The following is a 57,149-nucleotide window of genomic DNA, read 5'->3' as shown; positions in this document are numbered from 1 at the left end:
GCCCGCGCCCACGCCATCGCGGCGCCGGGGGCGCCGTCGAGGAAGCCGAGCCGCAGCAGGTATCCGCGCACGAACCGCCAGAGCGGGCGGAAGGCGACGTCCCACGCACCCGCCCGAGCTCCCTGCGCGTGGAGCATCCGCGCCGCCTGCTCGCCGTAGCGCTCCATCTTGGCGAGGCAGTCGGCGAGCGAATCGTAGGTGTAGTGGAGGATCGGAGCGTCGAGTCGAGCGATCGGCCCGGTGACGATCAGCTTCTCGTGCACGGTGCGCCGGGGATCGTACCGGCAAGCGTCGCGGCGGAAGAGACGGACGTGCCGGTCGGGCCAGAACCCGCCGTGGCGGAGCCACACGCCGCGGAAATGGTTCTTGAACGGCAACGCGTACGCTGCTGCCGCGCCGAACGCCGCGGTGCGCAACTCCGGTGAGGCCCGCTCGTCCGCGTCGATGGAGAGCACCCATTCTCCGCGCGCCTCCGTGCGCGCGAACTCGTGCTGGCGGGCGAAATCGTCGAAGGGCCGCTCGAGGACGCGGGCGCCGAGCCGTGCGGCAAGCTCGCGGGTATGATCGCGCGAGCCCCCGTCGACGACCAGGATCTCGTCGCAGAAGCCCTGCAAGGATTCGATGCAGCCGGGGACGTCCCGCTCTTCGTCCTGCGCGATGATGGTTGCGGAAAGCCGCGTCACGTCCGGGGCAGCGTCTTCAGACGCGCGATCAGGTCGGTGCTGGAATGGTCCTTGGGGTCTCCGGCGACCAGGGTGCGACCTCCGAAGCTCGCCACCAGCTCCCGCTCCGGCACGGTCTGCGGTGTGTAATCCGTTCCCTTGACGTGCAGATCCGGCCGCAGCGCCATCAGCAGCTCCGCGGCGGTGGGCTCTGCGAAGAGCACCACCCGATCGACGCAGCGGAGCGCGTCCACGATCTCGGCGCGCTCGCGCTCCGGGACGACCGGCCGCCCCTTCCCTTTCGCCGCCCGGACGGAATCGTCGGTGTTCACTCCGACGATGAGGAATCCGCCCTTCGTGGCGCGCTTCGCCGCTTCCAGGTAGCGGACGTGGCCGACGTGCAGCAGATCGAACGCGCCGTTTGCCACGGCGACGACGGCGCTGCGCTTGCGGGCGTCCTCTCGAAACGACTGCGCCTCTGCCAGCGTGCAGATCACCTTCGCCCCCGGGAGGCCGCGCGCGGCGCTACGACGACGGTGGGCTGCGCGACCTCGGCGCGCTTCAGCTCCGCGCGCAGCTCTGCGGCGGAGACCGGGACGGTCCCCGGCTTCAGCACCTTGAGGGCGCCGGCGACGTTTGCGATGCGCATCGCCTGCACCGGATCTCCTCCCGCCGCGACCGCGGCAGTCGCCGCGGCAATGACCGTATCCCCCGCGCCCGTCACGTCCACGGCGTCGGCGGACCCGTGCACCGGGACGAGAGCGGTAGGAGAACCGGGCCGCAGCAAGGCCATGCCGTTGCGGCCGCGGGTGACCAGGAGCGCCTCGGCGCGGAGGGTCTTCAAGAGCTCGCGTCCGGCTTCCTCCAGCGCGCCGGGGTCGTCGCCGATGGCGCGCCCGACGGCCTGCTCCAGCTCGACCTCGTTGGGTTTCGCCACGGCGACGCCGCGGTACCGCGCGATTCCGGAGCGCGCGTCGACGCACACGGTGCGGCCCTGCGCCGCGACGGAACGGACGGCGTCCACCACCGCCGGCGTGAAGAGACCGAGCCCGTAGTCCGAGACGAGGACCGCGTCGCACTTCGCCGCCGCCTGGGCGAGCGCCCTGATCAACTTCTGCGACAGCGTCGCTCCGGGAGGGCGCGGGCCGTCCCGGTCGATGCGGAGCATCTGCTGGCGGCGGGTGTTCTTCCCGCCCGCGAGGACGCGAGTCTTGGTGGAGGTCGGGCCGTCGACGGCGAGGACCGCGGAATCGTCGGCGCCGCCCTCGCGCAGCAGCGCCCGAAGCCTCCGGCCGATCTCGTCGTCGCCGATCAGCCCGATGGCCTGCACGCGCGCCCCCAGGGCGCAGAGGTTCATGATCGCGTTGGCCGCGCAGCCGGGCTTCAGCTCGGCAGACTCGTAGCGGACGATCAGCACCGGCGCTTCGCGACTGATGCGGTCGGTCTCGCCGTAGACGAACTCGTCGGCGACCAGATCGCCGATGGCTGCGATTCGCGCGCGGGGAAATCTTTCCAGAAGCTGCGCGAGGTCCGCGTTCATGCGGCGCTTCCTCTCACACTTCACTCGCTGGTGCCACTTCGGGACGCGTCTTCCACCGACGGTGGACCCAGAACCAATGGTCCGGATGGAGGCGGATCTCCTCTTCCACCGTCCGCGTCAGCTGCTCCGTCAGGTCGACGACCGCCGCGTGGCCGGAGAGGCGCGTGGTGAACGGGCCCCGCACCTTCACCACGAACGTGCCGTCCGGCTGGCGGACGGGGAACACCGCAACCAGGCGCGCGCCGGTCCGCAACGCCAGAATGGCCGCGGCGGGCGTGGTGCAGGCCTTGTCACCGAAGAAGTCCACGAAGATGCCCCGGCTTGCCCGCATGTTCTGATCGATGGCGACGCCGAGCACCTCTCCGCGGCGCAGGACCGCCAACGCGGCCCCGGTGGATCCGCTGTCGGCGATCTGACCGACGCCGGTGCGCGCGCGATCCGCCACCAGCCAACGGCCGAACACGTCCCGCAGGGTGCGCGCAATGATGGTGAGCTTCAGGCCACGACGGGCCGCGGCCCGTGCCTCCAGCTCGAAATTTCCGAAATGAGCGACGGCTGCTACCACGCCTTCCGGCCCGGGTCCCGGGTGCAGCAACTCCCACGGGTCGAAGCGGACGGAGCGCGCGAGCTCCTCGTCCCGCACCGGCAGCAGGATCTCGGCGAGGCTCCGGCCGAGCTGAACGTAGCTGGCGCGGCCAATCTTCTCCCGCTTCCTTTCGCTGAGCGCGGGAAATGCGCGGCGGAGGCCGTCGAGAGCGACCGCGCGCCGGATGCGCAGGACCCACGCCAGCACTCCGAGCCACTCCCCAAGCCGCAAGAACGCCTGCCTCAAAGCACCTCCTCGAGAGCACTGTCGAGAACATCTTCGCCGCGCAGGATGCGGACGTCGACGCGCACGGCGACGATGCCGGCGGGATCCGCGATCCGGACCAGATCCTTCTCGGTCGTCACCGGCAGGGCTCCGCCGGCGAGCCGGCGGAGGGCTGCGAGATCTTCGGGAGTGAACGGGTAATGGTCGCGAAACCACCGCACGCCGGTGATCTCGCCGCCCAGCGCGCGCACCGTCTGCAGCAGGCGCTCCGGTCGGGCAATCCCGGCGAAGAGGAAGACGCGCTTGCCGCGCAAATCGGCATTGGCGTCGTACGTGCTCTCGACGGCGGGAAAGGCGCGCAGCTCGGCGGTGCGTGGATCGCGCGGAAGCTCGCAGCGGGTCAGCCAGACGAGGCCGTGCCGGACGCGGCGAAGCGCGGAAACGGGCTCCCGCAGCGGCCCCGCCGGCAGCACTCGGCCATTGCCGAACGGATTGGAAGCGTCGGCGACGATCACGTCGAGGTCGCGGGCGAGGGCGTGGTGCTGCAGACCGTCGTCGAGCAGCAGCACGTCGGCGCCGCGCTGGACGGCAAGCTGCGCGAGAGCTGCTCGCCGCGGGCCGACGAATACCCTGCACCCGCGGCGGGCCAGCAGCAGCGGCTCGTCGCCGGCTGCCTCGACTGCCGCATCCACGGTCACTTCGAGCGGCTCGCGCGAACGCCGGCCGTAACCGCGGCTGAGCACTGCCGGCTTGCGGCCGCGTGCGGCGAGCCGCTGCGCGAGACAGAGCGTCACCGGCGTCTTTCCCGCGCCTCCCACCGTGAGGTTGCCGACCGAGATCACCGGAACGCAGGCCTGGACCGGGCGCGAGATCGCGCGATGGACGGCGGCGCCGGCCGCATAGAGGGGCGACAGCGCCTGCAACGGCGCGGACCAGGCAGGCGGATCGGACCGCCACCAGAAGTTCACGGCAAGAGCTCCGCGATCAGGCGGGCGTCGCGGGCGGAGGCGCCGCGCACGGAAGAGACCGCCTCGCGCGCCAGCTCTCCGAGCTTGCGAATCTCCTCGGGCCGCGCCAGCAGATCGCGCATCAGGCGGAGCAGCGCGACCGGGTCCTTGACCTGAAGGCCGCCGCGCCCGACGAGCACCTGCACGCTGTCCTGGAAATTCTCCATCCGCGGTCCGAACAGCACCGGCTTCCCGCAAGCCGCCGGCTCGAGGATGTTCTGGCCCCCGCGGCGGCCGAAGCTTCCACCGACGAACACCACCGTGGCGAGCTGGTAGGCGCGAACCAGCTCTCCAATGGTGTCGAGCACGATCACCGGCTCCGGCCCGCCGGGCTCCGAACGCAGGCGCGCGCGCAGTCCCAGGGAGCGCGCCAGGCCGAGCACCCGCTGCGCCCGCTCGATGTACCGCGGCGCGATCAACAGGCGCAGGTCGGGATGCTCCTTCTGGAGGACCGCGAAGACGCGCAGGAGGCCGCTTTCCTCGCCTTCGTGCGTCGATCCGCAGACCCAGAGCCGCTCCGGGCCCAGCGCGAGCGCCTGCCTCAGCGACGCATCCTCCTGCTCGGGCACGCTGACGGCGAGCGCGTCGAACTTGGTATTCCCCGTGACGTGCACCCGTTCTCGCGGGGCACCGAGCAGCAGCGCGCGCTCGGCCTCGTCTTCGGCGCGCATCATCAGGACGTCGAACCTCTCCAGGAGATTGCCCGCCAGCCGGAAGAGGATGCGGTAGCGCGGGACGTTGCGCGGGCGCAGCCGGCCGTTGGTGAGCGCGAGCCTCACCTGCGCTTCGGACGCCGCGGCGATCAGCTGCGGCCATAGCTCGGTGTACTCGAGCACCAGCACGTCGGGGCGCAGCGCCGCAATCGCGCGGCGGCAGGCGCCGGGGAGATCGTAAGGGAGGAACGTCGCCAGATCCGCGAGCCCCTGGGCGACGAGCCGCTGACGGGCCATCGACGCCCCAGAATCCGTGATCGCGGAGACGATGATGCGGGCGTCCGGCCGCAGCGCCTTGAGCTCCTTCACGATGGGCACGAGCCCGAGCACGTCTCCTGCGGATGCACCGTGCAGCCAGATGCGCGGGCCCTCGCGGAGCGACGGCGCGGGGTCGTAGAAGCCGAAACGAACCCGGATGCCCTGCCGCACCCGCGGATGCAGCAGCAGCAGCGGCAGGATCAGCCAGAAGACGACGTACTCGGCGGCGACCGCTGCCCAGTTCAAAAGCGCGTCCCCACCGAAACGCCCGGCTCGAAGAGGAAATGGGTGGCGGCGTTGGGGCCCGGTTTCGTCGCCAGCTCGATTGCCGCGCCAGGGGAAAGCTGGACGGGACCGAGATCGAAGGCGGCGGCGGCGCCAAACCCCGCCGAGAGAACGGGCGACCACTGCAACGTCCCCGCCCGCGACGTGATCAGTCCCACGATCTCGTCGTGCCAGGCGCGAATCCAGTATGCCCGCAAGAAGGGCGCCGCGGTCACCGCGAAGAGCGGATTGACCCGGTAGCTGGCCACGGCAGGAAGCTCGATCCCCAGCGAGCGGTAGTTCCAGACGTCGATCTGCGAACGCCCGCTCGCGCTGCGCTCGATGCGCTGCTCCGCGCCGACGCCCACAACCCGCGCACCGATCTCCAGCGAAACCCCTCCCTCGGGCGGCCGTTGCCGCAGCCGCACGCGGACGCCCACGGCGCCGCCGGCGAGGGTCGGCGTGAACGGAACGACAGGGTTGGTGAGCTTGATCTGGCCCTCGAGCGTGATTCGCGGGGCGACCTGCCACCGCAGCGAGACGTCGGAGGCTACCCAGGTGGAGACTTCGTACTGCTCCGCCTCCGCCGGAGTCGCCGGCAGATCGTGGATGTCGCTCGGCCCCGCGAGTACGCGCCCGGTCTCCAGCGAGATGCTGGCGTGGACGTCACCCGATTCCAGATCGCCCGCCGGCAGGAAGGTGCCCGCGCTCACCACGGGCAGCGCGCACGCCGAGCACAACAGCGCCGCCAGCGCCCCTCTCAATCGCCGAGCCCCGGGAACGTATCGCGCACCCCGTCGAACATGAACTGTACGGCCAGCGCCCCGATGATCAGGCCGATGACACGGTTCATGACGTTCAAACCGGTCACGCCGAGGAACCGCGAGATGCGATCCGCGGCCACCAGCATCAGGTAGCTCGCGATACAGGTCAGCGCGATGGAAGCGATCACCGGCACGGCGAAGAGCTTGCGGCCGGCGCGGCCCATCAGCGCGGTCACCGTGGCGATCGAGCCAGGACCGGCGAGCAGCGGGATGGCGAGCGGGAAGATCGCCACGTCCTCCTTCTCGAGGCCCTCCTGCGCCTCCTCGGGGGTGACGCGCGTGCGCTGCGGCTGGGCACGCAACATCTCGATCGAGGTGAGCAGGAGGAGCACGCCGCCGGCCACCTTGAATGCGCCCAACGTGACGCCGAACACCTTGAAAATCAGCGTTCCCGCGACTGCGAAAGTGGTGAGGACGAAGAAGGCGGCGATGGCGGCGCGGCGCGCCATGTCCCGCCGCTTCTCGGGTGGATCGTTCCGCGTCATGGCAATGAAGATGGGGATGGCTCCCATCGGGTCCACGACGAAGAAGATCGCGGAGAGCGAGAGCAGGCTGAAGCTGAGCCACTCCTGGATCATTGCAACCGCCACCGGCTGTTCACGTTCAGCGGTGTGTACCATCGTTTGCTTTCCGGCGCGCACCGCGGCAGATACCATCGGGCGGTGGAAGAGGCGACCTACCGGGACCTGGTCGAGAACGCCAGCGACATCATCTACGCGCACGATCTGGAGGGGCGGTTCACGTGGGTGAACCGCGCCTGCGAGCGCGTCACCGGGTACACGCGCGAGGAGACGCTGCGGCTGAGGATCTGGGACCTGGTCGTCCCCGAATACCGCACCGTCATGGAGAAGGACCTCTCCGGCGAGATGCAGACCTTCGAAGTGGAAGTGCTGGCGAAGGACGGCCGGCGCATCCCGCTGGAGCTGAAGAGCCGGCTCGTCTACCGCGGGCAGATGCCGGTCGGGGTCCAGGGTATCGCCCGCGACATCACCGACCGCCGCCGCGCGGCCGAGGCGATGCGGGAGAGCGAGGAGAGGTACGCGCTCGCCGCGCTGGGCAGCAACGACGGGCTCTGGGACTGGAACCTGCGCAGCAACCGGATCTTCTTCTCCGGGCGCTGGAAGGAGCAGATAGGCGCCAGGGACTCGGAGGTCGGCGACGATCCCGACGACTGGTTCAAGCGCGTCCATCCCGACGACCGCGAGCACCTGCTCGGCGACCTCTCGCTCCACCTCGAAGGCCGGGCGCCGCACCTGGAGGTGGAGCACCGCGTCCGCCATCTGGACGGGAGCTGGCGCTGGATGCTGGTCCGCGGCGCGGCGGTGCGGGATGCCGCCGGCAAGGCGTACCGCGTGGCCGGATCGCAGACGGACATCACTGCCCGCAAGCAGACGGAAGAAAAGCTGCTCCACGACGCGCTCCACGATGGGCTGACAGGGCTACCGAACCGGTCGCTCTTCATCGACCGCCTCGGACAGGCGCTCGCGTTCCAGCGTCGCCGCGAAGACTACCGGTTCGCGGTGCTGTTCCTCGACATCGATCGCTTCAAGACCGTCAACGAGAGCCTCGGCCACACCCGGGGCGACGTGCTGCTGGTCCAGATCGCGCAGCGGTTGCGCGAGGTCGTCCGGCCCGGCGACACCGTGGCGCGCCTCGGGGGCGACGAGTTCGCCCTGCTGCTCGGCGACTTCACCGATCCGGAGGAGCCCGTGCACACCGCGGGCCGCGTGCAGGAGGTGCTCGCGGCGCCGTACGATCTGGACGGGACGGAGGTCTTCGCCACCGCTTCCATCGGCGTCGCCGTCGGTTCGCGCGCCTACGCCCATCCGGAAGAGCTGCTGCGCGACGCGGACACCGCGATGTATCGGGCGAAGGACCTGGGGCGGGCGCGCCATGCCGTGTTCGATCCAGCGATGCACGCGCTCGCGCGCGCCCAGCTGCAGCTCGACACCGACCTGAGGCGCGCCATCGAGCGCGAGGAGCTGCGCCTGCGCTACCAGCCCGTGGTCTCGCTCCGCTCCGGGCAGATCGTCGGGTGCGAGGCGCTGATCGTCTGGGAGCACCCGACCCGCGGCACCATCCCGCCGGGCGACTTCATTCCCACCGCCGAGGAGACCGGGCTGATCGTTCCCATCGGCCGCTGGGCGTTGCTCCAGGCCTGCATCGACGCGAAGGCGTGGAACGAGGCGCGCCCGCGGGATTCGGCGATCTTCGTCAGCGTGAATCTCTCGGCCCGCCAGCTCGTCCGCGCCGAGCTCCTCGAGGACGTCCGCGGTGCCCTGCTCGGCAGCGGCCTGGAAGCGCGCCGCCTCAAGCTGGAGGTGACGGAGAGCGCGATCATGGAGCACGCCGGTTCGGCGGCGCTGCTCCTCAACCAGCTCAAGGCGCTCACGGTGGGCCTCTTGCTGGACGACTTCGGCACCGGATATTCCTCGCTCAGCTACCTGCACAACTTCCGCTTCGACACTCTCAAGATCGACCGCAGCTTCGTGGCGCGACTCGAGCAGGCGGGGAAGGAGGCGGAGATCGTGCGCACGATCGTGAGCCTCGCCCGGGCCCTTCAGATGGACGTCGTCGCGGAAGGCGTCGAGAACGCCAGCCAGCTGAAGCAGCTCCAGGCGCTCGAGGTGCACTCCGCCCAGGGCTACTGGTTCTCGCGCGCGCTGGACGCCAAGGCGTTCCTCGAGCTGCTCGAGGCGCGCAAGGCGTTCCCGCTGCCGGGGACGCCGCGGCTCACGGACGCAGGGTGAACCAGAGCATCATCGCGGTCAGCACGATCAGCACCGCGGCCGTCGCCCAGGCAAATGCGGTGAGCGCGCGGCCGTTGCGGTACCTGCCCATCAGCCGCTCGTCGCCGGCGAGCAGCAGCATGAAGATGAGGATGAAGGGCAAGAGGACGCCATTGGCCGTCTGCGACAGGAGCATGATCCGCAAGAGCGGCAGGCCGGGAAGAAGGACGAGCCCGGCGCCGAGCACGATCATCGTCTCGTAGAGGAAATAGAACTGCGGAGCGTCCTCGCGGCGGCGATCGATGCCGCTCTCCCAGCCGAACGCTTCGCAGACGTAGTAGCTGGTCGAGAGTGGGAGCACACTGGCGGCGAAGAGCGAGGCGTTGAAGAGGCCGAAGGCGAAGAGGGCGCTCGCCCACCTTCCCGCCAGAGGCTTCAGCGCCACGGCGGCGTCCCCCGCCGTCTCGATCCTGCCGCTGGCCTTGAAGATGGTCGCGCCGCAGGCGAGGACGATGAAGAAGGCGACGACGTCGGTGACGATGCACCCGACGATCACGTCCAGCCGCGAGAGCGGGTAGTCCTCGACCTGGACCCCTTTCTCGACGATCGCGCTCTGCAGATAGAACTGCATCCAGGGGGCGATGGTGGTTCCGACCAGCGTGACCACCATCGTCAGCGCCGGCCCGTCGACGGTCAGGGTCGGCTTGAAGGTGCCGAGCGCGACGTTTCCCCAGTCTGGCCGGGCGAGGAAGCCGGCGATCACGTACGCCACGTAGAAGATGCAGGCGGCGAGGAAGATGCGCTCGACCACTCTCGCGCTGCCCTTGAGGACCAGCAGCCAGACGGTGAACGCCACGAGCGGCACGGACAGGTAGCGCGAGACGCCGAAGATCTCCAGCGCCTCGGCGACGCCCGCGAACTCGGCCATGGTGTTGCCGAGATTCGCGATCACCAGCGCCAGCATCACGTAGAAGGTCGCCTTGACGCCGAATCGCTCGCGGATGAGGTCGGAGAGACCTTTTCCCGTCACCACTCCCATTCGCGCGCACATCTCCTGGACGACGATCAGCGCGACCGTGATCGGGATCAGCGTCCAGAGCAGCGAGTAGCCGAAGGCTGCGCCGGCCTGCGAATAGGTGGCGATGCCGCCGGCGTCGTTGTCGACGTTGGCCGTGATGATTCCCGGGCCGATCACCGCCACGACGGCGAGGAGCCGCGCCCATCGGGAGCGCACTGCTCTGACCCCTCCGGCCGGGGTGGCCGGATCAGCCATGCAGGACCTTCTCCAGGACGTCGTCGACCGTGACGATCCCCAACAGCCTGCCGTCGCGCTCCACCGGCAGGGAAAACAGGTTGTACTTGGCGGCGAGCTCCGCCACCTTCGCAGGCGGGTCCTCGGGCGCAAGCGGCGCCGGGTGCTCGTGCATGATCTCGTCGACGGGAATCTCCGGCGTCGCGAGCAGCAGGTCGCGAAGCGACAGGACTCCGACCAGCTTCTGGTCGCGCTGCACGACGAAGCAGTCGTGGACCTGCGCGATCTCCTTCGCCTGCTCGCGCACCGAATCAAGCGCCGCTGCGGCGTTCATGGCCGGGGAGAGGCGGAGGTACTCGGTGTTCATCATGCCGCCGGCGCTGTTCTCGTCGTAATGGAGGAGCTGCTCGACCTCGCGCGCCTCCGGCGCCTCCATCTTGGCGAGGATCTCTTCCGACTCCTCCCTGGGCAGCTCGGCGAGGAGGTCCGCTGCCGCGTCGGGCTGCATCTCCTCGACGATGTCGGCGGCCTTCTCCGGCTCCAGCATGCGGAGCAGCTCGCGCTGGAGACCCGGCTCGGATTCCTCGAGAGCATCGGCGGCGAACTCCACGGGAAGATCGCGGAAGAGCACTGCGCGCTCGCGGCGGTCGAGGTCCTCCAGGATCTCCGCGAGATCGCTCGGGTGCACCTGCCCGAGCGCGCCCCGCGCCAGGGCAAGGCGCACGCGCGGGGAGCCGGAGGAAAACGCCTGCACGTGCTTCCAGGGAAGGAACTTGTCGGCGACGAGATAGCGGCTCCGTGGGCGCACCCGCCGGATCAAGGCGTCCACCGCGGGTTGCCAGCCCATCCGCCGCACGAGCCCGCGGAAGCCGACGTCCACGTGAGCCACGCGCAGCTCCCCTCTCGCGCGCAGCAGGTGCAGATCGTTGACCCGCTCGACCTTGGCATCGTCGGTATCGACGATCTGCCTGTCGAGGACGTCCTGCGCCAACGCGATCTCGTTGGTGAAGAGCCGGAGGGGCTGGAGCGCTTCGACGCCCCTGCGCAAGCGCGTACCGGTTTCGTCGCAAGCGGCCACGTCGTCCCAATCGAGGCGGCGGACCTCGGCGTGGCCGCTGCGGACGCGGAGCGCGGTGATACGCGGGTAGGCGGGATCGCCGGCGTCGGCGAGGAAGTCGACGACGGTCCCCACCCGCTCGCCGCTCTCGAGCAGCGCCGGCCGTCCGAGGAGATCGGAGAGGAAGACGAACGTGCCTTCGCGCGCGGGCTTGCCGTTGCGCGGGGCGAGCGACGTCTGGGCTTCTGAGGGCAGGGCAGCCTCCTGCCGCGGGGCGCTACCAGAACGGCCGCGCGCCGGTCAAGGCGACGGAAGGCGGTCCGCTCCCGCCGGCTTTCCCCCTTGTGATAGAGAGCGCGCCATCATGGCGATCCCTCCGCCGTCGCTCGCGGACGAGCTGAAGAGTCTCAGCATCGATCGCGCTCCGGAGAAGCGCGCGCTGCCCCGCTGGGTGCCCGCCGCTGCGGGGATCGCGGTGCTGGCGGCGTTGGCCTTCGCCGGCTGGAAGCTGCTCAGCGGGCGCGTGTTCGCCCCCGAGGTGGACACGGCGACCATCGCGTTGATCAGTCCCGCGCAGGGCGCGCAGCTCCTGGTCGCGACCGGCTACGTGGTTCCGCAGCGCAAGGCGAACATCTCGCCGCGCATCGGCGGGCGGGTGGCGAAGATCTTCGTCGAGGACGGCACGGTGGTGAAGGCGGGACAGGTGATCGCGGTGCTGGAGGACGCCGACTACCGCGCCCAGCTCGCCCAGGCGCACGCGGACTTCAAGTCGGCGCAGGCGCGCGAGAAGCGCACCGAGGTCGACCTGCAGGACGCGCAGCGGCAGTACGAGCGCGAGCAGATCCTGCAGCGCAAGGGCGTCTCAACGCCCGCCGCTCTCGACACGGCGACGGCACGGCTGGGCAGCGCGAAAGCGGCGCTGGCTGCGGGCGAAGCGGACGTCGCGGCGGCGAAGGCGCGCGTGGAAGTGGCGCGGGTGAACCTCGACAACTGTTATGTCCGCGCGCCGTTCTCCGGCCGGATCACACAAAAGCTCACCGACGTGGGCGAAATCGTCTTCGGCTTCACGAGCGCGGGCAACGCGGGAAACGGCGGCATCGCCTCGCTGGCGGATTTCGACAGCCTCCAGGTGGAGGCGGATGTCTCCGAGTCGCAGGTGGCGAAGCTGGCCATCGGAACGCCCGCCGAGATCGTGCTCGATGCATTTCCCGATCGCCGGTACCGCGGCAAGGTCGGCGAGGTGCGGCCGCGCGTCGATCGGGCGAAAGCGACCGTCACTGTCAAGGTCGCCTTCGTCGACGAAGCCAAGGACGTCCTTCCCGACATGGGAGCGAAAGTGACGTTCCTCAACCGGCAGCTCGACGAGGCGGCGCAGAAGGCCTCGCCCACCCCGGCGATCGCGCCGGACGCGGTGGTGGATCGCGGCGAGACGAAAGCCGTGTTCGTGGTGCAGCAGAACGAGACCGTGAAGAGCGTTCCGGTGGTCACCGGACCGCCGCTGGGAAATCTGCTCTCGCTTCGCGAGGGCCCGCCGCCCGGAACCCGCGTGGTGCGATCCCCACCCGCGGACCTGAAGGACGGCATGCGCGTGAAGGAGAAGCAGTGATGGCCGAGACCGTTCCCGCAACGCAGCTCGCAAAACCGATCGTGGAGGTTCGCAACCTGCGCAAGGTGTATCGTCGCGATCGCCAGGAGCTGGTCGTCCTCGACGGGATCAACCTCGACGTGCCCGACCGAGCGTTCGAGGCGCTGATGGGCCCATCGGGCTCGGGCAAGACGACGCTCTTGAACCTCATCGCCGGCATCGACTCACCCACCAGCGGGACCATCCGCGTCGCCGGCGTCGAGATCGCCAACCTCTCCGAGTCGGCGCGGGCGCAATGGCGGGCGCGCAGCATCGGGTTCATCTTCCAGTTCTACAACCTGATGCCGGTGCTCACCGCGGCGGAGAACGTGGAGCTGCCGCTGCTGCTCACGTCCCTGGGGCGGGCGGAGCGGCGGCGGCGCGTCGAGGTGGCCCTCAAGCTCGTCGGTCTTCTCGACCGGCTCGATCACACGCCGCGGCAACTCTCGGGCGGCCAGCAGCAGCGGGTGGCGATCGCCCGCGCCATCGTCGCCGACCCGAAGATCATCGTCGCGGACGAGCCCACCGGCGATCTCGACCGCCGCAGCGCGGAGGAAATCCTGGGGCTTCTGCGGACGCTCAATGAGACGCTGGGGAAGACCGTGGTGATGGTGACGCACGATCCGCACGCTGCGGAGGCGGCCAAGGTGCACCGCCGGCTCGACAAGGGGCTTCTCACATGACGCTCCCCGGGCTGACGCTGCGCAACGCCTTCCTGCGCAACAAGACGCGCTCGTTCCTCACCATCCTCGGCGTGGTGCTCTCGGCGGTGGCGTTCCTCTTCCTGCGCACGATCCTCACCGCCTGGTATGCGAGCGCGGAAGCGTCCAGCGCCGACCGGGTCGTCACCCGCAACGCCGTCTCGCTGATCAATCCCTTGCCGCTCAGCTACGCGGCGCGCATCGCACAGGTGCCCGGCGTCACCAAGGTGACCTGGAGCAACTGGTTCGGCGGCATCTACAAGGACCGGAAGAACTTCTTCGCCCAGTTCGCCATCGACGGCCCCAGCGCCCTGGAGGTTTTCAGCCTTCGCTTCCTGCAGGGCTCGAAGCAGGACTTCCTCTCCGACCGCAACTCCTGCGTCGTGGGCAAGGGGCTGGCGGAAAAGTACGGCTGGAAGATCGGCGACACCATCCCGCTGTTCAGCGAGATCTATCCCGGCGACTGGAAGTTCCGCGTGGCGGCGATCATCGAGGGCACCGACGACCAGAGCGTCGCCAACGTCATGTACTTCCACTGGGCACGCCTGAACGAGAGGCTTCCGCCGAACCGGAAGGACACGGTGGGGCTGTTCACGGCCACCGTCGCCAACGCCGCCGAATCGCCGCGCGTGATCCGCGACATCGATGCGCTTTTCGCCAACAGCGACAACGAGACGCACACGGAGACGGAGAAAGCCTTCCGGCTCTCCTTCGTCGTCGGCTCCGGCGCCATCCTCTCCGCCTTGGAGACCGCGAGCGGCGTCATCCTGATCATCATGGCGCTGATCCTGGGCAATACGCTGGCGATGGGCCTGCGCGAGCGCACGCCCGAGGTGGGCGTGATGCGGGCCATCGGCTTTCTCCCCAGGCACGTGCGCAACCTCGCGATGGGCGAGGGCGCGCTGCTCGGGGCGGTGGGCGGGCTGATCGGCGTGATCCTAGCCCGGCCGATCCTCGGCGGTTTCGGACGCGCAATGGCGCAATTCGGCTTCCTGAGCAACGTGGGCTTCAAGCTCTCCACGGGCATCGCAACCGTGCTGGTGGCGGCGGCCATCGGCGTGGCGGCAAGCTCGTTTCCCGCCGTGCAGGCGGCGAGGCTGGCCATCGTCGACGCGCTGCGGAGACAGGAATGATCCCGCTCTCGTACAACATCCGCTCCATCCTGCGGCGGCGCTTCTCCGCCTTCGCCACCGCCATCGGGCTGGGACTGGTCGTATTCGTGTTCGCCGCGGTGCTGATGCTCGCCCACGGGGTAGAGGAAACCCTCAAGTCCACCGGCGTACGCGAGAACGCCATCCTGCTGCGCAAGGGGTCCACTTCCGAGTTGACCAGCTTCTTGCCCCGCGAGGCGGCGAAGACGTTCGCCGCCGACCCAGCCGTCGCTGTCGAAGGCGGCAAGCAGGTCGCTTCGCCGGAGTTGTTCGTCATCTTCCAGCTCCAGCGCGTCGACAAGAGCGGCACCGCCAACGTAGGGATTCGCGGCGTGACGAAGGCTGGCTGGGATCTGCTTCGCTCCAGGAGCATCAAGCTCGTCGAGGGGCGGCCGCCCCAGTGGGCCACGAGCGAGATCATGATCGGGCGAGCGGCCCGCGGGCGATATCTGGGGGCGGAGATCGGGCAGAGCATCACCATCGCGCGCCGGCAGTGGCAGGTGGTGGGGATCTTCGATGCCGGCGGCGCCGCTTTCGACAGCGAGATCTGGGCGGACGCCGACCAGATCGCGGACGCCGCGCGCCGGACCGGCTACTCGACCATGACCGTCCGCCTGAAGAGCCCCAGCGAGTTCGAGAGCCTGCACGCGACGGTGGATGCCGATCCGCGCTGGAACCTGGAAGCGAAGCGCGAGGATCGTTTCTACGAGGAGGCCTCGGGCCAGCTGGCGGGCTTCATCCGCGTGCTCGGCACGGCCATCTCCATCTTCTTCTCCTTCGGCGCGACGCTGGGGGCGATGATCACGATGTACGCACAGGTGGCCTCGCGCGTGCGGGAGGTGGGAACGCTGCGGGCGCTGGGCTTCCGGCGGCGATCGGTGCTGGGCAGCTTCCTGGTGGAGAGCCTGATCCTCTCGCTGCTGGGAGCGGTGGCAGGCTGCGTGTTCGCATCCTTCCTTGCCGCCGCCAGCTTCACCACCACGAACTGGTCGTCGTTCACCGAGATCAAGTTCCGCTTCCACTTCTCGCCGGGGATTGCCGTGCAGGCCACTGTCTTCGCCGTGCTGATGGGCCTGCTGGGTGGGCTGCTGCCAGCCGCGCGCGCCGCGCGCCTCCAGATCGCGGAGGCGACGAAGGGATGAAGACTCGTGCCGAAGCGCTGGCGCTGCTGCACGAGTTCACGCAGTCGGACGCCCTGCGCAAGCACGCCCTCGGGGTGGAGGAGGCCATGCGCGCCTACGCGCGCTGGTTCGGCGTCACGGATCCGGCGGAGATCGAGAAGTGGGGCATGGTCGGCCTCCTGCACGATTTCGATTACGAGCAGAACCCGACCGAAGAGACGCATTTGCACGTCGGGACTCGCGTGATGCGCGAACGGGGCTGGCCGGAGGAGATCGTCGAAGCCGTCGCTTCGCACGCGGACTACATGAAGATTCCGCGGGACACGCCCCTGAAGAAGGCCATCTACGCGTGCGACGAAGCAGTCGGCTTCATCGGCGCCTGCGCGAAGGTGCGGCCGACGAAAAGGATCGCGGATCTTCCTCCGGAGTCCGTGTTGAAGAAGCTGAAAGACAAGGCGTTCGCGCGCAGCGTCGACCGGAGCTACGTCTACGGCGGCGCCGAGGCACTGGGGCGGCCGCTGGTCGAGCATGTCGCGTTCCTGATCGAGGCGCTGAAGCCGATCGCGGGCGAGATCGGGCTTTAGGTTACTGCGGGCAGAGCAGCAGCGCGCGCATCGGCCCGTTCGTGGTCGTGACGACGATGTTTCCCGCCTCGTCGATCCCGCTCGCCGAACCGAGCGTGTACGGCGTCTCGTCGACCACGGAGTTCAGGTCCACCATGCGGCCGCCGCCGTAGAGGACAGCATGGGAGATGACCATGCCGTCCGTGGCGTGGCCGACGGCGAGGCCGTCCCCGTTCACCGCCGCAAGCTGGGTGTACGGCATTCCGGGCAGCGTGCCGGCATCGATCATCTTGCCGTCGCTGTAGACGAACCCGTGAAAGGTGCCGTTCGGCAGATACGAATATCCGACGATCAACCCCGAGTCATTGATTGCCAGAGCGATCGTGGTGCCTCCGAACGACCCGAGATCGTCGATGAGGCCCGGGCCGCGGAAGCGGGCAGCGCGCACGCCAGCAGCGGCGGTACAGGTGGAGCCGACGATGACTCCGGCTGAGTTGATGCCGTTCGCGTAGGAGCAGCCGCCGTCCACCAGCGAGCCCAGGTCGACGATCCCCTGTGCAGTCCAGGCGACCGCGCGCTGCACGCCGTCTGCGCGCATCGACCATCCGGCGACGATTCCGTCGCCGTTGACGCCGAGGGCATTGCTGCTCGGGCCGCCGAGAGTTCCCAGGTCGGTGACGAGGCCTGCTTTCCAGCGGAACGCGTGCCAGCCGCTTTCAGCGTTGATCGAACCGACCACGACGCCATATTCGTTCACGCCGCCGACCCACGGCGTGAAAATACCCGAGTCGTGGATCGCGCCGTCCCAGACGAACATCTGCTGCGCGCTGCCGCCCCAGGTGCCCGCGACCAGGGTGCCCGTGCGGCTGATTCCGGTCGGCGCGGTCCACCACCCGCCGCCCGGAACGCTCAGGTCCCGCGCGGCGTAACGGCGTGGGTCGAACTTCGCGACCACGGCGGCGTCCGCGGCGACCCTGAGAGTGCACGCCGCCCCGGAACAGGTGCCGTCGAATCCCGCGAACTTCGAGAGCGCGTCGGCCGCTGCGGACAGGGTGACGGCCGTGTCCACCGGGAAGATCGTCCCGCAGGTGCCCGGGCAATCGATGCCGGCCGGGCTCGAGGTGACGCGGCCCACTCCGTTGCCTGCGGTCACGACCGTGACCTTGAACGTGGGAATCAGCGCGAACGCTGCCGAGACCGACGCCGGGGCGGTCAGGCGCAGCGAGCATGACGGACCCGTGCACCCACCGGAGAAACCCGCGAACGTCGAACCCACTGTTGCCGAGGCGGTCAAGGTGACCGCGGTCCCGGGCGCGAAGATGGCGGAGCACACGCCGGGGCAGTCGATGGCAGCAGGGGTCGAGACGACCGAACCTCCGCCGGTCACCTGCAGCGCGAGCTCGACAGGATTGAGGATGAAGGTCGCAACCGCGGCCGCGTCCGCGGCGAGCGTGATGGTGCAAGCGGGGCCGGCGCAGGCGCCGCCGAAGCCGGTAAAGCCCCAGCCGGCGGCGGCGGACGGATAGAGGGTCACGGAGGTCCCCTCGGGAAAGTTCGCCGCGCAGCTCTGCGGGCAATCGATGCCGGGCGGATCGCTGCGGACCTCGCCCGCTCCGTTCAGCGAGACTTGCAGCCGGCGCGGCGTGGCAGGCATGAAGGTGGCGGCGACGGAGACGTCGAGGGCCGGCTTGAGGTCGCAGGTTCCCGTTCCGTGGCAGCCTCCCGTCCATCCTGCGAAGACAGCCTGGCTGCCGGGAATAGGCTCGAGGTGCACGGGCACTTCGCGGTCGACGGAAAACCAGCACGTCGCCCGGCAATCGCCGTTCAGATTCGATGTCCGCACCGCTCCAGGCCCGCTGACAGCGATCGTGACCGTCGCCTGCCCCGCGGGGTAGCGCCCACACGCCATCGCACCGGCGGCGATGGCTAACAAATACCTGTGCATACGGCTCCCCCCGCGAGGGAGCTTGCGCACGGACTACGGCAGGGGCGAGAGAAGGGCGCCTGCCTGGTTGTCTGCCCGGGCTACGGGTAGAACGTCGCTCCGATCGCCACGTCGTCGCCGGCGACGACGTCGCATCCACCGTTGCCGACGCAGGCGCCAGACCAGCCGGCGAAGCCCGCCTGCAAATCCCCCGACACCTCGAGGTGGACGGAGGTTCCGGGTGCTGCCGTGAACGAGCAGTTCCCATGGCAGCTGGAATGAAGCGCGGGAACGAAGACCGCACCCGGTCCAGCGATCGTGAGGGAAATTCTCGCCTCCGTCGCAGCTTGAGGAGCGCTCCCGTTGTCCAAGGCCGGAGAGCCGGCGCACGCCGCGCCGAGCACGAATGTCCAAAGAACGAAGCGTTGCATTTCAAACCCTCCGCTGGAACCTTGCGCACGCGCAACCGGGGAGACGAGAGAAGACCGCCTGCCTGTCCGTCGGGCGTGGAGTAGCATGGGCGCGTGCGCTTGCGCCGCGGTGAAGGACGCCTGCTCGTCCTGTTGGTCCTGGCGTACGGATGGCTGTTCGTCTTCTTCGAGCGCGTCAACAATCCCAACGAGCTCGTCCGCGTCTACGCGGCGCGCGCGCTGAGCGAGCAGCACACCTGGGCCATCGGCCGACGGGAGCTGGCCCCGGGCTACTTCGTCGACGTCGGACTGGAAGCCGAGTGGGGATACGTCAACGACAAGGCGCTTTCCTGCGATCGGCCCGACGAGCGGCCCCCGCGTTGTACGGGCCGCCTCTTCGCCGCGAAAGCGCCCGGGGCCTCGTTGATCGGCGCGCCGGTGCTGGCGGTTCTGCGGCTCTTCGGACCGTTGACGAAGACGGCGGCGGTCTTCGCCCTCCGCTGGATCTGCGTGATCGTGCCGTCGATCGCCTTCTGGATCCTCCTGCGCCGGTGGATGCTCGACTCCGGCGTCCCGGAACCGGCCGCGCTGCTGAGCACGCTCGCGGGCTCCCTCGGATCGCTTTCCCTGACGTACGGGCAGATGTTCGCCGGACACCAGATGGCGGCCCTCGCCCTTGGAGCCGCGTTCCTCTCGGCGTTCTGGCGCGCCTTCCGCCCCTTCTGGCTGGGATTCTTCTGTGCGCTGGCCGTTGCGCTCGAGTATCCGTCCGCGCCGGCGGCCGTCATCCTCGCCTCCGCCGCGCTCTTGCGGCACCGGCGCGGTGCGCTCTGGATCGCGCTGGGAGCGTTTCCATGGGTCGCGGTGCTCGCTCAGTTCCACTGGAGCGCATTTGGCGCGCCTTGGTCGACTCCCTATGCGCACCTGGAGAACGCCGCCTTCGTCCGCGACATCGCGCCGGGGTTGATGGGGATCTCCGCCCCGTCGTGGGAACGCCTGTATGGCTCGCTGTTCTCGGCCCGGCTGGGCTTGTTCTTCTGGGCGCCGTGGACGGCGCTCGCCCTGCTCGCCCCGCGCTGGCTGCGGCGGTTCGATCTCGTTCCGGTGGCCGTGATCGCCTACTATCTTCTGTTCCAGGTGACGCACGCGCTCTGGCGGAGCGGGTGGACCGTCGGCCCGCGCTACATCACCCCATTGGCGCCGTTCGCGGCGATGGCCCTCGCCCTCGCCGTTCGCGAGTCGCCGCGGCTTCTCCCCGTCTTGCGCGGGCTCGGCGCATCCGGCGTGGTGGCGACCGGCCTCGCGTCCGCCGTCTGTCAGGGTTTTCCGCTGGAGGTCGTCAATCCGTTGCGCGAGGTCGTCGGGCCCCTGCTCGCGCACGGTTACGTGCCGCGCAATCCACTGCAGCTTCTGGGCGTGCCCGGACTCTGGAGCGCGCTGCCCTACTTCGCTGCCATCGCTGTCGCCACCGCGCTCCTGGTCGGCCGCAGTGGAGTGGCCCTCGCCATCGCGGCGCTGGTCGTCACCGCGCAGTGGGCGGCGCCCCCGGGCGACGACCGCGGCGCCGTCCGCTTTCTCGCGGAGCAGTGGGAGCCGGATCCGCCGCCCGGCGCGCGCCGGTTCACGCCGCGTTGAGCCACTCGGCGAACGCGTCGAAGGAAGTCTCGCGCCCGAGGAAGTCCTCGACCAGCCGCGCCGCCGGGCGACCGCCGCCGGGCTCGAGGACGGCGCGCCGGTAGCGCGCCGCCGCCGCGGGGTTGAGCAGGCCCTCCCGGCGAAAGACGCCGAACAGGTCCTTCGCAATCACCAGCGACCACATGTACGTGTAGTAGATCGCCGAGTAGCCCTCGAGATGGCCGAAGCTCTCGTGGAAGTACGTTCCGGGAACGTGGCGGAACGGCGTATAGCGCTCCTGCTGCTCCGCGGAGAGCGCCGTCGTATCCAGCCCCTTGGGATCGCGGTCGTGAAGACGGAGCGAAGTGGCAGCGTAGAACATCTGCTGCCGGACGCGCAGCCCCTTGCCAAACTCGTCGGCCCCGCGCATGCGATCGACCAGCGCCGCCGGGATCGACTCGCCGGTCTCGACGTGGCGCGCGAAACGCCGCAGGACCGAGGCGTCCCAGCACCATTCCTCCAGCATCTGCGAAGGCGCCTCCACGAAGTCCCATTCGGTCCGCACGCCGGAGATCCCCCTCCAGCGGGTGTGGCCGCCGAGCAGATGGTGCAACAGGTGTCCGAACTCGTGGAAGAACGTCACCACTTCGCCATGGTCGAGCAGCGCGGCCTCGCGCGAGGGGCGGGGGAAATTGCAGACCAGCGCAGCCTCGGGAAGCGTCCCATCGCGCACGCCCGAGGCCAGCGTGAACTGCGCCGCGTGCTTGTACTTCCCCTCGCGCGGGAACAGGTCGAGGAAAAAGCGACCGATCGCGGTCCCGCGCTCCACCACTTCCCAGGCGGTGACGTCGTCGTGCCAGACGGCAGCATCCGGCAAGCGCCGGTACTCGACGCCGAACATGCGTGCGGTGGCGTCGAGGACGCCGTCCATCACGCGGCGGACCTCGAAAAAGGGACGCACGGACTGCGAGTCGAACCCGAGCTGCTCGGCGCGCACGCGCTCCTTGAGCGCTTCGGAATCCCAGGCGTCGATGCCTTCGGCGGCCGGATCGTCGCGCCGCTTCCGCGCCAGGAGCGTTTCGTAATCCTTCCGGGCCCTGGCCTCCGCCGCCGAGGCGATCCGCTCGATGAAGTCGTTCGCCGCCGCGGCGCTGCCGATCATCTTGTCCTCCGTCACGTACGCCGCCCAGCTCTCGTAGCGGAGCAGCCTCGCCATCTCGTGGCGGCGGGCGAGCATCCGGTCGAGCACCTCCAGGTTTCGCGGATGCGCGCGTTGGCGGTAGACCTTCCAGAGTTGCTCGCGCGCGGAGCTGCTGCGCGAATACGTCATGAACGGGATGTAATCGGGAGAATCGGTCGTGATGGTGCCCGACGCATGGGCGCGCACGTAGTCCGGCGGAAGACCCTCGAGCCCGTCAGGACCGACCTGGATGCTCCGCACGTCGTCGCGGATGTTGCGCTGGAATTCCTGGCCGATGCGGACCAACTCCTCGTTCAGAGCACGCACCCGCGCTCGCGTGGGCTCGTCCTTGTCGACGCCCGCCCGGCGGAAATCGCGAAGCACGCGGAACAGGTACCAGCGCGTCGTCTCGTCCTCCCCCGAGGCGTCGATGCGGGAGAGCGGCCCGTACACCTCCGGGTCGAGCGCCAGGGCGGTGGCGAGCGCCTCCGCTTCCTGCTCGCAGCGTTCGCCGGCATCGCGCATGGCAGGATCGGGATGCACCGAGCGGAGCAGCGAGGCGCGTGCGCTCGCGTCGGAGATCGCGCCGGTCGCCTCGTCCCAGGCGCGCAAGGTCTGCAGCGAAGGGTCGAGGGCCTTCAGACGGGAGACCGCGGCGCGGGCGCGCTGCAGGTCGTCGCTGGACCCACGCAGGAAAGCATCCGGCGATCCGGAAAGCAGGGCGGCGGCGGTCATGCGGCTCTTTAAGCCGCGCCCGGCGCCGCCGCAAGAGTTACGAGCGCGGTCCTCGATGCCCGACGCGCGTGCGCAGCTCGGCGGCGAGCGCCTCTTCCGGCGACGGACCGTCGTTCAGCATCCGCGGCGCGTGGGCGAGGACCAGCTCCTCGAGCGCGATCTCCTCGGCGAGGCGCTCCAGGTCGTCCGGCGCAGCGTTCCCGGCGAGCTGCGCTCGCGCCCTCTCGAGCTCGCGCGCCGCCGGGCGCAGTCCGAGCTCGCGCGCCCAGCCAGCGAGGAGGGCGCGTCGGAGTCCGGCGCGGGCCATCTCGCCTGCGCCATCTGCCTGCGCCGTTGCCAGCAACCTGCGCCGGCGTACCAGCGAGGACGGCGCTGGCTCGCGGGGCCGGACGGGACGAGGGCGCGCGGCGCGGGTAGCTCGAAGAACCTGGCGCGCGTCCTCCGCCTTGAGGTCGATCAGCCTGAACCGGCCGCGAAAACGGGCCGGCACCAGATCGAGCACCGCGCCTTCCGTCCGCTCCTGGTAGAAAAGGCGCGACGACGCCTCGATCATCCGTTTCGCCGCGCGTGGCGGAAGGCAGCGCTGTGCGGACCAGCGGACGTTGACGAGTGGAACGGTCAGCGCGCGGTACCCGTGCTCCGCGTCCGCATGCAGTAGCGCGACCTCCGCGTCGTCGATCACGGTCCCGTCGCGGTACCAGCGGAAGATCCGCCCCACCCCCGTCATACCCAGGGTGCGGAGCTCCGCGGCCCGCAGCGCCCCCATGCTCGCGCCGCCCACCACGGGAACGCCGGCATCGAGCGCGTCGAGAATCTCGCGGTGCCAGACGCTGGGCTGGGCTTCGAACACGCCGTCGATCAGCGCGATCGCGCGCGGGCGGAGGCCGAGCGCGCGCCAGACGTCGCCCTGCCGCGCCGGCGGGAGCAGATGAAATCCTTTCGCTTCGCGCGCGGGAAGCGAGGGCCCGAGGAAGGCGACGATCACAGCAGCCCCGACAGCTGCAGACCGGGCGCAAACACCTTGATCACGTGAAGCGGCTCCCGCGCGAGCTCGACCACCGCGACGCGCCGGCCGCGCAGACCCTCGCGTGCGTCGCGCGCCGACGGCATCGAACGGAGCGAGCGCCGCGGCCGGGCACGCTCACACGCCCGGCGCAGCGCCCGCATCGAAGGGCGATCCGCTGGCGTGACGTCTTCGCGAGCGCCATGCACATCGGTGAGGCGCGACTGCGCAGCCTCCAGCATCGCGCCGCGCACGGCATCCAGCGGCCGCAGAGCGCAGGCGTACCCTGCCGTCACCGGGAGGGGCCCTTCGTCGAGATCGACGAGGATGGCGCCCGCCACCGGAAGGACGCTCGAGAGATCGAAGACGTGCGCCTCGAGCTTCGCATCGCGAAGCCGCTGCCAGAGCGGCATGCCTCGGACGTCGAGCTTCCGGCGCGCGACGGCCTGCGCCGTCCAGCCGCGCGGCAGCGCGCGCGCGAGCTGGTCGCGCTCGATCGACTCCAGCAGCGCGTGGCGCAGCGCCGCAGACCGCACCGGATGGGCGCCCATGCCGTTCGTGCTCCAGCGGATCGCCGCCGGGCCCAGCGGCGGAGCCCCGCGCGGCGGACAATAGACGGCCTGCGCCGGGACGAGGACCCGGCGTCCGGTGAAGAGATCGCGCGCGGATCGCCAGGCGATGCGCGTCGCGGCGGACCAGAGCCGCGGCGCGACGAAGTCCTCCGGCTCCCATGCGTCCGGCAGATCGCGCGCGGCTGCGTAGATCAGGTCGCGCGGACGTTCCGCCGCCCAAAGCTCCGCCGCTTCGGACAGCGCGGAAGCCCGCGCCTCTTCCCACGTCTCACCCTTGCCGTTGCAAACCTGCAGGACGTGGCCGAGCGGACGCACCGCGCACGCGACCTCGACGCCGGAGCGGTCGAGGCCCGTCACGCGCGCGACGCGCGTCACGCCGAGGGCGCTCTGCAGTGCATCCACCGGCGCAGCAACGTAGCATGTGCGACATGGCGGTCCGGCAGATGGCCCCCCTGACCAGCGTCGAATCCGCCGCGCGGATCAACCTGCGCTGGATCGTGCGCTTGCGCTGGGGAGCGGTGGCGGGCCAGGTGATGGCGATCCTGATCGCGCGCCGGCTGGTGAGCATGGCGCTGCCGATCGCGGCCCTCCTGGCGGTCTGCGGCGCGCTGGCCCTCGCCAATCTGGGCGTGCAGATCTGGCTCGATCGCGGCGGCAGACCGACCGACCGCGCCTGCGCCTTGAACCTGCTCGCCGACATCGCCGCGCTGACCGCGCTTCTGGCCCTTTCGGGCGGCAGGGAAAATCCTTTTTCCGTGCTCTATCTGGTCCACATCACCATCGCCGCCGTGATCCTGCCGGCGCGCTGGAGCATCGGCCTCGCCCTCGCCAGCGTGATCGCCTTCAGCGCCTTGCAGATCATTCCCTCTCACGAGATCGCCCTCGAGGCCGAAGCGCCGCTCCTGCACCTGCGCGGCCGCTGGATCGCCTTCGTAGTTGCCGCGGCGTTCATCTCCACGTTCTCTCTGCGGATGAGCGAATCGCTGCGCAGGCGCGGAGAGGAGCTCGACCGGGCGCGCTCGGATGCGGAGGCCGCCGAACGACTGGCGGCGCTGGGGACGCTGGCCGCCGGCACCGCGCACGAGCTGAACACGCCGCTCGGCACGATCCAGATCCTCGCCGGCGAGTTGGCGGCGCAGCTCGAAGGAGACCGGCACAGCGAGGCGGAAGAGGTCCGCCGGCAGGTGAAGCGGTGCAAGGAGATCATCAGCAACATGTTGGCGCCGCGCGGTGGTGTCGACCTGGAGGAGCCGAAGGAGTTCGAAGTGGCGCCGGTCCTGCAGGCGGCGGTGCGCCGGTGGCAGGAGGGCCGGCCGGGACCGCGCCCGGAGCTGTCCGTGGATCCGGCGGCGGTCCGCGCGCGCGCGCGGCTTCCCGTGCGCGCCTTCGAGCAGGCGATCGCGAATCTACTCGACAACGCCGCCGAGGCGACCGAAGGCCGGGCCGCGCGCGAGGTGCGCGTCTCGCTGCAGCGGGTCCGCGAGGAGCTGCAGCTCACCGTCGTGGACAACGGCGTGGGTGTTCCCGAGCCGCTCCTGCGACGCATCGGTGAGCCGTTCTTCACCACCAAGGAGCCGGGGCGCGGCACGGGGCTCGGGCTTTATCTCGCACGCCACGTGGTGGAGCGGCAGGGCGGAGAGATGCGCGTCGACTCCGCGGAGGGTCGCGGCACGAGCGTGACCCTGACCATGCCCGAGGTCTGACCCATGCTACAACGCCCGCATGCGCATCCTCATCGTCGACGACGACGAGCCTTTTCGCCTTGCGTTGCGCAACGCGTTCGCGCGCCGCGGGTATGAGGTGCTGCTGGCCGGGTCGCCGGCGGAGGCGGACGCGACCGTCCGCGATCATCCGCCGCAGTACGCGGTCGTGGACCTGAGGATGCCGGGAGGATCGGGGCTCGACGTCGTACGCGCGCTCCGGGGCCTGGCGAAGCCGCCGCAGGTAGTGGTCCTCACCGGCTATGGAACCATCGGGACCGCCGTGGAGGCGATCCGCCTCGGCGCCATCAACTACCTGAACAAGCCGGCCGACGCCGACGAGATCGAGGCAGCGCTCCAGGGAAAGAGTCCACCGCCGCCCGGCGACGTGCCTTCCCTCGATCGCCAGGAATGGGAGTACCTCAACCGGATCCTCGCCGACTGCAACGGCAACATCTCCGAGGCCGCGCGCCGGCTGAAGATGCACCGACGGACGTTGCAGCGAAAGCTGCAGAAGCATCCGCCCAAGGCGTGAATCCCACGTAGCCGCTGCCGCACCGGAGGTGCGGCTTTGCGGCTATGGTTTCTAGATCTGTACCCATACCCGGTTTTGCGTGTTATCCCCCGCGCCTCGATGATTCAGGTCCAGGACGTCACCAAGGCATTTGCAGGCAGGAAGCTGTTCGAGAACGTCGGCACGGCGTTCCCGCCGGGCCGGCGCTACGGGCTCACGGGGCCGAATGGCGCGGGCAAGACCACGTTCATGAAGATCCTCGCCGGCGATCTCGAGCCCGACACCGGTACGGTGTCGAGGCCGAGGCGCTTCTCCGTGCTCAAGCAGGACCAATACGCATTCGAGGACAAGAAAGTCCTCGACGTCGTGCTCATGGGCAACGCAACGCTCTGGGAAGCCATGCAGGAGAAGGAGCGCCTGCTCGCGCAGGCCCATCTCAGCGACGAGGACGGCGCGCGCCTCGGCGAGCTCGAAGGCGTCATCGCCGAAGAGGACGGGTACTCGGCGGAAGCGCAGGCGGCCACGTTGCTGGAAGGTCTCGGAGTGTACGAGGAGGATCAGGGCCGCCGGATGAAGGAGGTCACCGGCGGCAACAAGGTGCGCGTGCTGCTCGCGCAGGCGCTGTTCGGGAAACCGACGGCGTTGCTCCTCGACGAGCCCACCAACTCGCTCGACCTCGACTCCATCCACTGGCTGGAGGACTTCCTCCTCCAGTACGAGGGTACGCTGGTGGTGATCTCGCACGACCGGCACTTCCTCAACGCCATCTGCACCCACATCGCGGACATCGATTACGAGACGATCATCACCTACGTCGGCAACTATGACGACATGGTGCGCGCCAAGGCGCAGGTGCGCAGCCGCATCGAGGCGGAGAACGCCGACAAGATGAAGAAGCGCGCGCAGCTGCAGGAGTTCGTCGCGCGCTTTTCCGCGGGCACCCGCGCTTCCCAGGTGCAAAGCCGCATCAAGCAGCTCGAGAAGCTGTCGGTGGCGGATGTGAAGAAGTCGAACATCGCCCGCCCGTTCATCAAGTTCGAGCAGAAGCGGCCGAGCGGGAAGCAGACGCTGACCATCGATGGCCTCACCAAGGGTTTCGACCGCACCCTCTTCGAGAACTTTTCGGCGCTGGTCACCAAGGGGGAGAAGGTGGCCGTCGTCGGCCGCAACGGAGTGGGAAAGACGACGCTCCTGCGCACCCTGATCGGCGAATTGGAGCCCGGTGCCGGGAAGATCAGCTGGGGCCACGAGGCGCAGGTGGGGTACATGCCGCAGGACGTGAAGCCGATCATCCCCACCAACACCACCTGTTTCGACTACCTGCACGACATCGATCCCAGCGCGGGGAACGAGGAGATCCGCGGCCTGCTCGGGCGCATGCTCTTCCGCGGCGACGAAGGGATGAAGCCGACCAAGGCCCTGAGCGGCGGCGAGGCGGTGCGCCTGCTGTTCTGCAAGCTGATGCTGACGAAGCCCAACGTGCTGGTGCTCGACGAGCCGACGAACCACCTCGATCTCGAGGCGATCTCCGCGCTCGGAGAAGGCTTGGCGAACTATCCCGGCACGGCGGTCTTCGTCGCGCACGACCGGGATTTGATCGACACGGCGGCGACCCGCATCCTCGCCTTCCACCACGGAGGGCTGGAGGACTTTGCCGGCGACTACGAGACGTTCCTCGAAAAGCACGGCGGCTTCATCGACGCCCGGTGAGGCTGGCCGCGCGGCAGAGCAGGCCCCGTTTCGGCTAGAGTGCGCCCCGAACGGAGGGGCGCACATGAAACGAATGCTCGCTGTGATGGCCTGCGCGGTCGCGGGCTGCATTTACGCCGACGTGAAGACGCCGCTCGCCTACCGCGCGCCGACCGCGGTGGAAGCGAAAGCGGGAGGGGCCGCCGACGTGGAGGGCACCGCCTGCAACCAGGCGATCCTCGGGCTCGTGGCCTGGGGCGATGGGGGGTACGCGGCGGCGGTGGCCGACGCCAAGGCCAAATCCGGCGCCACCCAGCTGGCCGACGTCCGCGCCGACACCACGTTCTTCAACGTCCTCTTCCTGTACGACAAGGCTTGCACCCGCGTCACTGCCAAGGCAGTCCGGTGAGACCGCTCCTGTTGTCCGCGCTGATCGTGTGCGGATGCGCGGGGTCCATGCTGCGGCCGCTTCCGGTGGCGCTCATCTTCGAGGATAGCTCCGCCCCGCTGGAGTGGCGCGCCGATACCGGGTCGGCGCCGCGCGAAGTCCGCGGCGAGTCCTGCCGCAACGCCGTCGGCCTGCCTCTCTTGTTGTGGGGAGGATACGACCTGGCCGGCTGGGGCGATGCCGGCTACCGCGACGCCGTCGCCAAAGCGCAGTCGCAGGCGCCCGGCAGCACGCTGTCGGACGTGCGCGCCGACGTGCATTTCATCAACATCCTCGTCTGGCGGCAGGAATGCCTGGTCGTGACCGCGGCGGCCAGATAGGACGTGGTGACACTCCAGACGGCCGCTCCCGCACCGAAAGGTGCGGTATGCGGCCATGTCTGAAGCCTGTACACTCGAGAAATGCTCGAGCGTATCGTCATCGTCGGCCTCGGCCTCATCGGCGGCTCGCTCGCGCTCGCGCTGCGGCGTGCGCGACCCGATACCTGGATCGCCGGAGTCGACGTCGACGCGCGCACCCGGGACCTGGCGATCGACGAGCGGGCCGTGGACGCCGCGACCACGCTCGATCTCGCTCCCCTCGAAACCTGCGACGCCGTCGTCCTCTGCACGCCAGCACAGCCCTTGCTCGAGATGCTTCCCCTCGTCGCCGCCCGGATGCGTCCGGGAGCGCTGCTCACCGACGTCTGTGGAGCGAAGGAGCGGATCTGCGCGGCCGCCGCGACACAGGATCGCGTCGTCTTCATCGGCGGGCATCCGATGGCGGGGACGGAATTCCGCGGATTCGTGGCTGCGCATCCTGCGCTGTTCTTCGGATCCACGGTGGCGCTCTGCCCGCCTGTCGGCGCCAGCGACGAGACGGCGCGGCGGGACGCGATCCGGCGCGTGCGCGACCTATGGACCGCGTCGGGAGCGGAGAAGCTGCTCGACGTGGAGCCCGACGACCACGATCGGGCGGTCACCGTCGCTTCGCACCTTCCGTATCTCGCCGCCGCCGCAGTGGCGCAGGCGCTGATCGAGTCCGGCGGCGAGGCCGCGCTGGCGCGGGAGCTGGCCGCCGGCGGGTTTCGCGACACGACCCGCCTCGCAGGTGACGGGACGGTGAGCGGCGCCGCGGCGCTCAACCGGTTCGTGCCAGGCGCCGCGCGCGCGCTCGCGGATCGTCTGCGCACGCTCGCGGACGCGCTCGAGCGCAGCCCCGAGGAGGCGCTTCGGCGGCTGTCAGCCGTGGCCGACGACCGGCGGCGGATGCGCCTTCCTCCCTTGGCTACACCGCTTCCTAGCCGGCCGTTCCCGCGGTAGGACCCGCGCGGGGCGCCGGCGACGCGCGTCGCCGCGGTCCACTGACGGCCAGCCGAGCGCCCCTGAGGTGTGTTCACCGCTGAGCATGCGTACCGTTCCACGGGGAGGGACGGAGTGAACGCAACTGCCAGCTCGACCCGCCGCCGCGTTCTCGCTCTGCTGCCCGGCGTGCCTCTGCCCGCGAACACCGGCGGTGCCCTGCGCGCGCTGACGATGGTGCGCGCCCTCGACCAGGCTTTCGAGACCACCGTCCTTGCCTGGGCGCGGGCCGGTGAGGATCGACATGCGCTCGATCGCTTGCTCGAGGGGCGTGTGCACGTCGCGGACCGGATGGGTCGCTTGGATGCGGTCTTCGCAGAAGGGATGGGGTTCGTCCTCGGTTGCCCCGCGGGCTATTGCCGCTACGGATGGTTTCCATCGGTGCTCAAGCGCCTCCTCGAGGCGGAGAAGTTCGATTTCATCCATTTCGACCACCCGCACACGGCGTTGACCTGGCCGCAGATCAAGCGCCTGCAGCCGGAAGCGCGGCTGGTGCTCGACGCTCACAACGTCGAAGCGGAAATCATGGAGCGCCTCGCGGAGACCGCCCCGAAGTGGCAGCGCAAGGGCCTGCGCTGGCAGGCTGCGCGCATCCACGAGCTCGAGCGCGACCTCGCCCGCAACGTGGATCTCGTCTTCACCTGCTCCGAGAAGGACGCCGAGGCGTTTCGCGAGATGGGAGCGCAGCGGGTCCGCGTGATGCCCAACACCGTCCCCCCGCTCGCCCCTCCCCTGGTCGCGCAACGCCACGACGTCGTCTTCGTCGGATCCCTCGACTGGCGGCCCAACGCGGACGCGGCGGTCGTGCTGGCCAAGGAGATCTGGCCGCGCTGCCGCGCGCTCCTCCCCTGCGCGCGGCTGGTGATCGTCGGCCGCAACCCGCCGCTGCACGTGCAGGCGCTGGCGGCGCACGACGTCTCCATCGAAGGCAGCGTGCCTTCCGTGCGTCCTTATCTCGATCGGGCGTTTGCAACCGCGGTCCCGCTGCGGGCCGGCTCCGGCACCAGGATCAAGATCCTCGAAGCGTGGGCGGCCGGCGTCCCGGTCATCGCCAGCCGGATCGCCGCCGAAGGACTGCCCTACAGCGACGGCAAGGACTTGATCCTCGCCGAGGAGCCCGGGGAGTTCGCGCGGGCGCTGGTGCGGCTCTGGCGGGATCGGCAGCTCGCGGACGATCTCGCGCGGGAGGGCCGTCACACCGTGGAACCCTTCACCGCGGAAAAAATCGCCGAGGCGGTCGCGCGGGATTACCGCGAGCTTCTCGAGCCTGCGAGCGCGCGGCCGTACAGCGAGGCGTACGCGCGGGCCATCGCTGCGACACCGTAGCCGCGAGCGCGTTCCAGCGCGCTCTGCTCGACCTTTTCGCGCGCCGCCGGGAGTCGCAGCGCGGCGAGGGCATCCGACAGCGCGGCGGCGTCACCCGCAGGTACCAGCACGCCGGCGCCGCCAGCGAGAAGCTCGGGGAGCTCGCCGACTGCGCTGGCCACGACGCAGCGGCCTGCCGCCATCGCCTCGAGTGCGGTGAGCGGAAGCCCTTCGGTGAGGGATGGTATGGCGACGACGTCCGCGGCTGCGAACACGTCGCGCGCGTCGTCGAGATACCCGAGGAAGCGCACGTCGAGGAGGCGGGCCTCGTCGCGGAGCTCGTCCGCGAGAGGTCCGTCGCCGGCGACGAGCACCGTCGCGCGCACCTGGCGGACGGCCTCGAGCAGCACGCGGTGTCCCTTCTCCGCGGCCAGCCGGCCGATCACTGCGATGCAATAAGCTTGCTCCGCGACGTCGAATCTCGCCCGCGCGGCGGCGCGCTCCGCCTCCGAGGCGGGCACGCAGGGCGGAAGCCCATTGGGGACGAAGGCAACGGGTGCCGCGCGCACCCAACGCCGCAGCGTGCGCTCCAGCGCGCGGGAGACGGCCGCAACTCCCCGGGTGAAGTTTCCCAGGATGCGGGCGGCCATCTCGTAGGCGCGGACTGCGAGCGTGCTCCGGGTATCGCCGTGGAACGTCGCCACCACGGGTACGCGCGCAAGGACGCCGGCGACGATGGCGACGAACAGCGCCTTGAAGTCGTGCGCGTGCAGCAGTCCGACGCCCTGCTCGAGCGCCACGCGGGCCACCGCGCGCGCACAGCGCAGATCGAACCGGGAGGTGCTCTCGAATCGCACCGCCGCCAGACCGCGGCGCCGGGCTTCCTCCGCCAGGGCGATCCGCGTTCCCGGCCGTCCGATGGCCCCGACGATCGGCAGATAGGGACGCGGCATCGATGCCGAGAGCGCAAGCACGGCGCGATCGGCACCGTAGAGGGCCGTTCCTTGCCGGAGATGAAGGACGGGAATCACGACCGGGCAGCGAGCTCGCGGTAGAGTGCCTCGTACGCGTCGACCATCGGCTCGATGGAATGGCGCCGCGCCTGTTCCCGCGCATTCGCCCCGAGGCGGGCGCGGAGCACCGGATCGCCGGCGAGCCGCTGCAGCGCCGAGCCGAGACCGGCGCGATCGCCGAGCGGGACGAGCAGCGCGGTCTCCTCGTGCCGGTGGATCTCACGAACCGGCTGCAGGTCGTGCGCCAGCGTGGGAAGGCCCACGGCCATCGCTTCCAGCATGCTCAGCGATCTGCCTTCGCTCAACGAGGTCTGGGCGTAGACGTCGAGCGCTGGAAGAAGGCGCGAGGCGTTCGGGATCAACCCGGTGAAATGGACGTTGCCGTGCCCTCGCGCGGCAGCGCGCAGGGAATCTTCCATCACGCCGGCGCCGATCAAGTACAGGTGCACGTCGCCGCGGTCCGCGAACTTGTCGAGAAACGACTGCAGCAGCCGATCCGGCCCCTTGATTTCGCGCAACGTCCCGGCGTAGCCGATGGCCACGGCGTCTTCGGGTACGAACAGTTCGGCGCGCGCCGCCTCCCGCGCGGCGAAGGCGCTCGCCTCGAGCGGGACGCCGTTCGCGATCACCGGCACGCGCGCGCCGGCCGGCGCCCAGTCGAGGATGTCCTGCCGTACCTTGTCGCCGCAGGCGACCAGAGCGTCGGTCGCGTGCGCCGCCAGCACCGCAGCGTGCCGCTTCTTTCCCTGTGGCGTGCGCTGTTCGTGGAAGGTCGCCATGACGCGGGTCCTCGGACGCAAGGCGCGGACCGCGACGGCGTTGAGCCAGGGGCCGAGATCGTGCGCGTGCAGCACCGTCGCGCCGTGCTTCTCGAGCGCGCGGCGAATCCCGAGCAGCGCCGAGACGCTCATGCCGTCGACGGGGAGCACCTCGACGTCGATGCCCTGCTCCTGCGCGAGCGGCCGGACCGGTCCGTCCTCTCCGAGCGCGACGATGCAGGAGTCGATGCCACGGGCGCGGCTGCGCGCCGCGAGGTGCACCACGAGCTGCTCCAGGCCGCCCAGCCACAGCCCGTAGATCAGGTGGGCGACGCGGACGCTCATGCCCCAAAGGTAGGCACGGCCCTTCCTGGCGGCTACGCGGCCTGGCGACGGATCGCCAGCATGGCGACTCCACCGAGAATCAGCGCGAGCGCTCCCACCGCGCGCGGCGCGACGCTCTCTCCGGCTACCGCCGCGCCAAGGCCGACCGCGACCACCGGATTGACGTAGGCGTAGCTTGCGGCGAGCGTGGGCCGCACGCGGGAGAGCAGGAACTGGTACGCGCTGTACCCGATGATCGAGCCGGCGACGATCAGGTATCCGAGCGCCGCGGTCGCGCGCAGCGAAGGCACGGCGGTGATCCGTTCGCCGTGGAGCACGGCGAACACGAGTAGCACGAACCCTCCGGCGAGCATCTGCGCGGCGCTCGACATCAATCCCGTGGGCAGCGGCAGTCGGCGGCTCCAGATCGAGCCGAGCGCCCAGCTCGCGCAGCTCACCGTGAGCACCGCGGCACCGGCCGGGCTCGCGCGGAGATCCCCGCCGGTCTGCAGGATCGCCACGCCGGCCAGTCCGACGGCGAGACCGAGCCATTCGCCGCCCGAAGGCCAGCGTCCAAAAAGGCCGGCGATGAGAGCCACCCAGAGCGGCACCGACGCGATCGCCACCGCGGCAACGCCCGAGCTCACCCACTGCTCGGCGATCACCACGCAGGCATTCGCGCACGTCAGAAGCGTTCCCACGATCAACGAGGACCGCCATTGCGTCCGCGTCGGCGGCGGAACGCCGCGGGCGCGCACCCAGGCGTAGGTCACGCCACCCGCGATTGCGAAGCGAAGACCGGCGAGCATCAGCGGCGGATAGCCCTCGAGCGCGATCCGGATCCCGAGGAACGTGGACCCCCAGATCACGTAGAGCGATCCGAGAGCGAGCAGGACGCGGGAGCGATCGGTCTTCATGATGGGCGATCAGATGCAGCACGGCGCCGACCGATCCAGCCACAGGCGGACCTCGAATCCCCGGGCAACTGTACTGGTCAATGAATGATGTTGGAAAAACTGTACTTGGGCACAGTCACAAGCGCAGGCGCATAACCGCACCCCGGGTGCGGGAGCCCCTAATCCTCGTCGATGCTCTGCTGCGCCTTCGCTGCTTCGAGGAGCAGATCGACGAGCTTGTCGGCGAGCAGCTTGCTTCCCGGCAACGCCTCCTGGTACGTCCGCCGGACCGCCGCCTCGCGCCGCGGATCGAGAACCGCGCGTCCCGTCTGCCGCTTCGAATCGCCGATCACTTTCGCCACCTCCAGCCGGCGCTGCACGAGGACGCCGAGATCGTGATCGATGGCGTCGACCCAGGCGCGGAGCTGGGCCAGGGGCAGGCGCGCGTCGGGATGCAGCGCGAGATTGCGCGCCAGCTCGGCGAAACGGGCGGGGACCAGCGCTTGCTCCGCATCGGACAAGGCCCGCGCGGGGTCGTCGTGCACCTCCACGATCAGGCCGTCGGCCCCCGCGGACCAGGCGGCGCGTGCGAGGCCTTCCACCAGGTCGGCGCGGCCCGCTGCGTGCGAGGGGTCGGCGATGATCGGCAAGTGCGTCAGCGGTCTCGCCGCCAGCATGCCGCCGACGTCCAGCGTGTTCCGCGTGGCGGTCTCGAAGGTGCGGATGCCGCGCTCGCAGAGGATCACGCGCAGCTCTCCGGCCGCCATCACGTACTCGGCCGCTCCGAGCCATTCGTCGACCGTGGAGCCCGCGCCGCGCTTGAGGAGGACGGGACGGCCGGCCCGTCCGACCGCGCGCAGCAGATCGAAGTTCTGCATGTTGCGAGCGCCGATCTGCAGCACGTCGGCTTTCTCCGCGACCGGTCTCACCTGGTCGACGGCCATCACTTCGGTGACCACCGGCAGGCCGGTCGACTTGCCGGCCGCGACGAGCCAGTCGAGAGCTTCCAGGCCGTGGCCCTGGAAGGCGTACGGGTTGGTGCGCGGCTTGAAGATCCCTCCGCGCAGTGCGGTGGCGCCGCAGGAGGCGACCTCGCGCGCGATGCGCATCACCTGCTCCGCGCTCTCCACCGAGCACGGCCCTGCGATCACCGCGCGGGCGCCTGCCCCGATGCGCAGCGGACCGACTTCGACGACGGTGGGCGCCTTGCGCGCCGTCGCGTGCGGCAGTGACTTCACCACCGGTTCCGTTCCCTGCTTCGGCGGCGTGATCTTCGCGGCGTGCGCCGCGGGCTGCCCGAGCGAAATGACCTGGACGTCGCGCGCCGGAGCAAGCGCCTGCAGCCGGGCGGCGTCCGCGCCGAGCACCCACATCCGGACCGGAAACTCCGCGCTGCCCGCGAGCGGCAGAAGAGTCGCGCCGGTGAGGACGTCGAGCCGCCCCGTTGCCGTCATGCTGCTGGTGCGCAAGAAGGCGAGCGAAACCTGCGCGCGCGCGTGATCCGCCATCCGCAGATGGACGAACCGGGTGCCATTCTGCTCCTTGTCGGAGACGTCCTCGACCAGAACCTCCAGCCCGTAGCGCTCGGCGGCGCGGCGCGAGCAGACCGCGGCATCCGTCGAAGCGTCGTGCGCGACGATCTGCGCCGCGCCCGCCGTGTCGTAGCAGACCACGCGCTCGATCCCCATCTGCGCGAGGCGGCGGGTGCATTGGCGAAGGGCGGCGGGGTGCGACCAGGCGCGCTTGACCGCGGCGAGCGGCGTACCGGGCCGCGCCGCGAGCGAGAGGCGGACCGGGACGCTGGTGAGGGCGACGGCGACGAGCTCCAGGCCCTCGGAGACGAAGGCCGCGAACGGCTCGAGCGCCTCGGTGATCGCGCCGACCACCGCGTTTTCCATCGGCAGGACGGCTTCGTCGATCTCGCCGTCACGCAACGCCTCGAGCAGCTTTTCGAAGCTCGCAAATCCCCGCGGAATCCCGCCATGGGCCGCCGCGGCCACTTCGCCGTATGCGCCCGGCTCGCCCTGGTATCCGACCTTCAGGTCGATGTCCTTCGCCTTCGCAGCAGCTTCCCGGTCCGCGATTTCCCGCAGCACGACGGCCCTCCGAAAACGGTAGTTGTATCAAACCGGAGCGGGGACACCATCAAATGCTGCTATTCTCGCCCGATGGCGTCGGAAGACGAGCCGCTCTCGCGCCAGACCTGGCACGCAGATCTCGCCGACGACCCGTTCGCCGCTGTCTTCCGCAAGCACTTCGCCGCGCTGCGCACTGCCCACCAGGCGCAGCCCGCGGAAGGAGTGCTGATCGCCGCGGTCGACGGCAACGGAGTCTTCGATGCCCATGCGCACCTGCGCCTGCCCGCCTCCGGGATCGCTCATCTGATCCTCGGACGGCACGAGCGGTGCGACGTGGTGCTCTCGCGCGATCAGGACGTCTCGCTGCGACACCTGCTGCTGCGAGCCACCCGCGGGGCTGCGGGACAGCTCCATCTGCGCGCCATCGATCTGCGCTCCCGCTGCGGCCTGCTCTCGGAGGACGGCAAGCGCTGCGAGGCGATCGCCAGCCGCGGGCCCCTCTTCCTGCGGGTGGCAAGCTACGTGGTCTTCCTCTTTCCCACCGGTCCCTCGGCGAAACCCTGGTCGCACGATGCCGACGAGACCTGGCGCGGCTTCGCCCCGCGCAACCAGGAGATCCTCCCGCCGCCGCAGCCGCTCAAGTCGCGGGCGGCGCCGTCAGCCAACGCGCTCAAGCTCGCCACCATCACCATCCAGTCCAGCTCCCCACAGGCCGGCGATCTCACCTCGACGCACGCGGTCTGGAGCGACCAGCTCGAGCGCGGGATCCTCGTCGGCCGCGACGACCGCTGCAGCCACGGCGGCGTCGACGAGGGCAACCTCTCGCGCGTCCACCTCGTGTTGCTGAGCGTCGACGACGAGGTCTGGGCCATCGACACGGCGAGCACCAACGGATCGCGCATCCTGCACGGCCCACCCTTCCGGCAGCTCCTTCTGTCGGGGGAGACGCACGTCGTCCTCGCCGATGCGCTCAGCCTGCGCTGGGCACCCGCCCTCCATGCCGCGCGTGCGTAACTTCCCCGCATGGCGAGGAAGACCGGCAGGGAGAAAGGCAGCCGCCAGGTCGGTTACGCGGTGATCGGGCTGGGGCACATCGCGCAGGCCGCCGTGCTGCCTGCGTTCGCTCATGCGAAGAACTCGAAGCTGGTCGCGCTGGTTTCCGGCGACGCGGAAAAGCGGGCGAAGCTGGCGCGCAAGTACCGCTGCGATGCCTACGACGTCCGGGCTTTGGACGACGTGCTGGACCGGCCCGACGTGGACGCCGTCTACATCGCGGAGCCCAACGACAAGCACGTGGACTTCGCGGTGCGCTGCGCGAAGGAAGGCGTGCACGTCCTCTGCGAGAAGCCGCTGGCGGTCAGCGAGGAGGAGTGCCGGCGCATGATCGACGCCTGCAAGGAAGCAGGCGTGAAGCTGATGACCGCGTACCGTCTGCACTTCGAGGAGTCGAACCTCGAGGCGGTCCGGCTGATCGAGCAAGGCCGGATCGGCGAACCGCGGTTCTTCACCAGCGCGTTCGCTTACCAGGTGCGGCCGGGAAACATCCGCACCTCGGCGGATCGCGGCGGCGGCGCCATCTGGGACCTGGGTACGTATTGCATCAATGCCGCGCGCTACCTGTTCCGGGCCGACCCGATCGAGGTCTTCGCCTTGCGGATGGACCGGCGCGACGACGACAGATTCGCGGAAGTCCACGAAGGCATGGCGGTGCTGCTCAAGTTTCCCGGCGGGCGCGTTGCCCAGTTCACCGTCAGTTTCGGTTCGTACGAGCAGGACCACTACCGGCTGGTCGGCACCAAAGGACACGTCGAGCTGCACGACGGCTACGAGTACTCGGGACCGCGCGAGCTGCGCCTCTCGGTGGGCGGCAAGGAGCGCGTGCGGAAGTTCAAGCCCGCCGACCAGTTCGCTCCGGAGCTGCTCGCGTTCTCCAAGGCGATCCTGGACGACACGCCGGTGGAGCCGGACGGCGAGGAAGGCCTGCGCGACGTCCGCATCATCGTCGCGGCGCTGAAGAGCGCGCGCGAGAACCGGCCGCTCACGCTCTCCTGGCCGCCGCGGGCGCGGCGGCCGGAGCCTTCCGACCGCATCTATCGGCCGCCCGTGCGGGAACCTCACCTGGTCGGAGTGGAGGCGCCGACGCGGGAGTGAGGGATTGGGAGCCGCCGCATGCTGGCGGAGAGTGCCGCCTGCCTGGGTATCGGATTCAACGGAATCGATTTGAGCAGCCTGCGCGCGGAATGACGGCAACGGACGCTTTGGTGTAGCGTGGCGTCCCCGTCAGGAGGATGGGGGATTTCCAAATGAAGGAGGGGATGAATGCGTCGAGCACGGTGGGTACTGGTTGCTTTCGTCCTGAGCGCAGGGGTTGCGTACGCGGACGCAGAGAATCCGGCTGCGACCGGAAAGTCGACGTACGGATTGGCTGGCTGTGGGCTCGGCTCGATGGTCTTCGGTGATCAGAAGGGGATGATCCAGATCCTGGCCGCGACCACGAACAACACGTTCGGGACTCAGACCTTCGGGATCACTTCCGGCACGTCGAACTGCGTAGAGTCGGCTGGTACGCAAGGAGCCATGACCTTCATTGAGGGCAACCGCGAGGCGCTGGCGAAGGACGCCGCGCGTGGCAGCGGTGAGACCATCACCACGTTGAGCGCGATGGCCGGCTGCAAGGATGCGAAGGCCGTCGGCGTCACCCTGCAGAAGCGCTTCGCACAGCTCTTCCCCGGCGAGAAGACCCCCGTCCAGCAGGTCTCGAAGAACGTGATCAAGGAGCTGCGCTCGGACAGTTCGCTCGGGTGCCGGAAGATCGGTTAGGTTCGTGTCGCGGTCGAAGGGAGTCCGTAAAGGCTCCCTTCGATTTACGTGCATGCGCCCGGCCCACGCCGTCCTCCTCGCCCTCACTGTTTCCGCGCCCGGGTTCGCCCTTGCCGGAGAAGGCGTCGAGCCCGATCCCACGTATCTGCCCGAGCTGCTGACCGCGGCCCGGAACAGGTCGCTATCAGAAGAACGCTCATGGCTCCGCCTCGGGCACTGGCGCAAACGGCTCCTCGGCGGCTGGCAGAGCGAAGCGGATGGGCCTGGCCTGTTTCTTTCGTCCCAGGGAAAACGCGATCCCGCGGCGGAGCTCGAGGCGACGCTTACCGGGTTCTTCGCTCCAGGAGATGGCGCGCCCGAAGGTGCGAAGCTCGCCAATCCATCGCTCGAGCATCCTCAGTGCCGCTTTCCGGCACGATTCGCCTGGCTCGCAACCGCCCTCCGCATCGATTTCTCGCGGCTGCCGCCGCGATCTTGCCCGCGGTTCGACGCCTTCTGGAGAAGGGTCAGCGCCAGATCCGTGGCCCTGGTCTTCTCCTCCTACTACCTCAACAATCCCGCTTCCGCGTTCGGCCACACCTTCCTGCGCCTCGGCAAGGAGGAAGTGGCAAGCAGCGGCGAGCGCCTCGACCTCATCGACCAGGCGGTCGACTTCGCGGCGGTCACCGATACCTCGAACGCCATCGTGTATGCGTTCGACGGCCTCTTCGGGCTCTTCCGGGGTGAGTTCAGCGCGCGGCCCTACTTCTACAAGGTGCGCGAGTACGCGGACTATGAGTCGCGCGACTTGTGGGAGTACGAGCTCTCTCTGGACCAGCGGCAGGTCGCCATGCTCGTCGGCCACCTCTGGGAGCTGGGGCAGACCTGGTTCGACTACTACTACGTCACCGAGAACTGCTCGTACCACGTTCTCGGCGCACTCGAGGCCGCTGATTCCGATCTCGAGCTCCTCTCGCACCTCGGGCCGGCGACGCTTCCTGCCGACAGCGTAAAAGCACTCTTTGCGAACCCTGGCCTGGTCCGGGCAGTCCGCTTCCGTGCCTCGGGACGGACGCAGCTCGGAGCCCGGACCGCAGGGCTCACCGGAGCCGATCTCGACGCCGTCGAGCGGCTCTCGGAAGGAGGAGATTCCGCAGCGCTCGATGCGATGTCCACCGACGAGCGCGTGCGAGTCATCGACGCCGCCGTCGACCTCGTGGACGTGCGTCACGGTCGCGACATCGTTACTGGCGCGGACCCGGCGGCCGATCTTCTGCGTCAGAGGCTCCTAGAGAGGCGAAGCGCGATCGGGGTGCCGAGCCAGCCTTTGGTCATTCCTCCACCGTCGGCCGGTGGGCCCGAACGGGGGCATGGCTCGATGCGACTCGGACTGGGCGCCATCACTTCTCGCGAGGATGGATCGTCTCTTCTGGCGGAAGGGCGCCTGGCCCTCCACGACCTGGCCGATCCGCCCGCCGGCTTCTCGCCGCGAACCCAGATCGAGTTCTTCAAGCTGCGAGTGAGCGTTGCGGACCGCCGGCGCGTTCTCCGGCTGGAGGAAGCTTCACTCGTCGAGGTGACGAGCCTGAACCCGATCGATCGCTTCGAGCGACGCGTTTCCTGGAAGATGCGCGTCGGCGCAACGCGTGTGGTCGACGGCGGGTGCGACGCGTGTGTCGCCGGTATCCTCGCCGTGGGCGGCGGACCTGGCCTCGTTTCATCCGGCGGCGCGCTCTCGGCGGCGCTCACGGCGGACGCCGAGCTGCTGGCTGCGCCGGACCTGCACGGGCTCTCCGACAGCGGAATGCGGGCCGGTGTCGGCCCGGGATTGCTGTTGCGCCTGCTAGGGGGCGAGCGGGCCGCGCTGGTCGGAACCGGAAGCTGGCGATGGCTGCCGCTCGCCTCACCCAGCACTTCCTACGAGCTGGGCATGGAAGCGAGGGTGCACATCGGGCCGGTGTCCGTGGCGGCACGCTGGCGCAAGGCACCTCGCGCGGAAGAGGTCGGCCTGGTTCTGCTCATGTATCGAGACTGACGGGTCACTTCCATTCGACCTTCACGATCGTCAGCTCGACCTCGCCGGCAGGCCGGCGGACAGTGACGCTGTCGCCTTTGCGCCTGCCCAAAAGTGCGCGCCCGAGCGGAGCCTCGTAGCTGATCCGTCCCGGGCCGAGCCCGTCGTCGAGCTCCTCTCCGCCGACGATCTGATAGGTCGTCCTGCCGCCGTCTTCGTCCTCCACGGTGACCGTCGCCCCGAAGAAGACGCGGTCCGTCTTCGGCCGCGTGGCGGGATCGACGACCTCGTACGATTCGAGCTGCTTCTGCAGGCGGTAGATGCGCGCGTCGATCTCGCGCAGCTTCTTCTTGCCCAGCTTGTATTCGTAGTTCTCGCTGCGATCGCCGTGCGCGGCGGCCACCGTGACTTCCTGGGTGACCCGCGGCCGATCGTCATAGAGCAGGCGGCGGAGCTCTTCGCGCAGCTTCTCGAAGCCCGCTCGCGTGATGTACTTCTTCACGGCTTTCTGTTGCCCGAACCCGCCGGTACTGGCAACTTTGCAGCGTGTCCACCGCCGTCACCCAGGGCATCCGGGTCACCGTGAAGAGCCGGTACTTGCCCGAGCAGTCGGGGCCCGGACGGTGGGCGTTCGCGTACACGGTGCGGATCGAGAACCTGGGCAACGTCGCCGCCCAGCTCCGCAGCCGCCACTGGATCATCACGGACGGGAATGGCAAGCGCGAGGAAGTGAAAGGCGACGGCGTGGTCGGCAACCAGCCGGTGCTGCGGCCCGGCGAGAAGTTCGAGTACACCAGCGGGGCGGTGCTGCAGACGCCGCACGGATCGATGCGCGGCACCTACCGGATGGTCACCGAGGACGGGCGACAGTTCGACGCCGAGATCGCCGCGTTCCCGCTTACGCAGCCTGGAAGCCTGAACTAGCCCGGCGCGGGGTCGCGCCGGCTGTCCCGCAGCGCCGCGGGGGTCCGCGCGATGCCTCGGGACTAAGGCCGGCGCTTGCGGCGCATCGCCAGCAGCGCCAGGCCCAGCCCGATCAAGGGGTGAGGGGCTGCCGATGCGCAACCGCCGCCGTCTCCAGACGGAGGGACCACCTCGAGATTGAAAGGGACCTCTACTCTTCCCGTCGCCGCCGTCATTGCCACCGCGCAGGAAGACGATCCCGGCGGCACGCCCTGCTCCGCCGTGAGCGTCAGCGTCGTGGCGGCACCGGTCTCGATCTGTGGGGGATCGAAACTGGCGTGCACCCCCGCAGGCTGGCCGGTCAATTCGAACTGGATGGTCCCCGAGAGCACCGATGCCGGTGTCGTCTGGACGTGAACGGCGATCGTCCTGCCCTGCGGCAGCACCGCACGCCCCTCCTCCAGCGAAAGGACGGCGGCAGGCGGATCGGCGGCCACGCGCAGGACTATCTCGTCGGCGGCACCGTCGGACGTCGCCGCGCGCGAATACACGTACGGCAGCGAGCGCGCGGTGGCGGGGAGCGACTCGGGTACCGCGGGATATCCGTGGAACGCGTCTTCGGTGGCGATGGACGTCGCGTTCGCGGGCCCCAGACCCGTCGAGAGGCGCCACATGCGCGTCTCGTAACGACCCGGCGCGAGCAGATGGTTGGCGAGGATCGAGAGCTCGCCCTGGCGCAATGTGGCGGCCGGCTGTAGCGCCCAGTCCTGCGCGCTGTCGTCCACCTGCACCTTCGATCCGAACGCTCCGGTAGCGACCTCGAAGCGGCGATACCAAAGCCGCATCTTGTTCTGATCTTTGTAGACGAGGTGCACGCCGGCGCCGTCGGCCACCGCGCTCAGCGCGGCTCCATGGTAGATGCCGTCGACAGGTTCGTCGGGGAAAGCGTTCTGCGGTGCGCTCCAGGTGCCGGTAGGATCCGCGGCATCGCGCTTGACGAAGCGGGTGACGATCCGCGTGCCGTTCTCGTTTCCGGAGTAATCGTTCCAGATCAGCAGGAGCTTGGATCCGGCGCTGATCAGGCGTCCGCCGGCGCGGCAGAGCGTCGATCCGAGGACCTGCTCGCGGGAGAACGTCCGTCCGCCATCGGTGCTCATCGAGACGACGACGTCATTCTTGTAGTTGTCGCCGTTTCCCGGCGTATCGCAGAGTGAGCAGCGCGGATCGATCGCGGGGTTGCAGGCGGTGCTGCCGCGCTTGAAGGCCTGCACCCAGATCCGGCCCAGCGAATCCACGGCCAGCTCGCCGCGGTGATATGCGACTCCGGCAATGGATGGCGCGAAGACGGCCACTCGCGCGTCGGGGATGAAGTCCGAGGCGCCGTTCGAGCGCCAGCGCTGGAAGTAGACCTTGCGGCCGGGATCGAGTCTCGTGTCCGGGAGGATCGACGGCGCGTCGAACGACCCCACCATCGCCACGTCGCTTCCGAGCTTGACGAGGTCCGCCGTGTGCCGATCGGTGGGGGAAGGATTGATGCTCGCGTAGAACGACCAGGACTGGCCGTCATCGTCGCTCCGGTAGAGGCCGAGTCCCGTCTGTGGCGCCGTGCCGGCCTCGTCGCGCTGAAGCGCGAGCAGATAGGTCCCCGAGTCCATGCGGACGATGTGGCGTGCGGCGGGCGTGGACAGCGCGTTCCCGCCGCCGACGGGAGCGATCTTCGATTGCGTCAGGAGCTGCGCGGGTGAAGCTTCCGCCGCCAAGGCCGCGACCGCGGCCATCCATCGCATCGCCCTTCGGGGCCCCACCGCCACACCCTCCTCGCACCTTCCCTTACAGGCGAGCGAAAGCTAGTGAGCCCCTTTCGGGCCGGCAAGCGGTCGCCTGCCGGTGCCGACGGATTTCGTTGCGAAAACTCTGTCAGAAATTCGACCGCGATCGGGCGCGCACGCAACGCCGTCAATTCACGCCGAACTTGCGCGCGTGTCACGCTCCCGTCACAAGTGCAGGGGTATGACGCGCGAAGTGCACCCGCGCATCCTCATTGTCGAGGACGAGAAAGACATCGTCCAGGTGCTGGAGTACGCCTTGCGCCAGGCCGGGTTCGACACCGTTTCTGCCCGCGACGGCGCGGAAGCGTTCGCGCGGGTCCGAGAGAAGACACCGGACGCGGTGATCCTCGATCTGATGCTGCCGGATCTTTCCGGCACCGAGATCTGCCGCCAGCTGAAGAGCACCGCCCGCACCGCCGCCGTGCCGGTCATCATGCTCACCGCGCGCAGCGACGAAGTGGATCGCGTGGTGGGCTTCGAGCTGGGCGCGGACGACTACATCACCAAGCCCTTTTCGGTGCGCGAGGTCGTGCTCCGCGTCAAGGCCGTCCTCCGGCGCGGGACGCCCGGGGAAACGCCGCCGCGGGCCGAAGTGGGCCCGGTGCGTCTCGATACCGAGGCGCACCGCGTGTTCGTCGACGGCGAGGAAGTGGAGCTCACCGCCCTCGAGTTCCGGCTGCTGGAGACGTTCATGGCGCGCATCGGTCGGGTACAGACGCGCGAGCAGCTGCTGCACGACGTCTGGGAGATGACGGGGGAGCTGCAGACGCGAACGGTGGATACGCACGTCAAGCGGCTGCGCGAAAAGCTGGGCAGCGGCCGCGATCTGATCGAGACGGTGCGCGGGCTGGGTTATCGGATGTCCGATCCCGCGGAGAGGTAGATGGCGCTCTTCGGACGCAAGCTGACGCTCGCAGAAGCCGTGGACCGGATCCGCGCCGAGCTGCGCGCGGGAACGCTTCCCGGCGACGTGATCGAAGAGCTGAGGCGGCGCGACCAACCGGTCGTGTCCGGCGGCCGCGAGCCACCCGGGTTGCAGGAGATGCTGGAGGCGGTGCCGGGCGCGGCGGCGCTGCTGGAGGTGGGCGGGCGGATGGTGGCGAGGAACGCTGGAATGACCCGCCTTCTGGGACGGGCCGCGACCGTCCTGGAGGCGACGCGCAGCTCCGAGCTGCAGGATGTCTGCGCTCGCGGGCTCGCCGGGTGGCCCCAGCGACGCGAGCTGACGCTGCCGGCGCTCGACCTGCAGGTGGAAGCCCACGTGGCGCCGCTCACGCACGCGCGGGCGCTGCTGGTGCTGCGCGATCTCACCGCCGAACGCCGCGCCGACCGCGTGCGCCGCGACTTCATCGCCAACGCATCTCACGAGCTGCGCACTCCCGTGACGGCCATCCGGGCTGCCGCGGAGACGCTGCTCGACGGGGGGCTCGAGCTGCCCGACCAGGCGCGCGAGTTCGTCCGCATGATCTCCCGGCACGCGGCACGGTTGTCGAGGCTGACCGACGACCTGCTCGATCTCTCGCGGCTGGAAACCGGTGACTGGAAGCCGCAGACCGGACCGGTCCAGCTCGCGCCTCTTTCCGATGCCGTGCTCGAGCTGTTCCGCGACGCCGCCGGGGAGAAGGAAATCGTCCTTTCGGCGGATGTCCCGGAGCGCCTGCGCGCGAACGCCGACCGGCGCGCCCTGGAGCAGATCCTCGTCAATCTGCTCGACAACGCCGTGAAGTTCACGCCGAAAGGCGGGCACGTGACGCTACTCGGCGACGGCCTCGGACCCGCGGTGATGCTCTCCGTTGTCGACACCGGCCCGGGCATCGAGCCGGAGCACCAGCCGCGCATCTTCGAGCGCTTCTATCGCGCCGATGCCGGACGGTCGCGCGAGCTGGGAGGGACCGGTCTGGGGCTCGCCATCGTCAAGCACCTGGCCCACGCCATGGGCGGCGAGGTGGGGCTTGAAAGCTCCGCGAACGGATCCCGCTTCTGGCTGCGGCTGCCGAGCGGCTGACCATGTTTGTCACACGGTTGTCACAAAGACCGTGTAAAGGGCCGCATGCTCGAAAAATTGATGCCGAAGTCGGACGAGTTCTTCGACGACTTCGACGCCCAGGCCGAGGCGACCGTCCGCGGTGCCCGACTGCTCCTGGCCCTGTTCGAGGACTTCACCGACATCGAGCGAAAGGTCGCCGAGATCAAGGAGGTGGAGCACGAGGGCGACAACATCGCCCACCGCGCCTTCGAGCGGCTCCACCGGCAATTCATCACCCCCTTCGACCGGGCAGAGATCCACCGGCTGCTCGCGCGCATCGACGACGTTCTCGATCTCACCGACGCCACGGCGGAGAAGCTGCTGCAGGCCGCGAAGGACCTGGCGCGCATCCTGCTTCCGTGCACCGAGAAGCTGCAGGAGACGGTGCGGCTGCTGCGGGAGATCAAGAACCCCGCCCAGATCCTCGCCGCCTGCCGTGCCATCAAGACCTTCGAGGGCGACGCGGACGCGCTCGGACGGGCCGCCATCGCCGCGCTCTTCAAGAGCGGCGCCGACGCGCTTTCGATCATGAAGTGGAAGGAGATCTACGACCTGATGGAGACGGCCACGGACCGGTGCGAGGACGTGGCCAACGTCATCGAGGGCGTGGTGCTGGAGCACGCCTGATGCTCTCCATCGTGATCCTGCTGGTCACGCTGGCGCTCATCTTCGACTTCATCAACGGTTTCCACGACGCCGCGAATTCCATCGCCACCGTCGTATCGACCCGCGTCCTCTCGCCGGCCATCGCTGTGGTCTGGGCGGCCTTCTTCAACTTCATCGCCGCGTTCGGCGGGGGCGTAAAGGTCGCGAATACGATGGGCAAGGGCGTCATCCAGTTCGAGATGCTCAAGGCGCAGGGAACGGCGATGGTGCTGACCGTGATCTTCGCCTCGCTGATCGGCGCCATCCTCTGGAACCTGCTCACCTGGTGGTGGGGACTGCCGTCCTCCTCTTCTCACGCCTTGGCCGGCGGGCTGATCGGTGGGACCCTCCCCGCGCTGGGCCTGCGCGGGCTCGTCGCCGACGGCATCGCCAAGATCGCGCTCTTCATCGTGCTCTCCCCCGTGCTCGGGTTGGTGCTGGGCAGCTTCATGATGGTGCTGACCACCTGGATCGTCCGCCGGCGCGTGCCGCTGCAGGTCGATCGGTGGTTTCGCAGGCTGCAGTTGCTGTCCTCCGGAATCTTCTCCTACAGCCACGGCACCAACGACGCGCAGAAGACGATGGGCATCATCGCCGTGGTCCTCTACGGCACCATCTGGAGCGATCGCCCTTTCGGCGTCCCCTTCTGGGTCATCCTCATCTGCCATGCGGCCATCGGCCTCGGCACCGCCTTCGGCGGCTGGCGCATCGTGCGGACCATGGGGCACAACCTGACCAAGCTGCAGCCCATCGGCGGCTTCTCCGCCGAGACAGGCGGCGGCGTCACCATCCTCGCCATCTCCAGGCTGGGCATCCCGGTGAGTACCACGCACACCATCACGGGCGCGATCGTCGGCGTGGGGGCCACCAAGGGAACGCGGGCGGTGCGCTGGGGCGTCGCGGGACGGATCCTCTGGGCGTGGATCCTGACGATTCCCGCGGCGGCGGCAGTCGCCGCCGCGGTCTTCGTCGCGACCGAGTCGATCCTCGCGCTGTTCTAGGCCGGGCCTACTTCGGCTGCTGTGTAATTCGCAGGTAAGGCTTCGGCGCCTTCCACCCCTGCGGGAACTGCTTCTTCGCGTCCTCGTCGCTGACCGAGCCCGCGATGATCACGTCCTGACCCTGCTTCCAGTTCACCGGCGTGGCCACCTTGTGCTTGGCCGTGAGCTGGATGGAGTCGATCACTCGCACGACCTCGTCGAAGTTCCGCCCGGTGGTCATCGGGTACATGAGGATCAGCTTGATCTTCTTGTCGGGACCGACGACGAACACCGAGCGCACGGTTGCGTTGTCCGCGGGAGTGCGTCCCTTCGCGTCGCCGGAGACGGATGCCGGCAGCATGTCGTAGAGCTTCGCCACCTTGAAGTCGGCGTCGCCGATCACCGGGTAGTTCGGCGCGGCGCCCTGCGTCTCTTCGATGTCATTCGCCCAGCGCTTGTGGTCTTCCACCGAGTCCACGCTGAGCCCGATGATCTTGGTGTTGCGCTTGTCGAACTCGGGCTTGATCTTCGCCATGTAGCCGAGCTCGGTGGTGCACACCGGCGTGAAGTCCTTCGGGTGGGAGAAGAGGATCGCCCATTGGTTCCCGATCCACTGGTGAAAATCGATCGGGCCCTGGGTCGTCTGCGCCGTGAAGTTCGGCGCCTCATCACCAATTCGCAACGTCATCACAGACCTCCTTTCGCGGGAGGGCCGGAACCCTAACGCTTTGCGTGCGACTCCGCCACCCGTCACCGCAGGTCGCTGCTGCGGACCACCTGCACGCCGGCCGCCCGCATGTCGGCGATGGCGCGCGCGACGTCGCCCGGTGCGAGCTCGACGCCGCGGCTGCCATCTTCGACGAGGAAGGTGCGGAAGCCGAGCTGGCGTGCATCGAGCGCGGTGAACTTCACGCAGTAGTCCGTCGCGAGGCCGAGCACGTAGACGTCGGCGGCTCCGCGCCCTTTCAGGTAGTCGCCGAGCCCGGTCGACTTGCGGTGGCCGTTGTCGAAGAAGCCGCTGTAGCTGTCGATGCCTGGATCGGTCCCCTTGCGGAAGATCGTCTCCACGCGGTTCATCGCCAGGCCCGGCGCGAACGCGGCACCCAGTGAGCCTTGCACGCAGTGATCGGGCCAGAGGACCTGCGGGAGGCCGCCCAGCTCGGACAATTCGCCCGGTTTCCGCCCGGGATACCGCGAGGCGAAACTGCCATGACCCGACGGATGCCAGTCCTGCGTCGCGACGACCAGATCGAAGCGCGCCTGCACCCGGTTGGCCACGGGAACCACTTCGTCGCCACGGCGGACAGCGAGCGCGCCGCCGGCCAGGAAGTCGTTTTGGATGTCGACGAGGAGGAGCGCTTTCACGGCAGGGCGAGATCGTAGCAGGTCGCCGCCAAGGGCGCCGCCCGCGGCCCCCGGACAGGCGGGCGCTCGAGCGTTGTACGCCCGGCCACCCGTCTACAGGTTGTCCGATCGGTCAGCAAAGGAGCCACCCATGAAGGCGATCTCATCTGCGCTTGCGGCCCTCGTCCTCGCGTCGGCTGCGCGCGGCGACGAGAAGGTCGAAGTGAAGAAGGACAAGAACGACGTCAGCATCGACAAGGAGCGGACCGCCGGCAAGACGACCCACAAGACCAAGGTGCGCTCGAAGGCCCGGGCCCGCGCCGGCGGTGGCACCGTCAGCAAGACCGAGACTACCGTCGAACACAAGCGTCCAAGCGCGGCTGCGAAGACCACGACTACAGAGACCAAGGAGAAGGACGCGCAGGGCGACGTGGTCCGCGAGGAGAAGAAGGTCGACAAGTAAGCGCGTCGCTCAGGGCGGCAGGCGCGCGACGATTTGCTGGAAGCGGGGCAGCTTGCGAAGGCTGTCGAGATCGGGGTCGTTCTCGATCCAGGCGCGAAACCCCCGTCCGGTGCCGACGGCACGGTCGAGCATGTCGAGGGCCCTTTTGGCGTTGCCAGCGATGGCGAAGCTGCAGGCCGCGTTGTAGAGGACCGCGAAATCGTTCGGCCGGATCGCGATCGCCTGCTCCAGACGGTCGGTACCCTTCTGCCGTTCGCCGAGCGAAATCAGCGCGGCGCCCGAGAGATAGAGCGCGCGAACGTCATCGGGGTCGTTGCGCAGGACGCGATCCGCCGCCTCGAGAGCGCGCTTCTGCGCCGTTTGCGCCTTCGCGTCGTCACCCATCCTCTGGTACGGCATGGCAAGGAGCAGCAACGCATCGTAGTCGTCCGGATTTCGCCGGGCCGACTCCTCGTAGGCGTGCGCCGACTCCGCGTACCGCTGGACCGAGAAGAGAAACCGCGCATACGAGTACCAGGCGTCGCGCAGGCCCGGGGCCAGCGCCGTGGCACGCCGGAAGCTCTCATCAGCTTCGGCGGTGCGACCAAGCAGCGCCAGGACGTTCGCGCGCGCGACGTGTGCCTCGGCCAGCTCGGAATTGAGCCGCAGCGCCTCCTCGCTCGCACCCAGCGCCTCGGCGCGAAGCGCGGGTTGTTCGTCCTTCGCGACGAGCAGCCACTGGAGCAGGTTGATGTCCGCCTCCGCGAGACCCGCGCGGGCCTGCGCGAATGCCGGGTCCAGCGCGATGGCGCGCTTGAACATCTGCCGTGCCAGCTCGATGTTCTCCATTCCCAGGGAGCGGAAGTGTTGCCGCCCTCGCAAGTACATCTCGTAGGCCTGGGGATTGGCCGTACCCGAACGGCGGAGCCGGTCCGACTCGTCCGAGGAGACCCGCAGGCGCAGCGCCGCGACCACGGCGCGCGCGATCTCTTCCTGGATGGCGAAGGCGTCCGCTTCGGCGCGGTCGAATCTATCCGACCAGAGCTCGTATCCCTCGCTGCTCACCAGACGCGCGCTGACGCGCAGGCGGTTTTCCGCTTTGCGGACGCTGCCCTCGAGCAGCGTCGAGACCCCGAGCGCGCGCGTCATCACGCGCACGTCGGCGGGCTTGCCCTTGAATTGAAACGAGGAGCTTCGCGCGGCCACGCGCAGGCCGGTGACCGTGCACAAGGCGTCGATGATCTCTTCGGCGATTCCGTCGCACATCCAGTCCTGATCCTTGGCGGGGCTCAGGTCGGCGAACGGCAGGACGGCGATGCTCTTCAGCTCCGTCCTGGCGGCGGCCGGCCGGTGCGTCTTCCACAGGTACCAACCCAGTCCCGGAGCAGCGAGAGCGAGGCCGATGACGACCAGGACGAGCAGCATCCGACCGCTGGGCGCGGGGGCGGTCCGCTCGATGCGGCCGCCTCTCAAATCGAGCGCCCAGGCGAGCACCAGGGTGACGGGAAATCCGATGCCGAGGGCGGCGAGCGTGGCGGGAAGGATCCAGTCCGGCAGGCTGAGGCCGTGCATCACCGGCTCGATGATCTGGAGGACGGCGAAGGCGACCACGCCGTACGCGACGATGGCGCGGAAGACCCGGCGGCGCTTGACCTCCTCGAGCCACGACGCTGAATTCACGGGCCGCATGATAACGCGCGCGCTCGGCCCGTTGCGGCCGCGGGCGGACCCGGCCGTGAAAAACGGGTTCCCGTCGGAAGGGCGCGGGCCCCGAAGCGACCGAGATGCCTCGAGGGATGTGATGACTTCTTCGCCCAGCGCGATGTCGTTCGGGATGAAGACCTGCGGCTGTCGGGTGGTGACGCGGACGGCGGAAAATGAGCAATGATCACGGCCCTTGCTTCGACGAATCCCAATCCTTCGATGGGGAACGAAGCAAGGACCTTCGATCGCTTCGTGGGAACCTGGGATTGCGATTTTTCCTTCCACCTCGATGACGGCAGCGTTCGCCACCAGAGGGGCGAACTGTTGTTCGGCTGGATCCTGGATGGTCGCGCGGTGCAGGACATCTGGATCACGTACCCGGCGGACGGCCAGAAGGATCGCACGATCGGCACGTCGCTCCGGTTCTTCGATACGGCTCTCAAGCAGGATCGTCCTCGAGGGCACGGATTCCGACGGCCTCCCGATCCGTTGGTCTTTCAACGAGATGAAGCCCGACTCCTTCGTCTGGCGCGGAGAGAAATCCCGTGACGGAGGGAAAACGTGGAAGCTCGAGGAAGAGCACCACATGACGCGACGCTCGGGATAGCGTTTCAGCTTGGATACGGCCGAGATGACTGGACTCTCGGTCGCGAAGCGTCTTCCTCAGTCGTCCTGGCGACGTCTACCGATACACGCACATGCGTCATCCGTCGACGTCCTCGACCAGGGCGAGGTTGTACGGATCGATCCCGACACCGGTGACGGTGGCGACCTGAGCGTTCGTGCTCAGGTCGATGAGGAACACCGTTCCCGTCGGCGTGCGATCCGGCAGGGTGTTCGCGCCCCCCGTCACCACGGCGAAACGCCCGTCGCTCGTCACCGCGGTACCCTTCGGACGCGCGGGGTTTCCGTCCACGCGCGTGAGCGAGATACGTGCGACTTCGGCCCCCGCGACGTGGTCGAGCGCTTTTCGCAGATCGACGACCGAGACGTTGTTCGTACGGAAGTTCGCAACGACGATGCGCCGGCCGTCAGGCGTCCAGGAAACGGTAAAGGGCCGAGCCGCGCCGTGGACGGCATCCGTGCCGACTCGAACTCGAGCTGCTTCCGCGCCGGGCAACCCTGCGCGCGCGCGGTCGATCTCGATGATCGAGATCGTATTGCCTTCCGCGCCGGTGATGTTGCTCTCGCGAGCGGTGACGGCGACGAACTTGCCGTTCGGGCTGGCGCGGATGCCGAAGGGTCCGGTCTGGACGGGGATCCGCGGAGCGACTTCGACGACGCGGCTTCCAGCGAGGGCCGCGCCGAAATCCATGATCGAGACGTCCTCCGTTCCTGCGTTGCCCGAGACCAGGTACGTCTTGCCATCGCTCCCCCGCGCGAAGGCGAGACCCTCCGGATCGGGCCAGCAGCCGAAGTCCTGCGGATCGATGTCCGAAAGGAAGGCCTGGCCGGCGGGGATCTGCGCCGGTTCCGTGGGAGAGACGAAAGGAACCGGGAAGAACGCGCAATCCCTTCTCAACTGGCGCCGGACACCGGCCTGCGGCGTCAGGGCCATCTCGATCTGTCCGCGGAGCCCTCCGGTCCTCTGATCGATCAGCCCGATCCGGTTCGAGCCGTCCTCGCTCAACCAGCTCTCCGAGTAACCGGCGACGATCAAGCCCGGAACGACGAGCAGGCCCACGCCACCGAACCAACCGGCGTCGAAATCGTGCTCCAGCGCCGCGTCGGTATTGTCGAGCTCCCGGCTGAGCATCTTGCGCACATCCATGACGGCGATGCTCGCGCGCCCGCCATGCTGCAGGAACTCGGCGTTCACCACGGCCCCGTGATGATTCATCACGAAGGCGGTCTTCTGGTCCTCGCTCAGGACGATGTTGGCGGGGTCGCCCAGCAACTCGCCGTCGAGCCGCCTCGGACTGACCAGCGATCGGCTGACGATCGCGTTCGACGTGTTGTTGTTCCCGGGTCTGAGCGCCTGCTCCAGATCGATCGCGTAGATCCGCGGGTCTCTCCGGCCGGTGGCCAATACCCATCTCTGCTTTGCCTCGGCGAGATCCGCCGACAACACGATCGCTCCGAACACGGCGAGCCGAATCCATTGCGCCGGAAGCATCGGTCCCCCTTTCTGGAGGCGGGAGCTGCTCAATGTCCTACGGCCGCCGCGGCTAACGCCGCCTGCGCTCGTCGCCGCGATCGTCTCCGTCCAGTCGGCTCGCACGATAGATCCCGATACAGCCGTTTGGACAGACCGCATTGGTGGCGCCCGACGTCAGCGGGACGAAGACGTTGTTGAAGATGGGATCCGCGGCCACCGAATGCGCGTTCGTCGTCGTCGGCGCGTTGTTGTCGAACCTGGGTTCGTCCGCATCGATGACGCCGAGGACCGGTCCGCTCGTATTGTTGCGCGCGGCCAGATAGTAGTGATTGTCGCCCGGATTGAACCAGACCTCGTCGCTGCCGCCGACCTGATGGAACGTGGCGACCACATGGCCGGTGCGCAAGCTGATGATCTGCGACTCGTTCGGAAGCGCCACGCCGGTCGAGGTCGCGCCCTGGCAGCCGAGCAGCGCCTGCTCATCGGGACCCAGCGCCATCCCGGCCGCGTCGCAGTCGTGGGTGGCGAACCGGCGCACGATCGCCAGTCTTCGCGGATCGAACACCACGACCTGACCTTCGCCTGTGGCTGGACCGTTGGGCGCGACCTCGGGCAGGTTGAGGTAGAAGAGCCCCGTCTCCGGCGACCACTGCGACTGCTCGATTCCGTTGGTCGCCTCGGGGAATGAGATCTGCTTCAGGATCCTGTGACCCGGCCGCGTGGAAATGAACGTGATGAACGGGGGACTGTCGGCATCGTTGGCGACCAGCAGGACTTGATCGACGGGATCGAACGCCATCTCGTCGGCCCGGGCGTGGCCGTTGGGAATGACGATGGTGTCGACGATCTGCCGCGTGAGCAGGTCGATCACTTTTACCGAGCTCTGAGTGCCATCGGTCGCGTTGACTCCGTCCCCCGCCCAGATCTGACGGTGGTTCACGGTCAGCAATCCGTTGGGACCGGCGGTGTCGTTGCTGCCGTTGAAACCCGCGAAGCCTCCCACGCGGAAGAGGAACTGCCTGCCCACCACGGAAAACACGTCGACGCCGGCATTCGAGCGATCCGCCAGGATGTAGATGCCCAGCGCCTCGTCGACGAAGCTGATGTCGTACCTCAGCAGGGGGGCGCCGGGTACGGCGATCGTCTCTCCGGTGAACGTCACCGACTCATCCGCCAGCACCGCGGCGGCGGCGAGCAGGAAGCCTGCGAACGATGCGACCACCAGCGACCGGTTTCTTCCGTGCACAAGGCGCGCGGCTTCGCGCAATGCAAGCATGACGCCCTCCCTTTCGATGAAATGGGTTCCGCGCGGCGGAGGCGCTCCGGCAGGGGGCGCTACCGTGCCCGCAAGGACGCATCCTCGATCAAAGTTCGTGGGATGGAATCGGACCTGAGTCTGCCAGTATCGGTTCCATTCGATACTGAACTTGGGCCGGTACGCCTTTAGTCGGCATTACCGGCAAGAAATGCGTCGATCAAGTCGAACCGGAATTTCCATCGATCAGGAACCGTCCACGACGGAAGATTGAACGACGAAGCCCTGCCGGAACCGCGTGGAGCTGGTCCGTCTTCGGTCGGAAGCGGATCGATTGTGCAATTGCTTAATCGGATTCGGCTTTTACGTTCATTTGCCCCATCGTGCATTGACTGCGCCCGTGCGCGGAGTTAGCGGCACTGCGGGGGCAGGCTCTCTCCTGCGCGTACTCGATCGCTCTTCATCCGCGGCCTGTCGCCCCAGCTGGATGAAACGAAACGACGGCCCTCGCTGGTGGGCGGCTCTTCGCGAGCGACTCGAATCAGGCGACGCACGCGCACAACGGGCAGAACAACAGCTCCCGCATCGTCACCGTCGATCCGCTCACCGGAAGGGTCACGCCGTTCATCACCTCGCTGCCGACCGGCGACCATCCGACCGAGCAACTCGCCTTCAAGGACGGGTGGATCTACTGGTCGCAGGGGTCGACGACCAACAGCGGCGTCGTCGCCCGAGACAACGGCGGCGGAGAGAACCAGCAGGACATTCCCTGTCAGGACATCGTGCTCAGCCAGAACGTCTTCGACTCGGGTGGCGGAGTGATGACGAGCGGGTATTCCGCCTTCGGCGTGCGACGCCCCGGCGCAACGGTGAAGGCGTTCGAGAGCGCGAGCCACCAAGGCGTCTGCGACGGCGCCATCCTCAGGGCGCCGCTCGCGGCCGCGCATCCGCAGGAGCACATCGAGCCGTTCTCCTGGGGCTACCGGAACGGATATGCCCTCCGGTTCGCGCCGCAGCGGCACGCGCTCCTCGGAGGACTTCTCGTCGGTGAGGACGGCCCCGACGAGCGCGGCGCGCGGCCGTCGAACAACGCGCCGGACAGCCTGCAGCTGGCCCGCCAGAACGCCGATGGCACGCCGGACTACCACGGCTGGCCGGACCGCTTCGGGTTCCTGCCCTCGGACCAGGCGGTGTTTAACCCGATCGGCGGACCCGGCGACGATCTCTGCGTTCCCGACCCGTCGAATCCACCGAGCATGTGCACGCCGGCGAGCCTCGCGTTGATCCTCAAGGAGGATGTCCCCATCCGGGACGTTCTCGCCTTCCCACCCCAGCAGATCGCTTCGCCGCTGGCGATCGACGCCGCCGACTCCTCGTTCACCGCCATCGACTTCGTGCCGGACTCCTTCGCGGCCCCGCCGATGCGGCCCGGCGCCGCGCTGTACGCGCTCGAGGGCGACTTCGGCTTCTCGAAGGGGAACGCCACTTCGCCCGCTCCGGAGGTCGGGCACGAGATCAAGATCATCAACTTCAGCGCGCCGGGCGAGCCGCTGGCGCTGAAGATCCTGCGCTTCGCCCACAACACCACCTTCGAGCAGTCGTTCGTCGACGGCCTGCGCGGGTTCAACCGTCCCACCAACGTGCGGATGGGCCCGGACGGCTGTGCCTGGGTTGTCGATTACGGCGCCGTCCGCGACTTCGGCCAGTCCGATCCGGACGCGAAGTACGTGGGCGCCAACAACGGTCCGCTCGTGCAGATCCCCGGGACCGGAGTGATCTGGAGGATCTGCCGCCAGTAGGCGGCGCGACGCGGCGGGACGGCGTTCGCGCCGTCCCGCTCGCCCCGGACGCGTTGAACGGGTCGCGCGGAGACTGGCTCGGTATCTGACCGGGTCTGTCACCAGCAGCTGTAATCGTACCGGCTGAAGGAGTCGACGACTCTGCCACGGCTCTGCCAACCCAGCGGTCAGATTGGTGGAGCATGCCCGGATCGAACCGGCGACCTCCGCAATGCCATTTTTGCTGCCGTGTCCACGCCGGTCCAACCGCGTTCGACAAGCCGCGTGTCGCCGAGGGGTTTCGGCTCGGGCGTCCGCATCGGGCAGCGCCAGATCGACGCCAGCGGCCGCAGTCGTGTAGCACCGGTGTAGCAACTTTCGCGGCGGTACGCAGAGGCAGCAGCGCATCGCAGGGGTGGTGTCCGCACCGTGACACGCTTTGCGTTATCGGCCCCACGCTTCAGCAGTGCCGCAACTCGACTTCACGGGCTCGTGCTCTCGCTTGGCTGGAGCGCGCTCACCAACCTCCGCGAGGCGCTAGGCGGCAGCGTCCGCCCGCCCGAAGAAGCAGCAGGCGGAGCAGGCGAAGAGCTGACGCAGCGCGCAGTGATCGACATCCGACGTTCGTGTGATGCGTGGCAACGCGGCTGCCGTCCGGCGGCGAGGGGTTGCCATGACATCCAGGATTTGCACGGCGCTTTGCGCCCTGTTTGCAGCTTCGAACCTTCCACTCTCACGCGCCGCCGCGGGACAGGGTAAGAGCGCGGCAGCGAAAGATCGGGTACAGCCGCGGTTCTCCGCCGACGATTGGGCTCTCGGCCCATTTCCATCCGACCTGTTCACGATTCCCGATCGGTCGCAAAACACGGGCCTGCACATCAACCTGAGCACGTCCGGGTGCGAAGTCCTGCCGCCCCTTCCTACGGAATGCGTCGAAAACGTCCTGCTCAACCAGCTCGATGGGTTCCACGTCCTGCCCAGGATGACGATCGCGTTCAGCGGACCGATCGATCTTTCGACCGTGAACAGCTCGAACATCTTCCTCGTCAAGCTCGGGAACACACTCGTGAATGGATCCCCGCCCGATTACGGCGCGCCCGTTCCCGACGACGAAGAAGAGTCGCGGCTCCCGGCCGACGCCGGCTGGGTAGTCGGGATCGACCGAGCCGTTTGGGACCGGGACACGAATACCCTCTACGTGAAGGCCGAAGAGATCCTCGAGCAGCACACGCGCTACGCGCTGATCGTCACCCGCGGCATCCTCGATACCCACGGCGACCGCATCGAGCAATCGAAGGACTTCAAGCGCTTCCGCGGCGACGATGGCAATGAAGGCGCCGTTCTCAGCCCAGCCCGGCTGGCTTACCGACGCGCGCTCCACCTCGCGCTCACTGCGGCGCGCCTTGGGGCAGGTCAGCAGCCGGCCGATGTCGCCATCGCGAGCGTCTTTTCGACGATGAGCGTCTCGGCAGTCCTGGAGAAGGTGCGGGCGGACATCGTGGCGGCGCCCCTGCCGGCGCCAGCGAACTTCGCTATCGGACCCCTCCCGCAG

At 68.9% G+C, this 57,149-nt stretch carries 52 protein-coding genes (1 of these 52 running past the window's edge); 26 read left to right on the top strand and 26 right to left on the bottom strand.

The genetic code is table 11. The features are described 5' to 3' along the window. The 8 genes in view from E6J58_06585 to E6J58_06550 are tightly spaced (at most 41 nt apart) and all read right to left on the bottom strand, a layout consistent with a single transcriptional unit that may run on beyond the window. Window positions 1-683: the 5' portion of a glycosyltransferase family 2 protein gene (locus E6J58_06585; GenBank protein TMB39875.1), read on the bottom strand. 55 nt of this gene lie to the left of the window's left edge; the window shows 683 of its 738 coding nt (coding positions 1-683); the start codon lies at window positions 681-683; the stop codon falls past the left edge of the window. Next, complete coding sequence (locus E6J58_06580; GenBank protein ID TMB39874.1) at window positions 680-1,159, bottom strand: D-glycero-beta-D-manno-heptose 1-phosphate adenylyltransferase; 480 nt, start codon at window positions 1,157-1,159, stop codon at window positions 680-682. Before E6J58_06580 ends, E6J58_06585 begins: the two co-directional genes overlap by 4 nt. Further along, window positions 1,156-2,202: a sugar kinase gene (locus E6J58_06575; GenBank protein ID TMB39873.1), complete on the bottom strand. Its 1,047-nt coding sequence runs from the start codon at window positions 2,200-2,202 to the stop codon at window positions 1,156-1,158. Before E6J58_06575 ends, E6J58_06580 begins: the two co-directional genes overlap by 4 nt. Before the next feature lie 13 nt (window positions 2,203-2,215). Then, window positions 2,216-3,034 carry a lipid A biosynthesis acyltransferase gene (locus E6J58_06570; GenBank protein ID TMB39872.1) on the bottom strand — a complete coding sequence of 273 codons (819 nt, stop codon included), beginning with the start codon at window positions 3,032-3,034 and terminating at the stop codon, window positions 2,216-2,218. After that, window positions 3,031-3,936, bottom strand: coding sequence for a tetraacyldisaccharide 4'-kinase (lpxK, locus tag E6J58_06565; protein ID TMB39896.1), 906 nt, complete (start codon window positions 3,934-3,936; stop codon window positions 3,031-3,033). Before lpxK ends, E6J58_06570 begins: the two co-directional genes overlap by 4 nt. Window positions 3,937-3,977: 41 nt before the next feature. Continuing rightward, entirely contained in the window at window positions 3,978-5,237 is a 1,260-nt protein-coding gene (locus tag E6J58_06560) for a 3-deoxy-D-manno-octulosonic acid transferase (GenBank protein ID TMB39871.1), read from the bottom strand. Beyond that, complete coding sequence (locus E6J58_06555; protein ID TMB39870.1) at window positions 5,234-6,019, bottom strand: hypothetical protein; 786 nt, start codon at window positions 6,017-6,019, stop codon at window positions 5,234-5,236. Before E6J58_06555 ends, E6J58_06560 begins: the two co-directional genes overlap by 4 nt. Continuing rightward, the gene (locus E6J58_06550) at window positions 6,016-6,657 is read right to left on the bottom strand and encodes a MarC family protein (protein TMB39869.1); all 642 of its coding nucleotides are present in this window, start codon (window positions 6,655-6,657) and stop codon (window positions 6,016-6,018) included. Before E6J58_06550 ends, E6J58_06555 begins: the two co-directional genes overlap by 4 nt. An 84-nt stretch (window positions 6,658-6,741) precedes the next feature. Between E6J58_06550 and E6J58_06545 the strand changes: the two genes are divergently transcribed. Continuing rightward, a complete protein-coding gene (locus tag E6J58_06545) occupies window positions 6,742-8,829 on the top strand; it encodes an EAL domain-containing protein (protein ID TMB39868.1) in 2,088 nt (695 codons plus the stop codon). Here the strand turns inward: E6J58_06545 and E6J58_06540 are convergent. Together E6J58_06540 and E6J58_06535 are read right to left on the bottom strand one after the other, a co-directional pair. Further along, complete coding sequence (locus tag E6J58_06540) at window positions 8,813-10,081, bottom strand: divalent metal cation transporter (GenBank protein ID TMB39867.1); 1,269 nt, start codon at window positions 10,079-10,081, stop codon at window positions 8,813-8,815. The genes E6J58_06545 and E6J58_06540 overlap by 17 nt on opposite strands. Beyond that, entirely contained in the window at window positions 10,074-11,252 is a 1,179-nt protein-coding gene (locus tag E6J58_06535) for a magnesium transporter (protein ID TMB39866.1), read from the bottom strand. The genes E6J58_06540 and E6J58_06535 overlap by 8 nt, the downstream gene beginning before the upstream one ends. Window positions 11,253-11,481: 229 nt before the next feature. Here E6J58_06535 and E6J58_06530 point away from each other — a divergent pair, with 229 nt between their 5' ends. From E6J58_06530 to E6J58_06510, 5 genes are read left to right on the top strand one after another with little or no spacing between them, the layout of a single operon-like run. After that, window positions 11,482-12,723, top strand: coding sequence for an efflux RND transporter periplasmic adaptor subunit (locus E6J58_06530; protein TMB39865.1), 1,242 nt, complete (start codon window positions 11,482-11,484; stop codon window positions 12,721-12,723). Further along, on the top strand, window positions 12,723-13,424 hold the full coding sequence (locus tag E6J58_06525) for an ABC transporter ATP-binding protein (GenBank protein TMB39864.1): 702 nt from the start codon (window positions 12,723-12,725) through the stop codon (window positions 13,422-13,424). Before E6J58_06530 ends, E6J58_06525 begins: the two co-directional genes overlap by 1 nt. After that, entirely contained in the window at window positions 13,421-14,575 is a 1,155-nt protein-coding gene (locus E6J58_06520) for an ABC transporter permease (protein TMB39863.1), read from the top strand. Before E6J58_06525 ends, E6J58_06520 begins: the two co-directional genes overlap by 4 nt. Beyond that, window positions 14,572-15,735: an ABC transporter permease gene (locus E6J58_06515; GenBank protein TMB39862.1), complete on the top strand. Its 1,164-nt coding sequence runs from the start codon at window positions 14,572-14,574 to the stop codon at window positions 15,733-15,735. The genes E6J58_06520 and E6J58_06515 overlap by 4 nt, the downstream gene beginning before the upstream one ends. Next, entirely contained in the window at window positions 15,732-16,298 is a 567-nt protein-coding gene (locus E6J58_06510) for an HDIG domain-containing protein (protein ID TMB39861.1), read from the top strand. Before E6J58_06515 ends, E6J58_06510 begins: the two co-directional genes overlap by 4 nt. Before the next feature lies 1 nt (window position 16,299). On the opposite strand, the gene E6J58_06505 is transcribed toward E6J58_06510, so the two are convergent. Together E6J58_06505 and E6J58_06500 are read right to left on the bottom strand one after the other, a co-directional pair. Further along, the gene (locus E6J58_06505; GenBank protein TMB39860.1) at window positions 16,300-18,120 is read right to left on the bottom strand and encodes a hypothetical protein; all 1,821 of its coding nucleotides are present in this window, start codon (window positions 18,118-18,120) and stop codon (window positions 16,300-16,302) included. 182 nt (window positions 18,121-18,302) lie between these two features. Beyond that, complete coding sequence (locus E6J58_06500) at window positions 18,303-18,632, bottom strand: hypothetical protein (protein TMB39859.1); 330 nt, start codon at window positions 18,630-18,632, stop codon at window positions 18,303-18,305. 93 nt (window positions 18,633-18,725) lie between these two features. On the opposite strand from E6J58_06500, the gene E6J58_06495 reads away from it, so the two are divergent. Beyond that, entirely contained in the window at window positions 18,726-20,246 is a 1,521-nt protein-coding gene (locus tag E6J58_06495; GenBank protein ID TMB39858.1) for a hypothetical protein, read from the top strand. Here the strand turns inward: E6J58_06495 and E6J58_06490 are convergent. From E6J58_06490 to E6J58_06480, 3 genes are read right to left on the bottom strand one after another with little or no spacing between them, the layout of a single operon-like run. Continuing rightward, the gene (locus tag E6J58_06490) at window positions 20,233-22,140 is read right to left on the bottom strand and encodes a Zn-dependent oligopeptidase (GenBank protein ID TMB39857.1); all 1,908 of its coding nucleotides are present in this window, start codon (window positions 22,138-22,140) and stop codon (window positions 20,233-20,235) included. The genes E6J58_06495 and E6J58_06490 overlap by 14 nt on opposite strands. Before the next feature lie 37 nt (window positions 22,141-22,177). Next, window positions 22,178-23,125, bottom strand: a complete 948-nt coding sequence (locus E6J58_06485) for a hypothetical protein (GenBank protein TMB39856.1) — start codon at window positions 23,123-23,125, stop codon at window positions 22,178-22,180. After that, entirely contained in the window at window positions 23,122-24,117 is a 996-nt protein-coding gene (locus E6J58_06480; protein ID TMB39855.1) for a fatty acid-binding protein, read from the bottom strand. Before E6J58_06480 ends, E6J58_06485 begins: the two co-directional genes overlap by 4 nt. A gap of 17 nt (window positions 24,118-24,134) precedes the next feature. Here E6J58_06480 and E6J58_06475 point away from each other — a divergent pair, with 17 nt between their 5' ends. The 7 genes from E6J58_06475 to E6J58_06445 all read left to right on the top strand — a co-directional run bounded on the left by E6J58_06475 (window position 24,135) and on the right by E6J58_06445 (window position 30,732). Next, window positions 24,135-25,418: a HAMP domain-containing histidine kinase gene (locus E6J58_06475; GenBank protein ID TMB39854.1), complete on the top strand. Its 1,284-nt coding sequence runs from the start codon at window positions 24,135-24,137 to the stop codon at window positions 25,416-25,418. 19 nt (window positions 25,419-25,437) lie between these two features. After that, window positions 25,438-25,950, top strand: coding sequence for a response regulator (locus E6J58_06470; GenBank protein TMB39853.1), 513 nt, complete (start codon window positions 25,438-25,440; stop codon window positions 25,948-25,950). A gap of 99 nt (window positions 25,951-26,049) precedes the next feature. After that, on the top strand, window positions 26,050-27,639 hold the full coding sequence (locus tag E6J58_06465; protein ID TMB39852.1) for an ATP-binding cassette domain-containing protein: 1,590 nt from the start codon (window positions 26,050-26,052) through the stop codon (window positions 27,637-27,639). Window positions 27,640-27,703: 64 nt separating this feature from the next. Further along, window positions 27,704-28,027, top strand: coding sequence for a hypothetical protein (locus tag E6J58_06460; protein TMB39851.1), 324 nt, complete (start codon window positions 27,704-27,706; stop codon window positions 28,025-28,027). Then, the gene (locus E6J58_06455; protein TMB39850.1) at window positions 28,024-28,386 is read left to right on the top strand and encodes a hypothetical protein; all 363 of its coding nucleotides are present in this window, start codon (window positions 28,024-28,026) and stop codon (window positions 28,384-28,386) included. The genes E6J58_06460 and E6J58_06455 overlap by 4 nt, the downstream gene beginning before the upstream one ends. Window positions 28,387-28,467: 81 nt before the next feature. After that, window positions 28,468-29,367, top strand: coding sequence for a prephenate dehydrogenase (locus E6J58_06450; GenBank protein ID TMB39849.1), 900 nt, complete (start codon window positions 28,468-28,470; stop codon window positions 29,365-29,367). Window positions 29,368-29,481: 114 nt separating this feature from the next. Beyond that, entirely contained in the window at window positions 29,482-30,732 is a 1,251-nt protein-coding gene (locus tag E6J58_06445) for a glycosyltransferase (protein TMB39848.1), read from the top strand. On the opposite strand, the gene E6J58_06440 is transcribed toward E6J58_06445, so the two are convergent. The 4 genes from E6J58_06440 to aroF all read right to left on the bottom strand — a co-directional run bounded on the left by E6J58_06440 (window position 30,654) and on the right by aroF (window position 35,798). After that, window positions 30,654-31,742, bottom strand: a complete 1,089-nt coding sequence (locus E6J58_06440; GenBank protein TMB39847.1) for a glycosyltransferase family 4 protein — start codon at window positions 31,740-31,742, stop codon at window positions 30,654-30,656. The two genes, E6J58_06445 and E6J58_06440, sit on opposite strands and share 79 nt — an antisense overlap. Then, entirely contained in the window at window positions 31,739-32,827 is a 1,089-nt protein-coding gene (locus tag E6J58_06435) for a glycosyltransferase family 4 protein (protein ID TMB39846.1), read from the bottom strand. The genes E6J58_06440 and E6J58_06435 overlap by 4 nt, the downstream gene beginning before the upstream one ends. Before the next feature lie 32 nt (window positions 32,828-32,859). Beyond that, complete coding sequence (gene yedA, locus E6J58_06430; GenBank protein ID TMB39845.1) at window positions 32,860-33,723, bottom strand: drug/metabolite exporter YedA; 864 nt, start codon at window positions 33,721-33,723, stop codon at window positions 32,860-32,862. A gap of 158 nt (window positions 33,724-33,881) precedes the next feature. Next, window positions 33,882-35,798 (bottom strand): 3-deoxy-7-phosphoheptulonate synthase, encoded by a 1,917-nt coding sequence (gene aroF / locus E6J58_06425; GenBank protein ID TMB39844.1) that lies wholly within the window; start codon window positions 35,796-35,798, stop codon window positions 33,882-33,884. A 72-nt stretch (window positions 35,799-35,870) separates the two neighbouring features. On the opposite strand from aroF, the gene E6J58_06420 reads away from it, so the two are divergent. The 4 genes from E6J58_06420 (at window position 35,871) to E6J58_06405 (ending at window position 40,614) form a co-directional block, all read left to right on the top strand. Then, window positions 35,871-36,794, top strand: coding sequence for a hypothetical protein (locus E6J58_06420; GenBank protein ID TMB39843.1), 924 nt, complete (start codon window positions 35,871-35,873; stop codon window positions 36,792-36,794). A gap of 9 nt (window positions 36,795-36,803) precedes the next feature. After that, window positions 36,804-37,931 carry a Gfo/Idh/MocA family oxidoreductase gene (locus E6J58_06415; protein ID TMB39842.1) on the top strand — a complete coding sequence of 376 codons (1,128 nt, stop codon included), beginning with the start codon at window positions 36,804-36,806 and terminating at the stop codon, window positions 37,929-37,931. A gap of 168 nt (window positions 37,932-38,099) precedes the next feature. Beyond that, a complete protein-coding gene (locus E6J58_06410) occupies window positions 38,100-38,600 on the top strand; it encodes a DUF3015 domain-containing protein (GenBank protein ID TMB39841.1) in 501 nt (166 codons plus the stop codon). 52 nt (window positions 38,601-38,652) lie between these two features. Continuing rightward, window positions 38,653-40,614, top strand: a complete 1,962-nt coding sequence (locus E6J58_06405) for a DUF4105 domain-containing protein (GenBank protein ID TMB39840.1) — start codon at window positions 38,653-38,655, stop codon at window positions 40,612-40,614. Between the two features lie 4 nt (window positions 40,615-40,618). On the opposite strand, the gene greB is transcribed toward E6J58_06405, so the two are convergent. Further along, the gene (greB, locus tag E6J58_06400) at window positions 40,619-41,095 is read right to left on the bottom strand and encodes a transcription elongation factor GreB (protein TMB39839.1); all 477 of its coding nucleotides are present in this window, start codon (window positions 41,093-41,095) and stop codon (window positions 40,619-40,621) included. Between the two features lie 44 nt (window positions 41,096-41,139). Between greB and apaG the strand changes: the two genes are divergently transcribed. After that, window positions 41,140-41,517: a Co2+/Mg2+ efflux protein ApaG gene (apaG, locus tag E6J58_06395; protein TMB39838.1), complete on the top strand. Its 378-nt coding sequence runs from the start codon at window positions 41,140-41,142 to the stop codon at window positions 41,515-41,517. Window positions 41,518-41,579: 62 nt separating this feature from the next. Here apaG and E6J58_06390 read toward each other — a convergent pair whose 3' ends face one another. Then, window positions 41,580-43,274, bottom strand: a complete 1,695-nt coding sequence (locus E6J58_06390; GenBank protein TMB39837.1) for a hypothetical protein — start codon at window positions 43,272-43,274, stop codon at window positions 41,580-41,582. A gap of 232 nt (window positions 43,275-43,506) precedes the next feature. Between E6J58_06390 and E6J58_06385 the strand changes: the two genes are divergently transcribed. The 4 genes from E6J58_06385 to E6J58_06370 are packed head-to-tail and all read left to right on the top strand — an operon-like array spanning window position 43,507 to window position 46,997. Further along, window positions 43,507-44,208, top strand: a complete 702-nt coding sequence (locus E6J58_06385; protein ID TMB39836.1) for a response regulator — start codon at window positions 43,507-43,509, stop codon at window positions 44,206-44,208. Beyond that, the gene (locus E6J58_06380) at window positions 44,209-45,330 is read left to right on the top strand and encodes a two-component sensor histidine kinase (protein TMB39835.1); all 1,122 of its coding nucleotides are present in this window, start codon (window positions 44,209-44,211) and stop codon (window positions 45,328-45,330) included. 45 nt (window positions 45,331-45,375) lie between these two features. Continuing rightward, complete coding sequence (locus E6J58_06375; protein ID TMB39834.1) at window positions 45,376-45,978, top strand: DUF47 family protein; 603 nt, start codon at window positions 45,376-45,378, stop codon at window positions 45,976-45,978. Further along, window positions 45,975-46,997, top strand: coding sequence for an inorganic phosphate transporter (locus E6J58_06370; protein ID TMB39895.1), 1,023 nt, complete (start codon window positions 45,975-45,977; stop codon window positions 46,995-46,997). The genes E6J58_06375 and E6J58_06370 overlap by 4 nt, the downstream gene beginning before the upstream one ends. Before the next feature lie 7 nt (window positions 46,998-47,004). Here the strand turns inward: E6J58_06370 and E6J58_06365 are convergent, their stop codons facing one another. Both E6J58_06365 and pncA read right to left on the bottom strand, forming a co-directional pair. Beyond that, window positions 47,005-47,664 (bottom strand): peroxiredoxin, encoded by a 660-nt coding sequence (locus tag E6J58_06365; GenBank protein TMB39833.1) that lies wholly within the window; start codon window positions 47,662-47,664, stop codon window positions 47,005-47,007. 62 nt (window positions 47,665-47,726) lie between these two features. Continuing rightward, window positions 47,727-48,341, bottom strand: a complete 615-nt coding sequence (gene pncA / locus E6J58_06360; GenBank protein ID TMB39832.1) for a bifunctional nicotinamidase/pyrazinamidase — start codon at window positions 48,339-48,341, stop codon at window positions 47,727-47,729. Window positions 48,342-48,471: 130 nt separating this feature from the next. Here pncA and E6J58_06355 point away from each other — a divergent pair, with 130 nt between their 5' ends. Further along, complete coding sequence (locus E6J58_06355; protein ID TMB39831.1) at window positions 48,472-48,783, top strand: hypothetical protein; 312 nt, start codon at window positions 48,472-48,474, stop codon at window positions 48,781-48,783. A gap of 9 nt (window positions 48,784-48,792) precedes the next feature. Here E6J58_06355 and E6J58_06350 read toward each other — a convergent pair whose 3' ends face one another. The 3 genes from E6J58_06350 to E6J58_06340 form a co-directional block, all read right to left on the bottom strand. Next, complete coding sequence (locus tag E6J58_06350) at window positions 48,793-51,054, bottom strand: tetratricopeptide repeat protein (protein TMB39830.1); 2,262 nt, start codon at window positions 51,052-51,054, stop codon at window positions 48,793-48,795. Window positions 51,055-51,169: 115 nt separating this feature from the next. Beyond that, the gene (locus tag E6J58_06345) at window positions 51,170-52,582 is read right to left on the bottom strand and encodes a YncE family protein (GenBank protein ID TMB39829.1); all 1,413 of its coding nucleotides are present in this window, start codon (window positions 52,580-52,582) and stop codon (window positions 51,170-51,172) included. Between the two features lie 52 nt (window positions 52,583-52,634). Next, on the bottom strand, window positions 52,635-53,840 hold the full coding sequence (locus E6J58_06340; protein TMB39828.1) for a cytochrome C nitrite reductase: 1,206 nt from the start codon (window positions 53,838-53,840) through the stop codon (window positions 52,635-52,637). A gap of 761 nt (window positions 53,841-54,601) precedes the next feature. On the opposite strand from E6J58_06340, the gene E6J58_06335 reads away from it, so the two are divergent. Together E6J58_06335 and E6J58_06330 are read left to right on the top strand one after the other, a co-directional pair. Continuing rightward, window positions 54,602-55,618 carry a hypothetical protein gene (locus tag E6J58_06335; protein ID TMB39827.1) on the top strand — a complete coding sequence of 339 codons (1,017 nt, stop codon included), beginning with the start codon at window positions 54,602-54,604 and terminating at the stop codon, window positions 55,616-55,618. Between the two features lie 610 nt (window positions 55,619-56,228). Further along, window positions 56,229-57,149: hypothetical protein (locus tag E6J58_06330; protein TMB39894.1), on the top strand; the 921-nt coding region annotated here is incomplete at its 3' end.

It is taken from the genome of Deltaproteobacteria bacterium (assembly GCA_005879535.1).
Classification (GTDB): Bacteria; Myxococcota; Myxococcia; order Myxococcales; family 40CM-4-68-19; genus 40CM-4-68-19.
This window is presented reverse-complemented; position numbering and strand designations above follow the sequence as displayed.

Bases quoted from the DNA above. Each gene is read 5' to 3' on its own strand.
- E6J58_06460 (TMB39851.1), top strand. From the start codon at position 27,704: ATGAAACGAATGCTCGCTGTGATGGCCTGCGCGGTCGCGGGCTGCATT.
- E6J58_06520 (TMB39863.1), top strand. From the start codon at position 13,421: ATGACGCTCCCCGGGCTGACGCTGCGCAACGCCTTCCTGCGCAACAAG.
- E6J58_06550 (TMB39869.1), bottom strand. From the start codon at position 6,657: ATGATCCAGGAGTGGCTCAGCTTCAGCCTGCTCTCGCTCTCCGCGATC.
- E6J58_06450 (TMB39849.1), top strand. From the start codon at position 28,468: ATGCTCGAGCGTATCGTCATCGTCGGCCTCGGCCTCATCGGCGGCTCG.
- E6J58_06390 (TMB39837.1), bottom strand. From the start codon at position 43,274: ATGGCCGCGGTCGCGGCCTTGGCGGCGGAAGCTTCACCCGCGCAGCTC.
- E6J58_06385 (TMB39836.1), top strand. From the start codon at position 43,507: ATGACGCGCGAAGTGCACCCGCGCATCCTCATTGTCGAGGACGAGAAA.
- E6J58_06500 (TMB39859.1), bottom strand. From the start codon at position 18,632: ATGCAACGCTTCGTTCTTTGGACATTCGTGCTCGGCGCGGCGTGCGCC.
- E6J58_06475 (TMB39854.1), top strand. From the start codon at position 24,135: ATGTGCGACATGGCGGTCCGGCAGATGGCCCCCCTGACCAGCGTCGAA.
- E6J58_06540 (TMB39867.1), bottom strand. From the start codon at position 10,081: ATGGCTGATCCGGCCACCCCGGCCGGAGGGGTCAGAGCAGTGCGCTCC.
- E6J58_06405 (TMB39840.1), top strand. From the start codon at position 38,653: ATGCGCCCGGCCCACGCCGTCCTCCTCGCCCTCACTGTTTCCGCGCCC.
- E6J58_06375 (TMB39834.1), top strand. From the start codon at position 45,376: ATGCTCGAAAAATTGATGCCGAAGTCGGACGAGTTCTTCGACGACTTC.
- E6J58_06490 (TMB39857.1), bottom strand. From the start codon at position 22,140: ATGACCGCCGCCGCCCTGCTTTCCGGATCGCCGGATGCTTTCCTGCGT.
- E6J58_06420 (TMB39843.1), top strand. From the start codon at position 35,871: ATGGCGTCGGAAGACGAGCCGCTCTCGCGCCAGACCTGGCACGCAGAT.
- E6J58_06340 (TMB39828.1), bottom strand. From the start codon at position 53,840: ATGCTTGCATTGCGCGAAGCCGCGCGCCTTGTGCACGGAAGAAACCGG.
- yedA (TMB39845.1), bottom strand. From the start codon at position 33,723: ATGAAGACCGATCGCTCCCGCGTCCTGCTCGCTCTCGGATCGCTCTAC.
- E6J58_06350 (TMB39830.1), bottom strand. From the start codon at position 51,054: ATGTGGTGCTCTTCCTCGAGCTTCCACGTTTTCCCTCCGTCACGGGAT.
- E6J58_06365 (TMB39833.1), bottom strand. From the start codon at position 47,664: ATGACGTTGCGAATTGGTGATGAGGCGCCGAACTTCACGGCGCAGACG.
- E6J58_06465 (TMB39852.1), top strand. From the start codon at position 26,050: ATGATTCAGGTCCAGGACGTCACCAAGGCATTTGCAGGCAGGAAGCTG.
- E6J58_06415 (TMB39842.1), top strand. From the start codon at position 36,804: ATGGCGAGGAAGACCGGCAGGGAGAAAGGCAGCCGCCAGGTCGGTTAC.
- E6J58_06355 (TMB39831.1), top strand. From the start codon at position 48,472: ATGAAGGCGATCTCATCTGCGCTTGCGGCCCTCGTCCTCGCGTCGGCT.
- E6J58_06525 (TMB39864.1), top strand. From the start codon at position 12,723: ATGGCCGAGACCGTTCCCGCAACGCAGCTCGCAAAACCGATCGTGGAG.
- E6J58_06575 (TMB39873.1), bottom strand. From the start codon at position 2,202: ATGAACGCGGACCTCGCGCAGCTTCTGGAAAGATTTCCCCGCGCGCGA.
- E6J58_06515 (TMB39862.1), top strand. From the start codon at position 14,572: ATGATCCCGCTCTCGTACAACATCCGCTCCATCCTGCGGCGGCGCTTC.
- E6J58_06510 (TMB39861.1), top strand. From the start codon at position 15,732: ATGAAGACTCGTGCCGAAGCGCTGGCGCTGCTGCACGAGTTCACGCAG.
- E6J58_06345 (TMB39829.1), bottom strand. From the start codon at position 52,582: ATGCTTCCGGCGCAATGGATTCGGCTCGCCGTGTTCGGAGCGATCGTG.
- E6J58_06410 (TMB39841.1), top strand. From the start codon at position 38,100: ATGCGTCGAGCACGGTGGGTACTGGTTGCTTTCGTCCTGAGCGCAGGG.
- E6J58_06530 (TMB39865.1), top strand. From the start codon at position 11,482: ATGGCGATCCCTCCGCCGTCGCTCGCGGACGAGCTGAAGAGTCTCAGC.
- E6J58_06435 (TMB39846.1), bottom strand. From the start codon at position 32,827: ATGAGCGTCCGCGTCGCCCACCTGATCTACGGGCTGTGGCTGGGCGGC.
- E6J58_06470 (TMB39853.1), top strand. From the start codon at position 25,438: ATGCGCATCCTCATCGTCGACGACGACGAGCCTTTTCGCCTTGCGTTG.
- E6J58_06380 (TMB39835.1), top strand. From the start codon at position 44,209: ATGGCGCTCTTCGGACGCAAGCTGACGCTCGCAGAAGCCGTGGACCGG.